Origin of the sequence: Pseudonocardia sp. (assembly GCF_050246655.1) — a bacterium.
In the GTDB taxonomy this organism is placed as follows: domain Bacteria; phylum Actinomycetota; class Actinomycetes; order Mycobacteriales; family Pseudonocardiaceae; genus Pseudonocardia.
The window spans coordinates 1-47,532 of record NZ_JBFWVQ010000043.1 but is presented as its reverse complement, the minus strand read 5'-3'; the positions used below and the strand labels follow the sequence as shown (position 1 = coordinate 47,532).

47 protein-coding genes and 1 pseudogene are annotated in these 47,532 nt (G+C 73.7%); 31 read left to right on the top strand and 17 right to left on the bottom strand.

Annotated features, from left to right (window positions below):
- Window positions 1-127: pseudogene (locus AB7J25_RS15780) on the top strand (IS630 family transposase); the annotation flags it as partial.
- A 488-nt stretch (window positions 128-615) separates the two neighbouring features.
- Here AB7J25_RS15780 and ychF read toward each other — a convergent pair.
- Window positions 616-1,689 (bottom strand): redox-regulated ATPase YchF, encoded by a 1,074-nt coding sequence (gene ychF, locus AB7J25_RS15775; RefSeq protein WP_428509643.1) that lies wholly within the window; start codon window positions 1,687-1,689, stop codon window positions 616-618.
- 158 nt (window positions 1,690-1,847) lie between these two features.
- Between ychF and AB7J25_RS15770 the strand changes: the two genes are divergently transcribed.
- The 5 genes from AB7J25_RS15770 to AB7J25_RS15750 all read left to right on the top strand — a co-directional run bounded on the left by AB7J25_RS15770 (window position 1,848) and on the right by AB7J25_RS15750 (window position 7,337).
- Complete coding sequence (locus tag AB7J25_RS15770) at window positions 1,848-2,300, top strand: hypothetical protein (protein ID WP_428509641.1); 453 nt, start codon at window positions 1,848-1,850, stop codon at window positions 2,298-2,300.
- A gap of 509 nt (window positions 2,301-2,809) precedes the next feature.
- Entirely contained in the window at window positions 2,810-4,420 is a 1,611-nt protein-coding gene (locus AB7J25_RS15765; RefSeq protein ID WP_428509639.1) for a DNA-3-methyladenine glycosylase 2 family protein, read from the top strand.
- A gap of 52 nt (window positions 4,421-4,472) precedes the next feature.
- Window positions 4,473-4,967: a methylated-DNA--[protein]-cysteine S-methyltransferase gene (locus tag AB7J25_RS15760; protein WP_428509637.1), complete on the top strand. Its 495-nt coding sequence runs from the start codon at window positions 4,473-4,475 to the stop codon at window positions 4,965-4,967.
- Between the two features lie 190 nt (window positions 4,968-5,157).
- Entirely contained in the window at window positions 5,158-6,726 is a 1,569-nt protein-coding gene (locus AB7J25_RS15755) for a DNA recombination protein RmuC (protein ID WP_428509635.1), read from the top strand.
- A complete protein-coding gene (locus tag AB7J25_RS15750; RefSeq protein ID WP_428509633.1) occupies window positions 6,723-7,337 on the top strand; it encodes a DUF6542 domain-containing protein in 615 nt (204 codons plus the stop codon). The genes AB7J25_RS15755 and AB7J25_RS15750 overlap by 4 nt, the downstream gene beginning before the upstream one ends.
- Here the strand turns inward: AB7J25_RS15750 and AB7J25_RS15745 are convergent.
- Entirely contained in the window at window positions 7,334-8,299 is a 966-nt protein-coding gene (locus tag AB7J25_RS15745) for a 4-hydroxy-3-methylbut-2-enyl diphosphate reductase (protein WP_428509631.1), read from the bottom strand. The genes AB7J25_RS15750 and AB7J25_RS15745 overlap by 4 nt on opposite strands.
- A gap of 106 nt (window positions 8,300-8,405) precedes the next feature.
- On the opposite strand from AB7J25_RS15745, the gene AB7J25_RS15740 reads away from it, so the two are divergent.
- From AB7J25_RS15740 to AB7J25_RS15730, 3 genes are all read left to right on the top strand, one after another.
- On the top strand, window positions 8,406-8,966 hold the full coding sequence (locus tag AB7J25_RS15740; protein WP_428509629.1) for a lipid droplet-associated protein: 561 nt from the start codon (window positions 8,406-8,408) through the stop codon (window positions 8,964-8,966).
- A gap of 62 nt (window positions 8,967-9,028) precedes the next feature.
- Window positions 9,029-10,243 (top strand): exodeoxyribonuclease VII large subunit, encoded by a 1,215-nt coding sequence (gene xseA, locus AB7J25_RS15735; protein WP_428509649.1) that lies wholly within the window; start codon window positions 9,029-9,031, stop codon window positions 10,241-10,243.
- The gene (locus AB7J25_RS15730; protein ID WP_428509627.1) at window positions 10,240-10,458 is read left to right on the top strand and encodes an exodeoxyribonuclease VII small subunit; all 219 of its coding nucleotides are present in this window, start codon (window positions 10,240-10,242) and stop codon (window positions 10,456-10,458) included. The genes xseA and AB7J25_RS15730 overlap by 4 nt, the downstream gene beginning before the upstream one ends.
- Window positions 10,459-10,654: 196 nt before the next feature.
- Here AB7J25_RS15730 and AB7J25_RS15725 read toward each other — a convergent pair whose 3' ends face one another.
- Window positions 10,655-11,266 carry a DUF4245 domain-containing protein gene (locus AB7J25_RS15725; protein ID WP_428509625.1) on the bottom strand — a complete coding sequence of 204 codons (612 nt, stop codon included), beginning with the start codon at window positions 11,264-11,266 and terminating at the stop codon, window positions 10,655-10,657.
- Window positions 11,267-11,362: 96 nt separating this feature from the next.
- Here AB7J25_RS15725 and glpX point away from each other — a divergent pair, with 96 nt between their 5' ends.
- From glpX to AB7J25_RS15710, 3 genes are all read left to right on the top strand, one after another.
- Window positions 11,363-12,439 carry a class II fructose-bisphosphatase gene (glpX, locus tag AB7J25_RS15720; RefSeq protein WP_428509623.1) on the top strand — a complete coding sequence of 359 codons (1,077 nt, stop codon included), beginning with the start codon at window positions 11,363-11,365 and terminating at the stop codon, window positions 12,437-12,439.
- 142 nt (window positions 12,440-12,581) lie between these two features.
- Window positions 12,582-13,154 (top strand): L,D-transpeptidase, encoded by a 573-nt coding sequence (locus tag AB7J25_RS15715; RefSeq protein WP_428509621.1) that lies wholly within the window; start codon window positions 12,582-12,584, stop codon window positions 13,152-13,154.
- 33 nt (window positions 13,155-13,187) lie between these two features.
- Entirely contained in the window at window positions 13,188-14,603 is a 1,416-nt protein-coding gene (locus AB7J25_RS15710) for a class II fumarate hydratase (RefSeq protein WP_428509619.1), read from the top strand.
- Window positions 14,604-14,787: 184 nt separating this feature from the next.
- On the opposite strand, the gene AB7J25_RS15705 is transcribed toward AB7J25_RS15710, so the two are convergent.
- Window positions 14,788-16,269: an LLM class flavin-dependent oxidoreductase gene (locus tag AB7J25_RS15705; protein WP_428509617.1), complete on the bottom strand. Its 1,482-nt coding sequence runs from the start codon at window positions 16,267-16,269 to the stop codon at window positions 14,788-14,790.
- A 150-nt stretch (window positions 16,270-16,419) separates the two neighbouring features.
- Between AB7J25_RS15705 and AB7J25_RS15700 the strand changes: the two genes are divergently transcribed.
- The 8 genes from AB7J25_RS15700 to AB7J25_RS15665 all read left to right on the top strand — a co-directional run bounded on the left by AB7J25_RS15700 (window position 16,420) and on the right by AB7J25_RS15665 (window position 25,476).
- Window positions 16,420-17,562 carry an ABC transporter substrate-binding protein gene (locus AB7J25_RS15700; protein WP_428509615.1) on the top strand — a complete coding sequence of 381 codons (1,143 nt, stop codon included), beginning with the start codon at window positions 16,420-16,422 and terminating at the stop codon, window positions 17,560-17,562.
- Window positions 17,563-17,569: 7 nt separating this feature from the next.
- Window positions 17,570-18,466 (top strand): ABC transporter permease, encoded by an 897-nt coding sequence (locus tag AB7J25_RS15695; RefSeq protein ID WP_428509613.1) that lies wholly within the window; start codon window positions 17,570-17,572, stop codon window positions 18,464-18,466.
- An 8-nt stretch (window positions 18,467-18,474) separates the two neighbouring features.
- On the top strand, window positions 18,475-19,245 hold the full coding sequence (locus tag AB7J25_RS15690) for an ABC transporter permease (protein WP_428509611.1): 771 nt from the start codon (window positions 18,475-18,477) through the stop codon (window positions 19,243-19,245).
- Window positions 19,242-20,291 carry an ABC transporter ATP-binding protein gene (locus tag AB7J25_RS15685; RefSeq protein ID WP_428509609.1) on the top strand — a complete coding sequence of 350 codons (1,050 nt, stop codon included), beginning with the start codon at window positions 19,242-19,244 and terminating at the stop codon, window positions 20,289-20,291. The genes AB7J25_RS15690 and AB7J25_RS15685 overlap by 4 nt, the downstream gene beginning before the upstream one ends.
- Window positions 20,292-20,494: 203 nt before the next feature.
- Window positions 20,495-22,066, top strand: a complete 1,572-nt coding sequence (locus tag AB7J25_RS15680) for an ATP-dependent DNA ligase (RefSeq protein ID WP_428509607.1) — start codon at window positions 20,495-20,497, stop codon at window positions 22,064-22,066.
- Between the two features lie 221 nt (window positions 22,067-22,287).
- Window positions 22,288-22,596 (top strand): hypothetical protein, encoded by a 309-nt coding sequence (locus AB7J25_RS15675; RefSeq protein WP_428509605.1) that lies wholly within the window; start codon window positions 22,288-22,290, stop codon window positions 22,594-22,596.
- A 2-nt stretch (window positions 22,597-22,598) separates the two neighbouring features.
- The gene (locus AB7J25_RS15670; RefSeq protein ID WP_428509603.1) at window positions 22,599-24,011 is read left to right on the top strand and encodes a hypothetical protein; all 1,413 of its coding nucleotides are present in this window, start codon (window positions 22,599-22,601) and stop codon (window positions 24,009-24,011) included.
- Window positions 24,012-24,045: 34 nt separating this feature from the next.
- Window positions 24,046-25,476 (top strand): GuaB1 family IMP dehydrogenase-related protein, encoded by a 1,431-nt coding sequence (locus AB7J25_RS15665; protein WP_428509601.1) that lies wholly within the window; start codon window positions 24,046-24,048, stop codon window positions 25,474-25,476.
- 75 nt (window positions 25,477-25,551) lie between these two features.
- On the opposite strand, the gene AB7J25_RS15660 is transcribed toward AB7J25_RS15665, so the two are convergent.
- On the bottom strand, window positions 25,552-26,838 hold the full coding sequence (locus tag AB7J25_RS15660) for a PhoH family protein (protein ID WP_428509599.1): 1,287 nt from the start codon (window positions 26,836-26,838) through the stop codon (window positions 25,552-25,554).
- Between the two features lie 382 nt (window positions 26,839-27,220).
- Window positions 27,221-28,516, bottom strand: a complete 1,296-nt coding sequence (locus AB7J25_RS15655) for a DUF885 domain-containing protein (protein ID WP_428509597.1) — start codon at window positions 28,514-28,516, stop codon at window positions 27,221-27,223.
- A gap of 317 nt (window positions 28,517-28,833) precedes the next feature.
- On the opposite strand from AB7J25_RS15655, the gene AB7J25_RS15650 reads away from it, so the two are divergent.
- From AB7J25_RS15650 to AB7J25_RS15620, 7 genes are all read left to right on the top strand, one after another.
- Window positions 28,834-29,193 carry a hypothetical protein gene (locus tag AB7J25_RS15650; RefSeq protein WP_428509595.1) on the top strand — a complete coding sequence of 120 codons (360 nt, stop codon included), beginning with the start codon at window positions 28,834-28,836 and terminating at the stop codon, window positions 29,191-29,193.
- Window positions 29,194-29,462: 269 nt separating this feature from the next.
- Complete coding sequence (locus tag AB7J25_RS15645; RefSeq protein WP_428509593.1) at window positions 29,463-29,756, top strand: hypothetical protein; 294 nt, start codon at window positions 29,463-29,465, stop codon at window positions 29,754-29,756.
- A gap of 46 nt (window positions 29,757-29,802) precedes the next feature.
- A complete protein-coding gene (locus tag AB7J25_RS15640; protein ID WP_428509591.1) occupies window positions 29,803-30,099 on the top strand; it encodes a hypothetical protein in 297 nt (98 codons plus the stop codon).
- A 25-nt stretch (window positions 30,100-30,124) separates the two neighbouring features.
- Complete coding sequence (locus AB7J25_RS15635; protein WP_428509589.1) at window positions 30,125-30,472, top strand: hypothetical protein; 348 nt, start codon at window positions 30,125-30,127, stop codon at window positions 30,470-30,472.
- A 243-nt stretch (window positions 30,473-30,715) separates the two neighbouring features.
- The gene (locus AB7J25_RS15630; RefSeq protein ID WP_428509588.1) at window positions 30,716-31,066 is read left to right on the top strand and encodes a hypothetical protein; all 351 of its coding nucleotides are present in this window, start codon (window positions 30,716-30,718) and stop codon (window positions 31,064-31,066) included.
- Window positions 31,067-31,311: 245 nt separating this feature from the next.
- Window positions 31,312-31,683: a hypothetical protein gene (locus tag AB7J25_RS15625; protein ID WP_428509586.1), complete on the top strand. Its 372-nt coding sequence runs from the start codon at window positions 31,312-31,314 to the stop codon at window positions 31,681-31,683.
- A 182-nt stretch (window positions 31,684-31,865) separates the two neighbouring features.
- On the top strand, window positions 31,866-32,504 hold the full coding sequence (locus AB7J25_RS15620; protein ID WP_428509584.1) for a hypothetical protein: 639 nt from the start codon (window positions 31,866-31,868) through the stop codon (window positions 32,502-32,504).
- Window positions 32,505-32,572: 68 nt separating this feature from the next.
- Here the strand turns inward: AB7J25_RS15620 and AB7J25_RS15615 are convergent, their stop codons facing one another.
- From AB7J25_RS15615 to AB7J25_RS15605, 3 genes are all read right to left on the bottom strand, one after another.
- Window positions 32,573-33,343 (bottom strand): isoprenyl transferase, encoded by a 771-nt coding sequence (locus AB7J25_RS15615; protein ID WP_428509647.1) that lies wholly within the window; start codon window positions 33,341-33,343, stop codon window positions 32,573-32,575.
- 44 nt (window positions 33,344-33,387) lie between these two features.
- Window positions 33,388-33,990 (bottom strand): hypothetical protein, encoded by a 603-nt coding sequence (locus AB7J25_RS15610; protein ID WP_428509582.1) that lies wholly within the window; start codon window positions 33,988-33,990, stop codon window positions 33,388-33,390.
- 85 nt (window positions 33,991-34,075) lie between these two features.
- Window positions 34,076-34,345: a hypothetical protein gene (locus AB7J25_RS15605; RefSeq protein ID WP_428509580.1), complete on the bottom strand. Its 270-nt coding sequence runs from the start codon at window positions 34,343-34,345 to the stop codon at window positions 34,076-34,078.
- Between the two features lie 88 nt (window positions 34,346-34,433).
- On the opposite strand from AB7J25_RS15605, the gene AB7J25_RS15600 reads away from it, so the two are divergent.
- The gene (locus AB7J25_RS15600) at window positions 34,434-35,990 is read left to right on the top strand and encodes a 5-oxoprolinase/urea amidolyase family protein (RefSeq protein WP_428509578.1); all 1,557 of its coding nucleotides are present in this window, start codon (window positions 34,434-34,436) and stop codon (window positions 35,988-35,990) included.
- 7 nt (window positions 35,991-35,997) lie between these two features.
- Here AB7J25_RS15600 and mca read toward each other — a convergent pair whose 3' ends face one another.
- On the bottom strand, window positions 35,998-36,936 hold the full coding sequence (gene mca, locus AB7J25_RS15595) for a mycothiol conjugate amidase Mca (RefSeq protein ID WP_428509576.1): 939 nt from the start codon (window positions 36,934-36,936) through the stop codon (window positions 35,998-36,000).
- A gap of 411 nt (window positions 36,937-37,347) precedes the next feature.
- Between mca and greA the strand changes: the two genes are divergently transcribed.
- Window positions 37,348-37,839 (top strand): transcription elongation factor GreA, encoded by a 492-nt coding sequence (gene greA, locus AB7J25_RS15590; protein WP_428509645.1) that lies wholly within the window; start codon window positions 37,348-37,350, stop codon window positions 37,837-37,839.
- A gap of 12 nt (window positions 37,840-37,851) precedes the next feature.
- On the opposite strand, the gene ilvA is transcribed toward greA, so the two are convergent.
- Window positions 37,852-39,096 (bottom strand): threonine ammonia-lyase, encoded by a 1,245-nt coding sequence (gene ilvA / locus AB7J25_RS15585; protein ID WP_428509574.1) that lies wholly within the window; start codon window positions 39,094-39,096, stop codon window positions 37,852-37,854.
- Window positions 39,097-39,173: 77 nt separating this feature from the next.
- Between ilvA and AB7J25_RS15580 the strand changes: the two genes are divergently transcribed.
- The gene (locus AB7J25_RS15580) at window positions 39,174-39,395 is read left to right on the top strand and encodes a hypothetical protein (protein ID WP_428509572.1); all 222 of its coding nucleotides are present in this window, start codon (window positions 39,174-39,176) and stop codon (window positions 39,393-39,395) included.
- 599 nt (window positions 39,396-39,994) lie between these two features.
- Here AB7J25_RS15580 and AB7J25_RS15575 read toward each other — a convergent pair.
- Entirely contained in the window at window positions 39,995-41,143 is a 1,149-nt protein-coding gene (locus AB7J25_RS15575; RefSeq protein WP_428509570.1) for a cystathionine gamma-synthase, read from the bottom strand.
- A gap of 298 nt (window positions 41,144-41,441) precedes the next feature.
- Entirely contained in the window at window positions 41,442-42,809 is a 1,368-nt protein-coding gene (locus AB7J25_RS15570) for a cystathionine beta-synthase (RefSeq protein WP_428509568.1), read from the bottom strand.
- Between the two features lie 82 nt (window positions 42,810-42,891).
- Here AB7J25_RS15570 and AB7J25_RS15565 point away from each other — a divergent pair, with 82 nt between their 5' ends.
- Entirely contained in the window at window positions 42,892-43,356 is a 465-nt protein-coding gene (locus AB7J25_RS15565) for a PGPGW domain-containing protein (protein ID WP_428509566.1), read from the top strand.
- A gap of 54 nt (window positions 43,357-43,410) precedes the next feature.
- Here the strand turns inward: AB7J25_RS15565 and AB7J25_RS15560 are convergent, their stop codons facing one another.
- The 4 genes from AB7J25_RS15560 to AB7J25_RS15545 all read right to left on the bottom strand — a co-directional run.
- Complete coding sequence (locus tag AB7J25_RS15560; protein WP_428509564.1) at window positions 43,411-43,971, bottom strand: RNA polymerase sigma factor; 561 nt, start codon at window positions 43,969-43,971, stop codon at window positions 43,411-43,413.
- An 80-nt stretch (window positions 43,972-44,051) separates the two neighbouring features.
- Complete coding sequence (locus AB7J25_RS15555) at window positions 44,052-46,154, bottom strand: adenylate/guanylate cyclase domain-containing protein (RefSeq protein ID WP_428509563.1); 2,103 nt, start codon at window positions 46,152-46,154, stop codon at window positions 44,052-44,054.
- Window positions 46,151-46,825 carry a Crp/Fnr family transcriptional regulator gene (locus AB7J25_RS15550; protein ID WP_428509561.1) on the bottom strand — a complete coding sequence of 225 codons (675 nt, stop codon included), beginning with the start codon at window positions 46,823-46,825 and terminating at the stop codon, window positions 46,151-46,153. Before AB7J25_RS15550 ends, AB7J25_RS15555 begins: the two co-directional genes overlap by 4 nt.
- Before the next feature lie 95 nt (window positions 46,826-46,920).
- A partial coding sequence (locus AB7J25_RS15545; protein ID WP_428509559.1) for a hypothetical protein occupies window positions 46,921-47,532 on the bottom strand: 612 nt, incomplete at its 5' end.

The window sequence follows — 47,532 nt, the reverse complement described above, 5'->3', positions numbered from 1 at the left end:
CGACATCCGCGACTGGATCACGACCTGGAACGACAACCCGCGGCCCTACGTCTGGACCAAGACTGCCAACGAGATCCTCGACAGCATCGCCCGATACTGCGCCCGAATTAACGACTCAGGACACTAGTAGCTGAGCGTCGGCTCGGCCCACTCGACGATCGTGTCACCCTTGTGCTGTGTGAGGACCAGCGAAAACCGTCCGCCGCACTCCTCGCAGAAACCAGACAGCGCGATCCTGTGCCGCCGTCCCTCGCCCACGGAGCTCCCGACTGGCGCAGGCATCGAGCGTTGCGTCGAGACCTCGCCCGTCTCAGCGTTGACGTAAATCTCGTTGAAGGCTTGATCCCCGCCCCGGGCGGCTACCTGCACATGATCGATATGCGTTGTGTAGCCGTCGGACTTCGAGCAGATGAGACTCCCTGGTCGGTGTTCGTGACCACTGCAGGCCCTGGCTTGATCATCAACAGCTCCTCGGTGCGCTGCGCGCAGATACCCGAAGCGGACACCTGACATTGGAGGCCTCGCGGTCGGCGGGTCCCATCGCGTCACCGACTGACGAACGGCTGACGAACGACCGAGCGGGATAGCCCGCTGACCAGGAGAAACAGGGACCGATCAGACATTGAACCGGAACTCGACCACATCCCCGTCGGCCATGACGTAGTCCTTGCCCTCCATCCGCACCTTCCCCGCCGCCTTCGCCGCCGCCATCGACCCGGCCTCCACCAGGTCGTCGAAGGAGACGATCTCCGCCTTGATGAAGCCGCGCTCGAAGTCGGTGTGGATCACGCCCGCGGCCTGGGGGGCCGTGGTGCCCTTGCGGATCGTCCACGCCCGGGCCTCTTTCGGCCCGGCGGTGAGGTAGGTCTGCAGGCCGAGCGTCGCGAACCCGGCGTGGGCCAGCGCGTGCAGGCCAGGCTCCTCCTGGCCGATCGACTCGAGCAGCTCGCGCGCCGACTCCTCGTCCAGCTCCAGCAGCTCCGCCTCGACCTTCGCGTCGAGGAACACCGCCTCCGCGGGCGCCACCAGCGTGGCGAGCTCCTTGCGGCGCGCCTCGTCGGCGAGCACGGCCTCGTCGGCGTTGAAGACGTAGAGGAACGGCTTCGTGGTGAGCAGGCTCAGCTCGCGCAGCGGCGCCGCGTCGACCCCGGCCTGGAAGAGCGTCCGCCCGGCGTTCAGGATCTCGACGGCGGACTCGGCGGCCTCCAGGACCGGGCGGCGGTCCTTCTGCATCCGCGCCTCCTTCTGCAGGCGCGGCACGGCCTTCTCCAGCGTCTGGAGGTCGGCGAGGATGAGCTCGGTGGCGATCGTCTCGATGTCCCCCGCGGGGTCCACGCGGCCCTCGACGTGCACGACGTCGGGGTCGTCGAACACCCGCACGACCTGGCAGATCGCCTGCGCCTCGCGGATGTTGGCGAGGAACTTGTTGCCGAGTCCCGCGCCCTCGGAGGCGCCCTTCACGATGCCGGCGATGTCGACGAACGACACCGTGGCGGGCAGGATCCGCGCCGACCCGAAGATCTCGGCCAGCGTCGCGAGCCGCGGATCCGGCAGCGGCACCACGCCGACGTTCGGCTCGATCGTCGCGAACGGGTAGTTCGCCGCCAGCACGTCGTTGCGCGTCAGCGCGTTGAACAGCGTCGACTTGCCGACGTTGGGCAGGCCGACGATGCCGAGGGTGAGGGACACGGACGTCCAGGGTAGTCGCGCCCGCGGGCGGGTCCGGCGGCGGCGCCGGAGGATTCCGGGCCGCATCGCCCGTCACCCGATCGTGGGAAACGCGTTAACGCGGGAGAAGCTGCTTCGTATAGGCCGAACAGACGACGTGCGATGCCTCGGAGGCGCCCGTGACCGCGCAGTTCCCGCCCCGGCTCCTGCTCGCAGGCGCGGTCGTGACCGCCCTGACCGCGAGCGGCGGCACCGTGCTCACCTTCCCCAGCGCCATGATCGGCGGCCCGGCCTCCGTTCCCATGGCCTCCTCCGGGTCCGCGGCGGCGGCCGCGTCCGCCGCGTCCGCCGCGTCCGCCGCGCCCGTCGCGCCTCCGACCGCCACCGGGGCCGACATCGCCGCGCTCGCCTCGGGCAGCGCGGGCGCCGTCGCCGGGGTGCCCGCCGAGCCGGCCCCGCGTGCGGCGAGCGGACGCTCCGGGACGTCCACCGCGCCGTCGCCGGACCCCGACCCCGACCGCGAGGGGCTGTCGGAGTCGGACTGGGCGCGGCTACCGATCAGCCTGCGCCAGCGGGTCCGGCTCGCCTGCGACCAGGGCTACCTGTCGGGTCCGCACTGCGCGCACGCCTGACACGCAGGGTGCGGCGGTCCCTCCCCCTGACCCGCAGGACGGACGACACGGAGCACCCCGGGCCTGACGCCGCTCGCACAGCCCGCTCACGCACAGCCGCTCGCACACACGTGCGAGCCGCGCACACACCCCGTGACGCTCGCACACACGGCCGACGGTATGTGCGAGCACCACCGGGTGTGTGCGAACAGGTCCGTGTCCGATTCCCGCGAGCACCACACCGGGCCCGCCTCGCACACACGTGCGAGCCGCGCACACACCCCGTGGCGCTCGCACACACGACCGACGATGTGCGCGAGCACCACCGGGTGTGTGCGAACAGGTCCGTGTCCGATTCCCGCGAGCACCACACCGGGCCCGCCTCGCACACACGTGCGAGCCGCGCACACACCCCGTGGCGCTCGCACACACGGCCGACGGGTGTGCGCGAGCACCGCCGGGTGTGTGCGAACAGGTCCGTGTCCGATTCCCGCGAGTACCGCGCCGGGGGCCGTGCCAGCATCGGTGGCGTGCGACTCGACGAGGACCTCTGCTACCGCGCCGTCACCGCCCGCGACGCGCGGTTCGACGGCCGCTTCGTCACCGCCGTGCGCACGACGGGGATCTACTGCCGCCCGTCCTGCCCGGCCGTGACGCCGCGCCGCCGCAACGTCGAGTTCCTCCCCACCGCGGGCGCCGCTCAGCAGCGCGGGTACCGCGCGTGCCGCCGCTGCCTGCCCGACGCGGTCCCCGGCTCGCCCGACTGGAACAGCCGCGCCGACCTCGCCGCCCGCGCCATGCGGCTGATCTCCGACGGCGTCGTCGAGCGCAGCGGCGTCCCGGGACTCGCGGCGCGCCTGGGCTACTCGCCGCGCCACCTCAACCGGGTCCTCACCGCCGAACTCGGCGCCGGGCCACTCGCGCTCGCCCGCGCCCACCGCGCGCACACGGCGCGCCTGCTCGTCGAGACGACCGAGCTCGGCCTGGCCGACGTCGCGTTCGCGGCCGGGTTCGCGAGCGTGCGCCAGTTCAACGACACCGTCCACGGGGTGTACGGGGTCCCGCCGTCGACGCTGCGGCGCGAGGCCGCAACCCGGCACCGGGGGCCGCGGCCCGTCGCCGGGGCGACCGTGCTGCGCCTGCCGCTGCGGCCGCCGTTCGACGGGGCGGGGCTGCTCGCGTTCCTCGGCGCGCGCGCCGTCCCGGGCGTCGAGTCCGTCGGCGCCGTCGACGCCATTGACGCAGGCGACCCGGGCGACCCCGTCGACCCCGTCGATGCCGGCTACCGGCGGACGGTGCGGCTGCCGCACGGCCCGGCGGTGGTCGCGCTGACGGTGCCCCCTGCGTCGTCCCCCGCCCCCGCTCCGGGACGAGCGGCCCGCCCGTCCGGACGCCGCCGCGACGACACGTCGCACGTCGTCGCCACGCTGCGGCTGGCCGATCCCCGCGATCTCGGCCCCGCCGTGCAGCGCCTGCGCCGCCTGCTCGACCTCGACGCCGACCCCGTCGCGGTGGACGCCGTTCTCGCCGCCGACCCGGCCCTCTCCACGTCCGTCGCGGCGACACCCGGCGTCCGGCTGCCCGGCACGGTCGACCCGGCGGAGACCGCGATCCGGGCGGTGCTCGGCCAGCAGGTGTCGGTCGCCGCGGCGCGGACGGCCTCTGCCCGGCTGGCCGCAGCGCTCGGCGAGCGCCTCCCGCCCACGCTGGCGTCCAGCACCCTCCCCGGCGGGCCGAAACTGCTCTTCCCCGCGCCGGAGGAGATCGCCGCCCGTGGCGCGGAGGTGCTCACCGGGCCGGCCCGCCGGATCGCGACCGTCGTCGGGCTCGCCGCCGCGATCGCGTCCGGCAAGCTGGTGCTCGACGCGGGCCGCGACCCGGCGCAGCTGCGCGCGGACCTGGTCGCCCTGCCCGGCATCGGGCCGTGGACGGCGGGCTACGTCGCCATGCGCGTGCTCGGCGACCCCGACGAACCGCTCACCGGCGACCTGGCGGCCCGCCACGGTGCCGCCGCGCTCGGCCTGCCCGGTGACGCCGCGGGGCTGCTGCGCCACGCGGCCCGCTGGCAGCCGTGGCGCTCCTACGCCGTGCAGCACCTGTGGCGCGCCGCCGCCGTGGGCCCGCGCCGGAGATCGGCATGAGCGGCCAGGCAGACCGGTCCCTACCAGCGCCCCGACAAGCGAGGAGAACCTCATGACCCCCCTCTGGGACACCGTCGACACCCCGTTCGGACCGTTCACCGCCGTCCTCGCCGACGACGGCGCCGTCCTCGCCTCCGGCTGGACCGCCGAGCTGGACGACCTGCTGCCACTCGTCCATCCCACGCTGCGTCCGGACCCCCGCCGCGGTGACCTCGGGCCGGTCGCCGCCGCGATCACCCGCTACCACGCCGGCGAGCTCTCCGTGATCGACGACGTCCCGGTCCGGCAGCGGTCCGGCGCCTTCCTGGAGCAGGCCTGGGTGGTGCTGCGCACGGTCCCCGCGGGCAGCCCGGTGACCTACACGGAGTACGCGGCGAAGTCGGGGCGTCCGGCGGCGGTCCGCGCGGCCGCGTCCGCGTGCGCGCGCAACGCAGCGGCCTTGTTCGTGCCGTGCCACCGCGTCCTGCGCTCGGACGGCACGCTGGGCGGCTTCCGGTGGGGCACCGCCCTCAAACGGCGCCTGCTGGACCACGAGGCCACCCACTGACCGCCCACTGACCGCGCTGACCGCACCGACACGAACCGACACGAACCGACACGAACCGCCCGGAGCGGCCGCACCGATTCGACCACCTGTTCGACCGCTCGGCGATCAGGCCCGCCCGCTGGCCGGACGGCGGCCTCACCCCGGCGCGTCGGCCCCGGTTCCGTCGGACCGTTGTTGCACGCTGCAGGGCGTGGACGTCGTCACCGCCGTGAATGTGCTGCTCATCGGCCTGATCCTCGGCCTGGTGGTCGGCGCGGGTGTGGCCTGGCTGCACCAGTCGGCGCGCCATCGCATCGCGCAGGCGGACGCCGCGCGGGCCGCGGCCGAGTCCGGGGCGATGCTGCGTTCGGACGCCGCCGCGCTGCGCGCCGAGCGTGCGTCCCTCCTGGAGCGGGTCGAGGAGCTCGCCGAGGAGTGCGAGCAGTCCCGCGAGCGCGCCCGCCGGGCCGAGAGCGAGGCCGCGGCGGCGAGGGCGGCGCTCGCCGGCGAGCGGGATGCGGCGGCCCGCCGCGAGGAGCTGCTCACCCGTCGCGAGGTGGAGCTGAAGGAGGCGTTCGGGGCGCTCTCGGCCGAGGCGCTGGCCCGCAACGGTGAGGCGTTCGCCGCGCTGGCGGAGAGCCGGATCAAGGAGGTGACGGCGGCCCTGGCGGCAGGGGCGCGCGGCGAGGCGCAGGAGCGCGCGAGCGCGATCGGGAAGCTGCTCGACCCCATGGCCGCGGCCCTGCAGCGGGTCGAGGGGCAGCTGCGCACGGTCGAGCGGGAGCGCGAATCGGCCTACGCGGGGCTGCGCGAGCAGGTCTCGGCGATGGGCGCGAGCTCCGAGCAGCTGCGCGCCGAGACGAAGCAGCTGGTCAACGCGCTGCGGGCGCCGCAGGTGCGGGGCCGGTGGGGCGAGCTGCAGCTGGAGCGGATCGCGCAGCTCGCCGGCATGGTGGAGCACTGCGACTTCGACACGCAGGTCGTCGCCGCCGGGCCGGACGGCGGGGTGCGGCCGGACATGGTCGTGCATCTCGCGGGCGGCAAGCAGATCGTCGTGGACGCGAAGGTGCCGTTCGCGGCGTACCTGGAGGCCGTCGAGAGCACGGATGCGGACGTGCACGCCGAGCGGCTCACGGCGCACGCGCGACAGCTCCGCCAGCACGTCGACGCGCTGTCCGGGAAGAGCTACTGGACGGCGTTCGACCCGTCGCCCGAGTTCGTCGTGCTGTTCGTGCCGGGCGACCCGTTCCTGGAGGCGGCCTGCAGGGCCGACCCGTCACTGCTGGAACACGCCTTCTCCCGCAACGTCGTGGTCGCGACGCCCACGACGCTGATCGCCCTGCTGCGCACCGTCGCGTACACGTGGCGGCAGGAGGCGCTGGCCCGCAATGCCGCCCAGGTCCACCAGCTCGGCAAGGACCTCCACAGCCGCCTCGCCACGATGGGCGGGCACGTCGCAAAGCTGGGCCGCAGCCTGGACACGGCCGTCGACTCCTACAACAAGGCGGTGTCCTCGCTGGAGACGCGGGTGCTGGTGACGGCCCGCAAGCTCACCGAGCTGAACGTGGCGGACGGCGAGCTGGCCGCACCGGTGCAGGTGGAGCGCTCGCCGAGGGTCGTATCGGCCCCGGAGCTGGTCGCGTCGGCCGACGAGTCGCTCGTCGCCCTGCACGGCGGGCATCCCGGCCGGCCGTTCGACGCGGCGGAACGCACGCTCCTCCATCCGGAGGACCGTGACGGCGAGCCACATCACGTCGGTCGGGCTACCGTGGCGCGATGAGCTCGACCGATGGCCCCCGCGGCACCGACGCTCCGGGCGCGGACGCTCCGCGCGAGCCGCGACCGGTCCCGCCGGGGTTCCCGATGGCCGAGCGGTCGATCCTGCCGACGGTGCTCGGGCTGCCCCCGGTGGCGGCGCTCTGCGTCGCGGCGGGCGGCACCGGCCTCGGTGTGCTGATCGATCTGCTGCGCATCGGCACGGTCGGGTGGGTCTTCTCCGCGTTCTACTTCACCGGGTGCGTGCTCGGGGTCGCGTGGGTGCGGAGGGCGAGCCTGTTCTGGCCGATGGTGGCGCCGCCGCTGCTCGTCGCGATCGCCGTCCCGACGGTCGTGTTCCTCGCCGCGCCTCCCCGGCCCGGGAGCGGCATCACCGAGAAGATGATCGCCGTCGGCGCGCCGCTCGTGAACGCGTTCCCCTCGATGGCGACGACGACGATCGCGGTGCTCGCGCTCGGCAGCGCCCGGATCCTCCTGCAGCCGCTGCGTCCACGCCGCGTCCGGAGCCCGCGATCCGGCGGGAGCGGCCGCGAGGGCACCAAGGACGCGGCAGCCGCGGCGGGGCGCGCCGACGCCGGGGAACGCGAGCGCCGCCCGAGCGGTCGCCGCTCCTAGCGGGCGCTGCGCGCCGGCCGCAGCTCGCGGGGCAGCGCGAACGTGAGCGTCTCCTGCGCCGTCTCGATCTCCTCGACCTCGCCCCAGCCGCGCTCGGCGAGATGGTCGAGCACGCCGCGCACCAGCACCTCCGGTACCGACGCCCCGCTGGTGATGCCGATCGTCGTGACACCGCGCAGCCACGCGTCGTCGATCTCGCGCGCGTAGTCGATCAGCTTCGCCGCACCCGCCCCCGCCTGCAGCGCCACCTCCACCAGCCGCACGGAGTTCGACGAGTTGCGCGAGCCCACCACGAGCACGAGGTCGCAGCGCGGAGCCATCGCCTTGACGGCCACCTGACGGTTCTGCGTGGCGTAGCAGATGTCGTCGCTGGGCGGGTTCTGCAGCGACGGGAAGCGCTCGCGCAGCGCGCGGACCGTCTCCAGCGTCTCGTCGACCGACAGCGTGGTCTGCGAGAGCCAGATGACCTTCTCCGGGTCGCGCACCGTCACCGCGGCGACGTCCTCGGGCGTCTCGACGAGCTGGATGTGCTCGGGCGCCTCGCCGGAGGTGCCCTCGACCTCCTCGTGACCGTGGTGGCCGACGAGCAGGATGTCGTAGTCCTCGCGCGCGAACCGCTTGGCCTCGTGATGCACCTTCGTCACCAGCGGGCAGGTGGCGTCGATGGTGCGCAGGCCGCGCTCCTTTGCCTGCTCGTGCACCACGGGCGACACGCCGTGGGCGGAGAACACCACGAGGGCACCCTCCGGAACCTCGTCGGTCTCATCGACGAAGACGGCGCCGCGCTGCTCGAGCGTATCGACGACGTGGAGGTTGTGCACGATCTGCTTGCGCACGTAAACGGGTGCGCCGTGCTTCTCCAGAGCCCGCTCCACCGCCTCGACGGCCCGGTCGACGCCGGCGCAGTAGCCGCGAGGCTTGGCCAGCAGGACACGCTTCGTGCCGGTCTCGGGCGAGGTCATGGCGTCCATGGTACGGGCGGCTGCGGGCGCCGGGCCGTGCCCCGGCCCACACGACCAGGTGCGCACCCGGGGTGCCGCAGGCCACGGAGCAGGGAAGAATGCCGGTATGAAGCCGCAACCGCTGCCGCTGCCGGTCCGCGTCGCCGCAGGGCTCGTCGCCACCGCTGTGGAGCAGGTCCGGGACCTGCCGCGGCTCGCGGTCGAGCTGCCGGTGACGGCGGTGAGCCAGGCACTGCAGACCTCGATGCGGGTCCAGCAGACGATCACCGATCTCGCGATCAAGGGCGACCGCGTCCTCGGCATGCTGCGCCCCCTCGAGGAGAAGCCGAGCTGGGCGACGTTCGACGAGGATCTCGAGGAGGACGGCGGCCGTCCGACGAACGGCGTCACGCCGCTGCGCCGCCCCGAGCCCGAGCGGATCCCCGTCGCCCGCCCGCCGGCGCCGGTGACGGCTGCCGCGGCTGAGCCGGACGGGCCCGAGGAGCCGGACGGCCCGAGCGTCCTGCCGAAGTACCCTGAGCTCTCGATCCCCCAGCTGCGCGCGCGCCTGCGCTCGCTCACCGTGGACGACCTTCGGCTGCTGCTGGCCTGGGAGAACGCCCACGAGGCGCGACCCGCGTACGTCACGATGCTCACCAACCGGATCGCCACGGTCACGGCGAGTTGACCCGTCCCGAGCCCACCTCGGCCGACGCGCCCTGGCCGGTGCGGACGGTGGCGCGCAAGATCATGGAATGGGTGGATCGCCTGGGCGCGGTGTGGGTGGAGGGGCAGCTCGCGCAGGTCACCGCCCGCCCGGGCACGAACACCGCGTTCCTCGTGCTGCGCGATCCCGCCGCCGACGTGTCGCTGCAGCTCACCGCCCCGATCCGGCTTGTACGCGACGGCGGGGCCGCGGTCACCGAGGGCAGACGGGTCGTCGTCCACGGCAAGCCGTCGTTCTTCCCGGCCCGCGGCACGCTCTCGCTGCGGGTCGACGAGATCCGCGCCGTCGGCATCGGTGAGCTGCTCGCCCGCATCGAGCGGCTGCGCCGCCTGCTCGCCGCCGAGGGGCTGTTCGACCCCGCCCGCAAGCGCCGCCTGCCGTTCCTGCCGGGGCGCATCGGCCTCGTCACGGGCCGGGCGTCGGCGGCCGAGCACGACGTCGTCACGAACGCGACGACGCGCTGGCCTGCGGTTGAGTTCCGGATCTGCCACGTCGCCGTGCAGGGTGGGCTCGCCGTCGCACAGATCGTGGACGCCCTCGACGCCCTGGACCGCGACCCGGACGTGGACGTGATCGTGCTGGCCCGCGGCGGCGGCAGCGTCGAGGACCTCCTGCCGTTCTCCGACGAGACGCTGTGCCGGGCGGTCGCCGCGTGCCGCACGCCGGTGGTGTCGGCGATCGGCCACGAACCCGACACCCCGCTCGTGGACCACGTCGCCGACCTGCGTTGCTCCACCCCCACCGAGGCCGGGCGGCGGCTCGTCCCGGATCTCGCGGAGGAGACCGCCCGGATCGCCGGGCTGCGCGACCGGGCGCGGCGGGCGCTGGCCGGCTGGGTCGACCGTGAGGAGCAGCTGCTCGCACAGCTGCGCGCCCGCCCGGTGCTGGCCGACCCGGTGTCGGCCCTCGACGCGCGGGCCGGGGACGTCACGCGGCTGCGCGATGCGGTCCGCGGGAGCGTCCTGCGCGGGCTGGAGCGCCGTGAGCACGACCTCGCCCACGTCCGCGCGCGGCTCACCGCGCTCGGCCCGGCCGCGACGCTGGCCCGCGGCTACGCCGTGGTGCAGCGTGTACCCGGCGACGGCATCGCCGGGATCCCGCCGGTGCTGCGCTCGGTCGGCGAGGTGACGGCGGGCGACCGGCTGCGGATCCGGGTCGCGGACGGGGCGGTGTCGGCGACCGTCGACGGTGCGGAGCCTGCGGGTGCGCGCCCGCAGGCGGGGAAGGGAACGGCATGAGCGAGCCCGCGGTGGACGGCCTCGACTACGAACAGGCCCGCGACGAGCTCGCGGACGTCGTGCGCCGCCTGGAGCAGGGCGGGTTGTCGCTCGACGAGTCCGTCGCGCTGTGGGAGCGGGGAGAGGCGCTCGCCCGCCGCTGCGAGGAGCGGCTCGCGGGCGCGCGCGAGCGGGTGCGGGAGGTGCTGGACCGCACGGACGGCGCCGGCGACTGATCCGATCCCCGGCGCGGGGCGGACCCCGAGCGTGCACCCGCTCACCCCTCGGCCTGCAGAACCGCACACTCGGCGGGCCGAGCGCGCATCGACCGTGCACCCACTCAGCTCCCGGCCTGCCTGACCGCACACTCGGCGGGCCCGCTGGCCACCGATGAAACGCGCAACTCGCGGCCATGAGATGCGCAACTCGCGGTCACCGGGGCGGGGGTGTCCCCGCAGGCAGCGTCTCCCCCGCGAGCGTGGCCTCGGCGAGCGTGCGGAACTCGTCCTCGCCCGCGCTGCCCGTGACGAGCAGGCGGACGCCGGCCACGTCGGCCACCCACAGCGCTTCGTCCCCGCCGTAGACGACCCACCGCGTACCGCCCACGTCCACGACACCGGTCGGCGGGGGCACCGTCCCCGCCACGTCGCGGACGAGCGCCTCCTCCGGGGCGTCGGACTGCACGAGCTCCAGGTAGCGGCCCGCACCGGTGACGTACCCGGCCCGGACGGCGGTGCCGGGCCCGCCGGCGACGGTGGCCCGGTCCACGGCGTTGCTGCGCCATCCCGGTGGCACGGCCGGGATCCGGACGGCGAACGGCGCCAGCCGCGCCGCGTCGCGCAGGAGGGCGGGCGCGTCGACGGCGGGGCCGGCGGACGGGTCGATCTCGGGCCCGCCCGGGGCGAAGGAGCACCGGGACAGGCCACCGAGGAGCAGCACCACCGGCAGCAGCACGAGGATCGCCCCGACGAGCTGGCGCGGCCCCAGCGCGCTGCGCGGGGGTGGCCTGCGCGGCTCGTGTGGCGGGGTGGGGTCGAACGTCACATCCCGGATCGTTCCAGCCGAGGCGTCAGCAGGTCCGGCGACCGCCGTCCGTCTGCGAGGATCGGCATCCGGAGCGGTAGACACAGGAGGCCGGGTATGACTTCGCAGTCGGGTGGGTCTCAGCCGGGCGGCGCGCGCAGGCGGGAGGCCCCGGACCGGAACCTCGCGATGGAGCTGGTCCGGGTCACGGAGGCCGCGGCGATGGCCGCCGGGCGGTGGGTCGGACGCGGCGACAAGAACGGTGGCGACGGCGCGGCGGTCGACGCGATGCGCCAGCTCATCGGCAGCGTCTCGATGCGCGGCATCGTCGTGATCGGCGAGGGTGAGAAGGACGAGGCGCCCATGCTCTACAACGGCGAGCGGGTCGGCAACGGCGAGGGCCCCGAGGTGGACGTCGCCGTGGACCCGATCGACGGCACGACGCTGATGAGCAAGGGCATGCCGAACTCGGTCGCTGTGCTCGCGGTCGCCGAGCGCGGAGCGATGTTCGACCCCTCGGCGGTGTTCTACATGGAGAAGCTCGCCGTCGGCCCGGAGGCGGCCGATGTGATCGACATCACGGCGCCGATCGCGGAGAACGTCCGCCGGATCGCGCGGGCCAAAGGCACGGACGTCGCCGACGTGAGCGTCTGCATCCTGGACCGCCCGCGCCACGACGGGATCGTCAAGGAGATCCGACGGACGGGTGCACGGATCCACTTCATCAGCGACGGCGATGTCGCCGGGGCGATCTCGGCGGCGCGTCCGAACACCGGCATCGACCTGCTCGTCGGCATCGGCGGCACCCCGGAGGGGATCATCGCCGCCGCCGCACTCAAGTGCATGGGCGGCGCGATCCAAGGCAGGCTGTGGCCCCGCGACGACGACGAGCGGATGAAGGCGATCGACGCCGGTCACGACCTGGAGAGGGTGCTCAGCACGGACGACCTGGTGCGCGGCGACAACGTCTTCTTCTGCGCCACCGGGATCACGGACGGCGATCTGCTGCGCGGCGTGCACTACCGGGCGGGCGGGTGCACCACGCAGTCGATCGTGATGCGGTCGAAGTCCGGCACCGTCCGGATGATCGACGGCTACCACCGGCTGACGAAGCTGCGCGAGTACTCCTCCGTCGACTTCGACATCGCCGACGAACTGCTGGCCGAGCAGGAGCACAACCCGCCCCTGCCGTGATCGAATCGTGAGCACGGGGTCACTCGATCGGATCTCAACTCACCCGCTCCGGCCGGAGATCATCCTTGTGGTCGGGGTCGTGCGCTGTACGGCGGGCGGGGCGGGACGGGGGTTCGCGATGCGGGTGTCTCAGGTGCTGGGCATGGCGTTGGTCGCGTTGGGCACGGTGGTGGCGGTCGGCGCGGCGGCCGCGCCGATGACGGGGCCGGTCGTCAGTGAGCCGGTGACGGCCGAGCCGATGACCACCGAGCCGATGACCACCGAGCCGGTCGTCGCGGCGTCGGCCGCCACCGCGCCGGCGGTCGCGGTCCCCGACGCGGCGCCGGCACCCGCCGCCGTCCCGGCACCGGTCCCCGCGGTCGTCGCGGGCACACCGTGCTCCCCGGCGGCCCGCGCGTGCGCGGACCTGTCCTCGAACCAGGCCTGGCTGATCCGGGACGGGAAGATCGAGTACGGCCCCACGAAGATCGTGCACGGGAAGTCCGGGTACCGGACCCCGGCGGGGACGTTCCGGGTGTTCTTCAAGAGCCGCAACCACGTCAGCTCCATCTACGACGTGGCGATGCCCAACGCGGTGTTCTTCAACGGCAACATCGCGTTCCACCAGGGCCCGCTGCGCGGCGGATCGCACGGGTGTGTGCGGCTGTCGAAGTCGGCGTCGCAGGTGTTCTTCGCCACGCTGCAGCGCGGCGACGTCGTCCAGATCGTCCGGTAGCGCACCCGGCCCGCGCCCGTGTATGCCGGGCACATGACGAGCGACGACGCCCGCGAGGCCACCGCCTACCGCATCGAGCGCGACACGATGGGCGAGGTGCGGGTCCCCGCGGAGGCACTGTGGCGGGCCCAGACGCAGCGGGCCGTGGAGAACTTCCCGATCTCCGAGCGGGGGCTGGAGCGCGCCCAGATCCGGGCGATGGGCCTGGTCAAGGCCGCGGCAGCGCGGGTGAACGGGCGGCTCGGGATGCTGGCCTACGATGTCGCGAAGGCGGTCGCGGCGGCGGCGGACGAGGTGGCGGCGGGCCGCCACGACGACCACTTCCCCGTCGACGTCTTCCAGACCGGCTCAGGCACCAGCTCGAACATGAACGCCAACGAGGTGATCGCCGAGCTCGCCGCGCGGGGCGGGGTCGACGTGCACCCGAACGACCACGTCAACGCCTCGCAGTCGTCCAACGACGTCTTCCCGACGACCATCCACCTCGCCGCCACCGAGGCGCTCGCCACCGACGTGATCCCGGCACTGGAGTACCTCGCGGCCACCCTGCGCCGTCGCGCCGCGGACTGGGCCGACGTCGTCAAGGCCGGTCGCACGCACCTCATGGACGCGGTGCCGATCACGCTGGGCCAGGAGGCGGGGGGCTGGGCCACCCAGGTCGAGAACGGCGTGGCGCGGCTGCGCGACGCACTGCCCCGGCTCGGCCAGCTGCCGATCGGCGGCACCGCGGTCGGCACGGGGCTCAACGCCCCGGACGGGTTCGGGGCCGCCGTGGTGGCGGAGCTGCGCACCGCGACAGGTCTGGATGTGCTCTCCGAGGCGCCCGACCACGTCGAGGCGCAGGGCGCCCGGGACGGCCTGGTGGAGGCCTCGGGGGCGCTGCGGACGGTGGCCGTCTCCCTGTTCAAGATCGCGAACGATCTGCGCTGGCTCGGCTCCGGGCCACGGACGGGGCTCGCCGAGCTGCACCTGCCGGACCTGCAGCCGGGCAGCTCGATCATGCCAGGCAAGGTCAACCCGGTGATCTGCGAGGCGACGATGATGGTCGCCGCGCAGGTGCTCGGCAACGACGCCACGGTGGCCTTCGCCGGTGCCCAGGGCAACCTCGAGCTGAACGTGATGATGCCAGTGATGGCCCGCAACGTCCTGGAGTCGGCGCGCCTGATCGCCGCCGTCTCGCGCCTGCTGGCCGACAAGGTCGTCGCGGGTGCCGAGGCGGACGTCGAGCGGGCGCGGGAGTACGCGGAGTCCTCGCCGTCGATCGTCACGCCGCTGAACCGCTACCTCGGCTACGAGGAGGCGGCGTCGATCGCGAAGCAGTCGCTGGCGCAGCGCAGGACGATCCGCGACGTGGTGCTGGAGCGCGGCCACGTCGACGCCGGGAAGCTGACCCTGGAGCAGCTCGACGCGGCGCTGGACGTGCTGGCGATGGCCCGCGGCGGCCGCTGACCGCGAGTTCCGCATCCCACCGCCGCGAGTTGCCGGTCTCCCGCCCGCGAGTTGCGCATCCCGCCCCCGCGAATTCCGCATCCCGCCCCCGCGAGTTGCCGGTCTCCCGCCCGCGAGTTGCCGGTCTCCCGCCCGCGAGTTGCGCATCTCATCAGGTCGTGATGCGGATTCCGTCGGGCTCGGGTCACAGCAAGGCTGCGAGCAGCGGGGCGCAGCGTTCCAGGTCCTCCGAATCCCGAAGGTCCGGCACGGCGAGGAACACCGTCCCGACGCCCGCGCCGGCCAGTTCCCGATAGCGGCGCGCGTGCTGTGCGGGAGTCCCGGCGTGATGGCGGGCGGCGAACGTCGCGGCTCGGGTTCGCCCGCGCAGCCGCTCCACGCGCGCCGCGGCGTCGTCGCGGTCCGTCCCGACCACCGCCACGTCCAGCACGGTCACCTCCACCTCGGCCGGGTCGCGGCCCGCGGCGGCGCACGCCCGGCGCAGCACGTCGATCCGCTGTGGAAGCCGGTCGTCGGCCGCGACGTTGGCGCCGTCGGCGAGTTCCGCGGCGATCCGCAGGGTCCGTTCCCCCGCACCACCGACGATCACCGGTACCGGCCCGATGGGCCGCGGGTAGCACGTCGTCTCGGGCAGCGCGACGTACCGGCCCGCGTGCGGCCCGGTACCGGGTGCCCAGAGCGCGCGCAGCGTCTCGACGCCGGCGGCGAGCCGATCGAGCCGCTCCGGCGCGGACGGCAGGGTGAGCCCGTACGCCGCGTGCTCGCGGGCCCACCAGCCCGCGCCGAGACCGCAGAAGGCGCGCCCGCCGCTCAGGACGTCAAGGGTCGCAACGGCCTTCGCAACGAGTCCCGGCGCCCGCATCGACACGGGCGAGACGAGCGTGCCGAGCCGCAGCCCGGTGGGCAGGCCCGCGAGCATCCCGAGCGTCACGTACGGCTCCGGGATCGGTTCCCACGCCCGTCCGACCTGCGGAATCTGGACGAGGTGGTCCATGAGCGCGAGGCCGTCGAAGCCCACGGCGTCCGCGGCGAGGGCGACGTCGCGCACCCATCGCGCCGGGTCGTCGCCCCAGGGGAAGCGCGACAGCTGCAGCATCACCCTGACAGGACGCGCATCACGGCCTGATGAGATGCGCAACTCGCGGCCGCGAGATGCGGAACTCGCGGGGGCGACGGCCACCCCGGGGACCGCGTCACCCCCCACCACGACGACCCGGTCCCAACCCTCCCCCGCCGCCGTCGCGGCCAGCCCGCGCACACGGCGCAGCTGGCCGGTGAGCACCGTCGCCGGGACGGGCCGGTCCCGGCCACGGTTGCGTTCCCGGCACAGCGCCGCAGGGGTGTCCAGCACGACGAGCACGGCCGCCAACCCCGCCGCCCGGGCCAGCCGCAGATGCGCGGCGCGGCGGGCGTCGTCGAGGCCGAGGGTGTCGACGACGGTGGTCAGCCCGCGGCCGGCCCGCGCGGCGACGATCCGGTCCAGCAGCTCGAACGCGTCCCCCGACGCATCGAGGTCCGCGGGCCCGCTGCCGACGATCCCGCGCAGCGCGTCGGAGGAGACGATCTCGACGGCTCGGTAGCGGGCCGCGGCCCACGTCGACTTCCCCGAACCCGCAGCTCCGGCCAGCACGACGAGCGCCGGGTCGGGCAGCGGAGAGGTCGTCACGGGCGCGAGTCTGCCCGGCCGGCAACCACCAGGTCACGATCTCGTTCACCCGCCCGCCCAGCGGTTGTCACGGCCGCGCCATGTCGTGCACGCTTCGGCCGCCGAGGGTGATCACCGGCGATCACCCTGTCGAGCGATGTGGAGGACGCAGTGCGACGAGAGCGCCAGATCGCGGTCGTGCTCGGTGCGGTGCTGGCGACGGCACTCACCGGCTGCGTGAGCTCGGGCGGCGGTGGTGGGGGCGGTGCGGCGGGCGGCGACGCGTCGGCGTGGGCCACCGCCACGTCGGCTGCGGAGGGCGGCGGTTTCGACGCGCTCGTGGCCGCCGCCAAGGAGGAGGGCACGCTCAACGTCATCGCGCTGCCGCCGGACTGGGCAAACTACGGCGCGATCATCACGACCTTCTCCGACAAGTACGGCATCAAGGTCGAGTCGGCGAACCCGGAGGGTTCCAGCCAGGACGAGATCAACGCCGTCCAGCAGCTGGGCACGCAGGAGCGCGCGCCGGACGTCCTGGATCTCGGCCAGTCCTTCGCGCTGGGCAACATCGCGCTCTTCGCCCCCTACAAGGTGCAGACCTGGGACTCGATCCCGGCGGCGAACAAGGACCCGAACGGCGCCTGGGTCAACGACTACGGCGGGTTCATCTCGATCGGCTGCAACAGCTCGCTCGTCCCGAACTGCCCGACGACGATCGCCGATCTCGCGAAGCCCGAGTACTCGGGCAAGGTGGCGCTCAACAGCGACCCGACGCAGGCCGCGTCCGCGTTCGCGTCGGTCTGGGCGGGGGCACTCGCCAACGGCGGCTCGCTCGACAACATCCAGCCCGGCGTCGAGTACTTCGGCACGCTCTCGAAGAGCGGCAACCTGCTGAAGATCGACCCGACGCCCGCGACCATCCAGAGCGGCCAGACCCCGATCGTCCTGGACTGGGACTACCTCAACGTCACCGAGACCGAGAAGAACAAGGCCAGCTTCGACTGGAAGGTCGCCGTGCCGAGCGACGGCCTGTTCGCCCAGTACTACGCTCAGGCGATCAACAAGAACGCCCCGCACCCGGCGGCGGCCCGGCTGTGGCAGGAGTTCCTGTTCTCCGACGAGGGTCAGAACCTGTGGCTCGCCGGCAAGGCCCGCCCCGTCCGGCTGGACGAGATGACCACAGCGGGCACCGCGGACCAGGCGCTGCTCGCCGCGCTGCCGCAGGTCGAGGGCGAGCCGCAGTTCCCCACCCAGGAACAGACGGACGCGGCGAAGGAGGTCGTCGCCACGACGTGGGCGAGCGCCACGTCGTGACACGGCCGTGACCCTGCTGGAGACGCCCGCCGCGGACCCCGCACCCCCACGGCGGGCGGGCCGGGCGTGGGCCCTCCTCGGGTTGCTGCCGTTCGCCGCGTACCTGCTCGTGTTCCTCGGCGGCCCGCTGTTCTTCGTGATCAGCGGGGCGCTCTCGACCGCCGACGGGCGTCCCACGCTGGACAACGTCATCGCGTCGCTGACGGCGCCGCAGTACCGGGCCGCGTTCGCGTCGAGCCTGTGGATCTCGGCGCTGACGGCGCTGATCGGGGCGGTCGCGGGGGCGTTCCTCGCCCAGGCGGTGGTGGTCGGGCGGCAGGGCGGCCCGCTGCATCGGGTGACGGCGACGGGGTCCGGGGTGCTCGCCTACTTCGGCGGGGTGCCGCTGGCGTTCGCCTTCATCGCCGCCCTGGGCCAGACGGGCCTGGCGACGCTCTGGCTGCGCGCCGCGGGCCTGGACCTCTACGCCGCGGGGTTCCGCATCGACTCGCTCACCGGCCTCGCGCTCACCTACGTCTACTTCCAGATCCCGCTCATGGTCATCCTGATCACCCCGGCGCTCGAGGGCCTGCGGCCGCAGTGGCGGGAGGCCGCGGAGAACCTGGGGGCGTCGTCGTGGGCGTACTGGCGGCACGTGGCGCTGCCGGTGCTCGCGCCCGCGCTCGGCGGGGCCACGCTCGTCCTGTTCGGCAACGCCTTCGCCGCCTACGCGACGGCGCTGGCGCTCACCAGCGGGCAGATCCCGATCGTGCCGACGGCGATCGCGGCGGCGCTGTCGGGCAACGTGCTGACCGGCCAGCAGAACGTCGGGCTCGCGCTGGGCCTCGACATGGTGCTCGTGATCTCCGTGGTCATGGTCGGCTACCTGTGGCTGCAGAAGCGCGCCTCCCGGTGGACGCGGTGAGAGGACGGGTGAGGCCTTGGCGGGCGGTCGTCCTCGGGCTCGCCGCGGTGTACTTCCTGATGCCGCTGATCGCCGCGGCGGAGTTCAGCCTGCGCGTCCCCGGCGGCTACGGGCCGACGAACTACCTCGCCGTGGTGCGGGACGCGGCGCTGTTCGAGGCCGTGCTCACCTCGCTCGGGATCGCCCTGCTCACCGCCGCGCTCACGCTCGTCCTCGTGGTGCCCACGGCGGTGTGGGTGCGGCTGCGGCTGCCGGGCCTGTCGGGCCTGCTGGAGAGCGTGACGATCCTGCCGATCGTCATCCCACCGGTCGTGATGGCGGCGGGGATCGCGTTCGTGCAGGCCAACCTGGGTGGCCCGGTGTTCCGGGAGCTCTTCGCCTCCTCCACGACGGCGCTGACCCCGTTCTACGTGGTCCTCGCGGTGCCGTTCGCCTTCCGCGCGATCGACAACGGGCTCGCCGCGGTCCCCCTGCGCACACTCGTGGAGGCCGCCCGCAACCTCGGCGCCGGTCGCGCGACGACGCTGGTGCGGGTGGTCCTGCCGACGATCCGCACCGCCGTGCTCGGCGCGGCGTTCCTGACGCTCGCGCTGGTGCTCGGCGAGGTCGTGATCGCGCGGATCCTGCTCTACACCGACACCTTTCCGGTCGCGGTGGTCGAGGTCGGCCGCACGGCGGCCGGCGTGTCGGTCGCGCTGTCGCTGGCCGCGCTCGTGCTGACGTGGCTTCTGCTGCTCGCTGTCTCGTTCGCGGGCGGCCGGACCGGGAGGTCGCGATGACCGCGCAGGCACCACCGGCGACGCAGCGCGGGGTCGCCGTCGAGTTCCGCGGCATCCGGCGCAGCTTCGGCGCCACCCACGCGCTGGACGGGCTGGACCTCGCGCTGAAGCCCGGCGAGCTGCTGGCGCTGCTGGGCCCGTCCGGCTGCGGGAAGACGACGGCGCTGCGGCTGCTCGCCGGGTTCGACAAGCCGACGGCGGGCCGCGTGCTGATCGGCGGCAAGGACGTCACGGACCTGCCGGCCGCGCGCCGCGACACCGGCATGGTGTTCCAGGCCTACTCCCTGTTCCCGACGATGACGGCCGCGGAGAACGTCGGCTTCGGGCTGCGGATGCGCAAGGTCGCGGCGGCCGCGCGCGCGAAGCGGGCCGCCGAGCTGCTGGAACTGGTCGGGCTCGGCGACCGCGGCGGCGCCTACCCCCACCAGCTCTCCGGTGGCCAGCAGCAGCGGGTGGCGCTGGCCAGGGCGCTCGCGGTGTCGCCGTCGGTGCTGCTGCTCGACGAGCCGCTCTCCGCGCTGGACGCCCGGGTGCGGGTCCAACTGCGCGACGAGATCCGCCGCGTGCAGCTCGCCGAGGGCATCACGACGCTCTTCGTCACCCACGACCAGGCCGAGGCGCTCGCCGTCGCGGACCGGGTGGCGGTGCTGTTCGGCGGGCGGCTGGAGCAGGTCGGCACGCCGCAGGAGGTGTACGGCTCCCCGGCCACCGGATTCGTCGCCGAGTTCGTGGGGGTGCAGAACACGCTCACCGCCGAGGTCGTCGGCGACCGGGTGCGGGTGCTCGGCGTGGAGGTGCCGGTGGTGGGCGCGCTCGGTGACGAGCCGGTCGTGGCCGTGCGCCCCGAGGAGCTGACGGTCGGCGCGGACGGCGAGCGCGGCACCGTCGTCTCGTCGACGTTCCTGGGGCCGGTGACGCGGCTGGTCGTGTCGGTGGCGGAGGGCGAACTGATCGTGGACGCCGTCTCCCGGCCGGGACTGCCGGGGATCGGCGAGACCACCACCGTCGGGCTGGCGGCCGACCGGGTGCGTGCCGCGGCGACCTGATCCGCCGTTCCGGGCCACGGGGATGGCGCCTGCCGCCCCGCCGCCCGTCTCCGTGGCCGTCAGGGGCCGCCTCACAGGGACAGCACACGCCTCGCAGACGCCGCAGCCCCTGCGAGGCGTGCGGGAGGTCTGCGAGGGGGAGGGTCGTCCAAGAGTCCGTCGAGTGCGCGGAAACGTCGGGGGTCGCTGGCACCATCGGGTCCGTGCTGCTCGCCGAGGTCGTCGCCACGTCCGCCGCGGTCGGGGCCACACGCGCCCGCCTGGCGAAGCGGGACGCGCTGGCCACGCTGCTGCGGGCGGCCCCGCCGGAGGAGGTCGAGGCAGCCACGGCGTGGCTCGCGGGCGAGCCCCGGCAGGGGCGGCTCGGGGCGGGCTGGCGCACGCTGTCCGCCCTGGACGTCGCAGCCGCCGCCGATGCCACCCTCACCATCACGGCGGTCGACGCGCTGCTGGACGCGCTCGCCGCCACGTCGGGCTCCGGGTCCACGGCCCGGCGCGCGGCGCTGCTCGCGGAGCTCTTCGGGGCCGCCACCGCCGACGAGCAGCGGTTCCTGGTGCGGCTGCTCACCGGCGAGCTGCGCCACGGGGCGCTGGAGGGCGTGATGCTGGACGCCGTCGCGGCCGCCGCGGACGTCCCGGCGGCGGTGGTGCGCCGGGCGTTCATGCTCTCGGGCCGGTTGCCGCAGACGGCGGCGCTCGCGCTCTCCGGCGGCGCGGCGGCGCTCCAGGCCGTCACGCTGCGGGTGGGCCGGCCGGTGCGGCCGATGCTCGCGAGCCCCGGGTCGTCGCTGGACGCGGCGCTCGCCACCCTGGGTCCCGAGGTCACCGTCGAGTACAAGCTGGACGGAGCGCGCATCCAGGTGCACCGCGACGGCGACGACGTGCGGGTCTGGACGCGCACGCTGCGCGAGGTCACCGCCGGGGTGCCGGAGCTGGTGGAGCACGTCCTGGCGCTGCCGTGCCGCACCGCCGTGCTGGACGGCGAGTCGCTCGCCCTCGACGACGACGGCCGCCCCCGGCCGTTCCAGGAGACGATGAGCCGCTTCGGGGCGGACGGGTCGCCCACCCTGCTCAGCCCCTTCTTCTTCGACCTGCTGCACCTGGACGGCACCGACCTGATCGACGAACCGCTGCACGCCCGGCTGGCCGCGCTGGACGGCCTGCTGGCCGCGCACCCCGCCCTGCGCATGCCCGGGCGTCGCCGTCCCGGCGCCGAGGAGGCCGCGGAGGTGCTGGACGCCGCGCTCACCGCCGGGCACGAGGGCGTCGTCGTCAAGGCGCTGGACGCCCCGTACGCGGCGGGGCGGCGCGGCAAGGCGTGGCAGAAGGTGAAGCCGGTGCACACGCTCGATCTCGTGGTGCTCGGCGCGGAGTGGGGTTACGGGCGGCGCACGGGGAGCCTCTCGAACATCCACCTCGGCGCCCGCGACCCGGACGGCGGCGAGCCGGTGATGGTCGGCAAGACGTTCAAGGGCATGACGGACGAGCTCCTGGCCTGGCAGACCGCCACGTTCCCGGCGCTCGCCCGGCGGGAGCAGGCCGGATCGAGCGACAGCGACGGCCATGCGCAGGGCACAGCGAGCAATGAGCACAGCCACGAGCTGCTGCTGCGCCCGGAGCTGGTCGTGGAGATCGCGCTGGACGGGGTGCAGCGCAGCACCCGCTACCCCGGCGGGGTGGCGTTGCGGTTCGCCCGGGTGGTGCGCTACCGGCCGGACAAGACGCCCGCCGACGCCGACACGATCGACACCGTGCGGGCCCTGCTGCCGGGCTGACGACGGCGAGGCGGCGGACGCCGCTGGTACCCTCGCCCCGTCCGCGCCCGCCGCGCGGCACGACTTTCCGCCACCGGAGGGGGAACCGTGGGCGCCGTCGACGCCTCCGTCTCGCACACCGCCGTGATGCCCGAGGTACTGGTCAGCCGGGACGACCGCTACCTGCTCGTGGCGGCACCGAGCGCGGCGAGGTCTTCTGGTGGCCCCCGGGTGCCTACTGGGTGCAGGCGGGCACGTGCGATCTCACCACCACCGATCCGGCGGACTGGATCCGCACCACGCTGGCCGAGCAGATCCGGGTCCCGGTGACGGGCGTCGCCCTGCGCGGGGTGTCGCTCGTGGACGTCGACCACGCGCCGGTGCTCACCTACGAGGCGACCAGCGAGGGCGAGCCCCGCCCGAACCCCGAGTGCGGGTTCGACCGGGCCGAGTTCTTCGCGCCCGCCGAGATGCCCGCGCGGCTAGGCCGCGACGAGGTCCACGGGCGGTGGCTGCGCACGCTGCTCGGCGCCGAGCACCGCCAGGGCTGAGGGTGGCCGCGCCCGCGCCGGGCAAGCTCGCGCGCTTCGTGCGCTCCCCGTGGTTCAGCCTGCTCGTCGGCGTCGTGGTGGGCGTGCTGTGGCTGGTCGTGGAGGAGTACGTCCTCGGCCGGGACGAGTCGACGGGCGCCAAGGTCGTGAGCGCCACGGTGTCGGCGCTCGTCGGGGCTCTCGCGACGCTGCTCGTGCAGCTCTACGGCCAGCTGGAGAACGTCGTCGGCCGGTTCGACCGCCTCGAGACGCTGGTGACCGAGCTGCAGTCCGGGGTGGAGGACTTCCACCGCCTCGAGGAACGCCTCCTGCCCAGCCTCTACGTGAGCCCCGGGATGAAGGGGTTGCACGCCGAGCTGCTCGCCTGGCGCGCGCACATCGACACCGGCAACGGGCACCGCGCGTCGCCGCTGGAGCGCCACGCGTGGGCCGCGCTCGCCGACGCCTACTTCCGGGGCGAGTCCGAGCGGATCCAGAGCAAGACGTTCAAGACGACATCGGACCAGTACACGACGCTCGTGAACGAGGTGACGCAGACCCTCGCCGGCACGTTCGCCGGGCAGGACGGCGGGCGCGACCGCGTGCGGCTGATCCGCGTGCACCTGACGGGGATGCTGCCCGAGGAGTTCTACAACGGACCCCAGATCGAGTACAGCCGCCGCGGGTCGGAACCGCTGTTCTTCAGCCACCGGTGGGAGGACTACCCGGTCCTGTACGGCGACGAGTACCGGGCGGACCCGAGCACGCGCATCCGCCGCCACATCGTCGTGCGCCAGCCGGACTTCCAGCGGCCCGAGCTGAGCGCGCTCTCCACGCTCCCCGACCTGCGGGCGCAGGCCCGCCTCGTGATCGGTGGCGAGGACGTGCGGCTGCTGATCAACGACGTCGAGCGGGAGCATCCCGCCGTCCTGCGCAGGCTGCTGCGCTGGAGCCCGCTGCCGCCCGGATCGGCGAAGGCCCAGCTCGACGACGTGATCCGGACCGTCCACGGGTTCGACCGCTACGGCTACTGGCCGATCGCCGAGCACGACGCGGTCGACGAGGCCGACCCGCGCCAGTCCTGGATGCCGCTGCTGGACTTCTTCGCACGCCACTACCACGGCGACTCCGTCGACGACGCCGTCTGGTTCGCGCTCGACGAGCGCGGCTGGGCCACCTGCGCTGGCGACGAGCAGCTGCAGGCGTGCTTCAGTGCCGGATGGACGCCGGAGGTCGCGCTCTTCGGGTCCGAGCACGAGGACGGGCCGTTCTGGTACTTCGGCATCCTCGGCCTGTGGCGGCCGTTCACCCGCGACATGCAGCTACGGTTCCTCACCGGTCCGGAGACGGCCCGCCTGCACGGATCGGTGAACCGGATGCGGGCCCGCTGCCGGGCGAACGGCACGATCCGCACGCTCACCGCCGTCACCGCATAGGGTCCGCGGAGCGTCCGCGTACAGTCACTGTTCCGTGCGCTTCCTCGACGGCCACTCACCGCAGGCCGATCTCACCTACGACGACGTCTTCCTCGTGCCGTCCCGCTCGGCCGTGGCGTCCCGCTTCGACGTCGATCTCCGCACCCCGGACGGCTCGGGCGCCACCGTGCCGGTGGTGGCGGCGAACATGACCTCGGTGGCCGGGCGGCGGATGGCCGAGACGCTGGCACGCCGGGGCGCGCTCACGGTGCTGCCGCAGGACGTCGCGCCGGAGGCGGTGGCGGAGATCGTCGCCTGGATCAAGTCGCGCCACCCCGTCTGGGACACCCCGCTCACGCTGCACATCGGCGACGCGGTGGCGGACGCGTTGAACCTGCTGCCCAAGCGGGCGCACGGTGCCGTGGTCGTGGTCGACGACGAGGGCCGCCCGGTGGGCACGGTGGACGAGGCGCGCTGCCACGGGGTGGACCGGTTCACCCGGCTCGCGGACGTCCTGGACCCGCATCCGGTCGTCCTGCCACTGACCACCCCGCCGCGGGAGGTGTTCGAGTCGATCAGCGGCATGCAGGTCGCGCTCGGCCTGGACGCCGACGGCCGGCTCGCAGGGCTGCTCACCGCGCTGGGGGCGCTGCGGGCGGGCATCTACACGCCGACGGTGGACCGCGGCGGTCGGCTGCGCACGGCGGCGGCGATCGGGATCAACGGCGACGTCGAGGCCAAGGCGTCCGCGCTGCTCGCGGCGGGCGTGGACGTGCTCGTGGTGGACACGGCACACGGCCACCAGCAGAAGATGATCGACGCGCTGCGCGCGGTGGCGAAGGCGGTGGCGGGCGCCGTACCGGTCGCGGCGGGCAACGTCGTGACCGCGGCGGGCGTGCACGACCTCGCGGCGGCCGGCGCGGACATCGTCAAGGTGGGCGTAGGGCCGGGTGCCATGTGCACCACGCGGATGATGACGGGCGTGGGCCGCCCGCAGTTCTCCGCCGTGCTGGAGTGCGCCGAGGCCGGGCGGGAGGCCGGGGTCGCGGTGTGGGCGGACGGCGGGGTGCGCCATCCGCGCGACGTCGCGCTGGCGCTGGCGGCGGGGGCGGCCAACGTGATGATCGGGTCGTGGCTCGCCGGCACGTACGAGTCGCCGGGCGACCTGCTGCGCGACGAGGCCGGGCGTGCCTACAAGGAGTCGTTCGGGATGGCGTCGAAACGGGCGGTGGGCGCGCGCACCCGCGGCGAGTCGCCGTTCGACCGGGCGCGCAAGGCCCTGTTCGAGGAGGGCATCTCCAGCTCGCGCCAACTGCTCGATCCTGCCCGTTCGGGCGTGGAGGACGTGCTGGACAGCATCTGCTCGGGCGTCCGCTCGGCCTGCACCTACGTCGGCGCGGGCACGCTGGCCGAGCTGCACGAGCGCGCCGTCGTCGGCGTGCAGACCGTCGCAGGCTTCACCGAGGGCACCCCGCACGGCCTGTGACCGTCGAGAACGACCTTGCGCTGATCAACAGGGGCTCGAGACCTGCACGACGTCGTTCTCGACGGCGTTCCACGGTCAGGTGTTGGGGCCCTCCAGCATCTCGGTGACCAGCGCCGCGATCGGCGAACGCTCGGAACGGGTGAGCGTGACGTGGGCGAAGAGCGGATGCCCCTTCAGCTTCTCGATCACCGCGGCAACCCCGTCGTGGCGGCCGACGCGCAGGTTGTCGCGCTGCGCGACGTCGTGGGTGAGCACCACGCGCGACGCGGTGCCCAGCCGCGAGAGCACCGTCAGCAGCACGTTGCGCTCCAGGGACTGCGCCTCGTCCACGATCACGAACGAGTCGTGCAGCGAGCGGCCACGGATGTGCGTGAGCGGCAGGACCTCCAGCATCCCGCGGGCGAGGACCTCGTCCAGCGTGCTCTGGCTGACGAGCGCCCCGAGGGTGTCGAACACGGCCTGCGCCCAGGGCGCCATCTTCTCGGTCTCGCTGCCGGGCAGGTAGCCGAGCTCCTGGCCGCCGACGGCGTAGAGCGGGCGGAACACCACGACCTTGCGGTGCTGCTGTCGCTCCAGCACGGCCTCCAGGCCGGCGCAGAGGGCGAGCGCGGACTTCCCCGTCCCGGCCCGCCCGCCCAGCGACACGATCCCGACGTCCGGGTCCAGCAGCAGGTCCAGGGCGATGCGCTGCTCCGCTGAGCGCCCGTGCAGGCCGAAAGCCTCCCGGTCCCCGCGGACGAGCCGGATGCGCTTGTCCGCCGTCACCCGCCCGAGCGCGGCGGACGGGCCGAGCAGCCGCAGACCGGTGTTGCAGGGCAGCTCGCGCGCGGCGTCGTGCTCGATGGCCCCCTCCCGGAAGAGGGTGTCGACCTCCTCCGCGGTCACCTCGACGTCCGACATGCCCGTCCAGCCCGACGGGACGACGTCCAGCGCGTGGTACTCGTCGGCCGTCAACCCGACGGCGGCCGCCTTCACCCGCAGCGGCATGTCCTTCGTGACCAGCACGACGTCTCCACGACCGTCGGCGGAGCGCTCGGCGGCGAGGTTCAGCGCGCAGGCGAGGATCCGGCTGTCGTTGGAGTCAGTGCGGAACCCGGCGGGCAGGACCTCCGGGTCGGTGTGGTTGAGCTCGACGTGCAGCGTCCCGCCGAGCTCGCCGATCGGGACGGGTGCGTCGAGCCGGCCGTGCTTGATGCGCAGCTCATCGAGCTGCCGGAGCGCCGTGCGGGCGAACCAGCCCAGCTCCGGATGGTGCCTCTTGCCTTCCAGCTCGGAGATGACCACCAGCGGCAGGACGACCTCGTGCTCGTCGAACCGGGTCAGCGACCAGGGGTCCGACAGCAGGACGGAGGTGTCGAGCACGAAGCAACGAACGGTGGTGCCATCCGGAACTCGGTCGCTGAGGAGATTGTGCGACCTCGCAAGCTCGGTCAACGAAGACGCTCCCTTGCAGGCGCGGCACCGCGCCCACGTGTCGGCGGGCCGGCCGGCCCTGGAGCTGACGTGCCCGACAGCTGTTGACGCGCCGCCGACCACGCCCGCGAGGGCCGGGTGCCGGCCCCCTCGGGTGCAACTGACACCACGACCAGGGCCTCCCCGGACAATGCGCATCGGATACGCACCGTCGAGAGAAACGCTACCGGCGGTCACCCGGGTGCGGTCAACAGCACAGCGGGCATCTTGCGCCGGGTCGACGTTAATTTCGGGTGCACGAAGCGACCGTTCATCGCGCTAAGGCATCCGGTCAGCTGGCTCTGAACAGCGCGGGGCGCGCGTCCGGCGATCGCGCCGGTCGCTCCGCGCGAGGGCTCCTGCCCAGCTCGCGCGGCAGGAGCGGCTCGTCGAGCAGCCGCAGATAGCGGTCCACGGGAGATCCGGTGCCACGTAACCAACCGTTCACCAGGGGCGGACCCTGGACGTGTGTCACGACGTGCCCGCGCCACAGCGGTGAACCCAGCCCCTCGACGATCCGGGTGGCCTCGCCGCGGGTGAGCGGAAGCCAGCGCAGGAGGTGGTCACGGGCGGCGGCCGGGCGGGTGACGAAGGGCGACCGGCGATCGTGCAGCAGCAGTGCCGCGTCCTGGCGCACCGCCTGCAGCGGCAGGGCCGCCGCGGCGAGCAGCCGGGCCAGCTCGCCGTCGAAGGGCACACCGCCCGCTGCGGCCGGCACGCCCGCCGCGGCGTCGCGGGCGCCTTCCCCGTACCGGCCCCGGAGGGCGTCGCGCACGACCTCGCCGAGCACGGCGGCTGTCCACATGCCCCAGTCCGGCCCGGCCAGCAGCTCGAACCCGGCGTCGGCCGCCCCCTCGTCGAGCACGGCCCGCGGCCCCCGCACGAGCGTGACGGCGTCCTCGGGGCGCGGCGAGCAGGCCGCCCGACAGGACTGGACGTGATGGCCCGGGTAGGCCTCGTGCGCCACCAGGCCGGGCAGCGCCGACCAGCGCAACCGGGCGCCCGCGTTCAGCGTCACGACCGAGCGGGTGCCGTCCCCGGTGTGCAGCGCTGTCCAGGGCGCGCGGTCGACCAGGCGCCACCTCACCACCTCGCCGGGCGGGAGCGGCCAGGTCACGCGGGTCCGCAACGCCGCCGCGAGTGCCCCCACAGCCGGGAGCAGCAGCGCGCGCGGCACCTCGTCGCGACGCCGGTGCGCCGCCCAGCGGAGCAGGACGGGGCCGCGGCCGGGCAGGAGCTCGCCGATCACCCGGTGCGCCGCGGCGTAGACGTCCGGCTCGCCCGGGTGGATCTCGACGCCGAAGACGGTCGCGACCTCGGCGCGGAACCCGATCTCCTGCCCCGCGAGCCCGCGCGCGGTGCACTCGAGCGCGCGCAGCTGGGCGTCCAGCACCCGGACCCGCCTGCCGGTGCGGCCCGCGAGGCGCGACCGCAGCCGTCCCGCCTCGCCCACGATCGCCGACGCCCTGGGCCGCGGCTGTGCGGCGACCCGATGGCGCAGCTCGGCCGGCACCCGCGCCGTTCCCGGCAGGAGCCGGTCCACGCGGGCGGCGAGAGCCGCGTACTCGGCCGCCGACCCGTCCAACATCGGCCGACCCTAGCGGGCGAAGCGCCGGAATGGGCGATCACGCAGCGCATCCCCGCGGAAGGATATGCGTGCGATCGGGTGATTCGACATCACGGATAGTGAGGATACGGGAGCGATGGCGGTGAATTCTCTCCGCTGGAATCTCGCCCGAAACGACGCGTCACCATCCGTAAAGTAATGTCGCTGCTCTATTAGTGGTAGATCGCTTGGCAGTCAAGTCACCCCATCGATAGCTTTTTCGGCGTCGACGAGGGCTCCCCACCACTCGCCGGCAACGAATGGGACCCCGATCGAGGGTCGGGCTTCCCGGATCACACATGGAGATGAACGTGCTCAAGAAGGCTTCCGTCGTCGTCGCCGTCACCACCGCAGGCCTGCTCGCGGTGAGCCCGCTGGCCTTCGCGGGCAGCCACGGCAAGTCGGGCGACCGGTTCTCGCAGTCCAACAAGATCGACAACTCGAAGAACCGCAGCTCCAGCGGCCTGATCAACGTCGACGCCCTCAACGGCGACATTCTCGGCGGCGGCGTGCTCAACAACGCCAACGTCTGCCCGAACGTCAAGGTCGACGCCATCAAGATCCTCGGCCTGCTGGGCGGCAACGGCAACACCGAGGTGCAGGGCGCCAAGTGCGTGTCCGCGAACGGCAACACCAGCCAGGAGAACGACGAGGACTGATCCACTTCCGGCGCAGCGGCGCCGGACGACACGAGCCGAAACGGCGCCGGGCGGACTCCGCCCGGCGCCGTTTCGCGCGTGTGCCGCGTCCGTTGAAGGGCTGTGACGGATCCCTCGCCCGTCGCACGGCAGGGTGATCTCCACCGATGGTCCCGCGACCTGCGCGGGCACCGTTCGTTGGTCGGGCAAGTCGGCGCAGGTCCCACGCCGCCGGCCACGTCACGGGCCGACCTTCGCGGTCGGCTCTGCCGAACACATGGAGATGCACTGTGCTGAAGAAGGCTGGAGTCGCGGTGGCCGTGGCTGCCGTCGGGGTGCTGGCGCTCGCCCCGTTCGCCCTCGCGGACACCGACCAGGACACCTGGCAGTCCTCGACCCAGGGTGAGGGCGAGGCGAACGGGAAGAACCTGCTCAGCGGGCTCGACGAGCAGCTGGTCTGCAACGAGAACCTCGACATCCCGTCGCCGACCCCCGGCGACCAGCTCGAGCAGGGCGGTGGCGCCTGCGAGCACAGCGGCACGCAGGTCGACCAGGTCGAGACGCAGAAGAAGTGGGAGCACTGACGCTCCGCCCGCGGACGTCACTCGAGGGACAACAGGAGACGGAACAGTGCTGAAGAAGATCATCGTCGTCGCGGCCGTCGTGGCCGCGGGAGCGCTCACCGCGGGCTCGCTCGCGTTCGCGGACACCGACCAGGACAAGCACCAGGTCAGCCATGAGGGCAACGGCATCGGCGAGGGCAACAACAAGGTCGAGGGCAACTCCGAGAACCCCGACACGCTGCTGTGCAACCTCGGTCTCGCGGTCCACGACTCGCCGAACGAGGGGCTCAACGCCGCGGACCCGTGCGAGAGCACCGGCGAGGCGTACGGCCAGAAGACCGAGCAGTACCACTCGAACGACTGACCTTCCCACCGACAGGAGAACCACAGTGCTGAAGAAGGTCGGGACGGTCGCGGCCGTCGCCACCGCCGCTCTGCTCGCCCTGAGCCCGCTCGCCTTCGCGGGCGGGGTCGACGTGGTCGACCAGGAGATCGAGCAGGAGTCGGCCCAGGGCAACGGCATCCTCAACGGCAACAACCTGATCTCGGGCAACGCCGTCCAGCTCTGCGGCGTGAACATCGCCGCCCTCAACGGCGTCCTCGTGCAGGTCCCGGTCGGCTCGGTGGACGAGGCGTCGGGGAGCTCCGCCACCGCGCAGGGGGCCGGAGCCTGCAGCAACGCCGGCACCGCGGTCGGCCAGAGCACCACCCAGGGTGCCTGGAACGACAACGACTGAGCACGACCGAGCACGACCGAGCACCGAACGGGGCGCCGGACCGCGGTCCGGCGCCCCGTTCGTGCGTCCGGGACCAGGCACGGTCCACCGCGCGCCACCGGATCGGGTGATCCGGGTAAAGGGACCGGAACGGGCCCCCGAAGCCGTCGTTGATCCGGGCAGTCGGCTCGGGCTCCCCAATCCCAGTGCCGACACACGAGGGGGTCGGTCCCGGTCGACTCCGGATCACATCAGGAGAAAACAGTGCTGAAGAAGGCTGGAACGGTCGTGGCTGTCGCCACCGCCGGTCTGCTCGCCCTGAGCCCGCTCGCGTTCGCCGGTGGCAACGTCGACGTCACCGACCAGGAGAACGAGCAGGAGTCGGCCCAGGGCAACGGCATCCTCAACGGCAACAACCTGGTCTCGGGCAACGCCGTCCAGGTCTGCGGCGTGAACGTGGCCGCCCTCAACGGCATCCTCGTGCAGGTCCCGATCGTCGGTGCCGCGCTGGCCGAGGCCACCTCCACCACCGCGCAGGGCGGCGGCGACTGCAGCAACGCCGGCACCGCGGTGGGCCAGAGCACCACCCAGGACGCCGAGAACGACAACGACTGATCTCGTCGTACTCCGGGAAAGGGCGTCGGGCATCGGTCCGGCGCCCTTTCCCGTGTTCGCGGCTTCATCGCCGTCGCCCGAACGGGATCCGATGGTCCACTATCGGGTGACATTCTTGAGCCGGCACATCGGAATGCGGGAAAGGCTCGTTGAACCCGTCAGTCGGCGACGGCTCCCCGCTGTGAGCGTCGACGCTGTGTGGCACCGGCCCCGGTCGGTCCGGATCACTCAACAGGAGAAGAACTGTGCTGAAGAAGGCTGGAACCATCGCCGCCCTGGCCACCGCCGGTCTGCTCGCCGTCAGCCCGCTGGCGTTCGCCGGGGACCGCGGTCACGGCCACGGCAACGTCGACGTCACCGACCAGGAGAACGAGCAGGAGTCGGCCCAGGGCAACGGCATCCTCAACGGCAACAACGTCCTCTCGGGCAACGCCGTCCAGGTCTGCAACGTCAACCTCGCCGCCGTCAACGGCGTGCTCGCCCAGATCCCGCTGCTGTTCAGCATCGCCGGTGCGTCCGCGGACTCCGCCACCGCGCAGGGCAGCGGCGACTGCGCCAACGCCGGCACCGCGGTCGGCCAGAGCACCACCCAGGACGCCGAGAACGACAACGACTGACCTCGTCCTGCCGTGCGGGAGCGCCGGGCCACCCTCGGGTGCCCGGCGCTCTGCTCTGACGGCCCCGTAGCCGCCTCGTCCGGGTGACGTTGGCGGCGCGGGACAACCCCGGTCCGAGCCACCTCGTTGACCCGGGCAGAGACAGAACCGGGAATCCCACTCGGGGAAGGAACACCACACTCATGACCACGGCCAGGCAGGCGCTGCGCGCCACCGTCGCCCTCAGCGGGATGGCGGCCCTCGGCGCCGGCGCCACGGCGCCGGCGTTCGCGGCTGAGACCACCGAGACCACGACCCCCAACGTCGACATCGCGCAGCTCGTCGAGTTCAACAAGCTCCACACGGCCGGAGTCGACGGTTTCACCACCGACAGCTTCGTGCCGGCGGAGACGCTCGCCGCCGACGTGGGCAAGGCGCTCGAGGCCCACCGGGCCAGCCGCACCGCCGCGGGCCCGACCGACCCGATCAGCTCGATCGGCCAGATGCCCGGGTTCGCCTTCGAGCTCCCTCCGACCACGTTCGGCACCGCGGGCGAGCAGCAGTTCGACCAGGCGGGCCTGACGCCGATGATGATGCCGGTCATGGAGCACGCGCTCCCGGCCGTCACGGGCGGGCAGCGCGTCAGCACCGCCGGTGCCTCTGACCAGGGCTCGGTGGTCGGGCAGGACAACGGCCTCCCCGGCCCCGTCAACGGCCCGGCGAACCAGGTCGCTGGCCCGGTGCTGGGCGGCGTGCTGCCGGCGGCGGGCGATGCCTTCGGCACGCTCTCCGACAGCACCACCAACGACGACACGACCAGCAACCACGAGGTGCAGGTCTGACCTCACGCTCGGCACCACGGCCCCCCGCTCCGGCGGGGGGCCGTCGCGCGTCAGGGGCCGGTCCGGGCTCAGGAGCCGAACCTTCGATGGCGCGCGGAGTAGTCCCGCAACGCCCGCAGGAAGTCGACCTTGCGGAACTCCGGCCAGTACGCCTCGCAGAACCAGAACTCCGAGTGCGCGGACTGCCACAGCAGGAAACCCGACAACCGCTGCTCCCCCGACGTCCGGATCACCAAGTCCGGATCCGGCTGGCCGGAGGTGTAGAGGTTCGCGGCGATGTGGTCGACGTCGAGGACCTCGGCGAGCTCCTCGATCGTCGTCCCTGCCTCCGCGTGCTGCAGCAGCAGCTTGCGCACCGCGTCCGCGATCTCCTGGCGGCCGCCGTAGCAGACCGCGACGTTGAGCTCCAGCCCCGGACGGCCCACCGTGCGCTCGGCCGCCGCCGAGAGCCGTTCGGCGATCGGCGCCGGCAGCCGGTCCAGCGCCCCCACGACCCGCAGGCGCCAGCGCGCGTCCGGACCGCTGAGGTCGTCCACGACGTCCGCGATGATCTCCAGCAGCGGCCCGAGCTCCTCGGCCGGACGGCTGAGGTTGTCGGTGGACAGCAGGAACAGCGTGACGACCTCGACATGCGCCTCCTCGCACCAGTCGAGGAGGTCCGCGATCCTGGCCGCGCCGACGCGGTGGCCGTCGTTGACGTCGACGAAACCGGCGTCACGCGCCCACCGCCTGTTGCCGTCGAGCATGACGGCGATGTGGCGGGGCCGCTGGGCCGGCTCGACGCGGGCCAGCTCGCGGCTCAGGTTCCGCTCGTAGACGGAGTAGAGCAGGTCACGCACGCCCACGTCGGGTGAGCCTACGCGGGCGATCCACCCCGCGGGGGTCAGCCCGTCGGGCCTTTGGCGCGCAGCTCGTCGACCTTCGCCATGGCCGCGCGGAGCTCACCCAGCCAGTCGTCGGCGTGCTGGCCGACCAGCCGCACCGCCCAGGCCAGCGCGTCCGAGCGGGACCGGGCCACGCCCGCGTCCACGAGCGTGTCCAGCACGATCCGCTCCGGCTGGCGCAGGCGCGTCATCACCGGCACCGACGCGACCGTGAACAGCTCCACCGAGTCACCGATCCGGGCTCCCCACGCGACCTTGCGGCCGTAGCGGTGCTCGGCCTGGCGTGCGATCTCGATGCGCTCCTCGCGGGTCTGCTCCCGGAACCGCGAGATCCGGCCCGCCTCGGCGGCGGCCCGCTCCGCGCGGCCCGACTCGTCGTCGGTGTAGTCCCCGTCCGGCGCCGCGAGCTCTCCCACCACGACGATCTCCTCGCGGTCGATCGTCACGTCGGGGGCATCGGTGAACCAGCCGTCGGGCAGCCGGCCGTGCAGCCAGGCCGCCGCGTCATCGCACGGCGGCAGGTCCGCCTGCTGCCAGCCACCCCGTCCCGGCCCGCGCCTCCCGCCAGGACCGCGCCATCCGCCGTGTACCCGTCCGACCATCGTCGCCACCTCCCGGCTTCGGTGATTACGACGTTACACGCTTACCGCGGGCAGGGGTATCCCGAAGGACGACCGGGCAGGGGAGCTACGGGCGCCGGTCCGGGGCCTCGTCGGCACGCTCGTCGGCGGGCTCGTCGAAGCTCTGCGGCAGGCGCTTGATCCGCTTCGTCATGTTGCGGATCAGCAACACCGTCGCGAGCCCCAGCAGGATGACGACGACGAGCCCGATCGGCGAGGCCTTGCCGAACTCCTCGCCCCGGCCGGGCGGCGGCTGCTGGCTCTGGACGGGCACGGCGACCAGCGCGACGGTGACGACCGGCTGCGCGCCGTCGAGGTCGATCAGCGGTGCGGTCACGGCGACGACGATACGCGCAGGTCATCGCGCGAGTCGTCGCGGGCGGCCCTACGCTTCGGACCGGTCCGCGGAACGGAGGAGGCGGCCGATGCGCGTGCTGCCGTGCGGGGACGGCGCGCTGCTCGTGGAGCTCGGCGGGTTGCCCGAGGTGTGGGCGCTCGCCGCCGCCGTGCGCGGCGCCGCGCTCCCCGGAGTGGTCGACGTCGTCCCCGCCGCGCGCACAGTGCTCGTCGTCGCGGTCCCCGGCACCGATCTGGACCGCCTGCGCGGCGCGCTGCTCGACCTGCCTGTGGACGCGGCGGCCGAGGCCGAACAGGAGCCCGTCCAGATCCCCGTCGTCTACGACGGCCCCGACCTCGACGAGGTCGGCCGGCTCACCGGCCTGGGCGCGGACGGCGTCGTGTCTGCCCACACCGCAATGCCGTGGCGGGTCGGGTTCGGCGGGTTCGCCCCCGGGTTCGCCTATCTCACCGGCGGCGACGAGCGGCTGCGCGTGGCCCGCCGCGACGAACCGCGCACCGCCGTCCCTGCGGGGTCTGTCGGGCTCGCCGGCGAGTTCAGCGGGGTCTACCCGCGCACCTCGCCCGGGGGGTGGCAGCTCATCGGGCGCACCGGCGTCACACTGTGGGACGCGGGACGCGACCCGCCCGCGCTGCTGCAGCCGGGTGCAGCGGTGACGTTCGTCCGGGTCGAGCCAGGCGCTGCGGACCCCGGCCGGGACCGGGCCACGACGCGCGTCCCGGCGCACGCAGAGCCCGGCGGCAGGTGCCTGGAGGTCGTGGCCACCGCGGGGCGGGCACTCGTGCAGGATCTCGGCCGCCCGGGCCACGCCGCCGCGGGCGTCGGATGTTCCGGCGCGGCGGACCGGGCCGCGCTGCGCCTGGCGAACCGGATGCTCGCGAACCCCGAGGACACCGCCGCCATCGAGGTCACCTGGGGCGGGCTCACCCTGCGCGGCGGCCCACTGCTGCGCGCGCCGCTCACCGTCGCGCTCACCGGTGCCCCCACGACCGCGGAGGTGGACGGGGCACCGGTCGGCCACCACGCGCTCCTCACGCTGCGCGCCGGGCAGGAGCTGCGGATCGGACCGCCGTCGACCGGTGTGCGCAGCTACGTCGGGGTGCGCGGGGGGATCGCCGTCCCGGCGGTGCTCGGCTCGCGCAGCACGGACACGCTCTCGGGGCTCGGTCCAGCGGCGCTGCGCGCGGGCGACGTGCTGCCGGTCGGCCCGGAACCGAACACCGTGCCGCACGTCGACGTCGCCCCCGTGGCGACGCCCCCCGGCGGCGTGCTCACGCTGCGCGCCGTGCGCGGTCCCCGGCTGGACCGGCTCGTCGACGCCGCGGCGCTGGTACGTACGGAATGGACGGTGTCCGACCGCAGCGACCGCATCGGCATCCGGCTCACCGGCGCCCGGCTCGAACGGACGGACAGCGACGAGCTGCCCAGCGAGGGGCTCGTGCCCGGCGCGGTGCAGGTGCCGCCGGGTGGCGAGCCGGTGCTGTTCCTCGCCGACGCCCCCGTGACCGGCGGCTACCCCGTGGTGGCCGTGCTGCTGCGCGCCGACGTCGACCGGGCCGCCCAGGCCCGCCCGGGCCAGCGGGTGCGACTGCGCCTGGTGGACTCGCCGTGGCGGCGCGCCTGAGCCGGGCTCAGCCCGCCCGGCGCACCTCCGCCGCTACGGGCGCCCGCAGGCCGGCGAACAGGTCGTCCTCCGGCGTCGGTGCATCGACGTGGCTCACGACCAGCTCGTAGTCCTCCGTCGGCCACACCTCGCGCTGCAGCTCCGGCGGCACCACGAACCACCGGCTCGTCGGATCGACCTGCGTGGCATGCGCCTTCAGCGCCTCGTCGCGCACCGGGAACCAGTCCGCGCACTCGACCCGGGTGGTGACCCGGGTGCCGGGATCGGGCCGGTCCGTCGACCAGTTCGCCAGCCACTCCCCGTACGGCGACTCGAGGCCGCGCGCGGTGAGGGCGGTGTGGAACGCCTCCAGCCGCGCGCGGGAGAAGCCGTGGGAGTAGTAGAGCTTGAGCGCCTGCCACGGCGGCCCGGCCTCGGGGAAACGCGCCGGATCGGCTGCCGCCGCGAACGCCGCGACGGAGATCTCGTGGCAGCGGATGTGGTCGGGGTGCGGGTAGCCGCCGTTCTCGTCGTAGGTGACGACGACGTGCGGGCGGAACTCGCGGATCAGCGCGACGAGCGGCGCGGTGGCCTCCTCCAGGTCGACGAGCGCGAAGCACCCCACCGGCAGCGGCGGCAGCGGGTCGCCCTCCGGCAGCCCCGAATCGACGAAACCCAGCCAGCGGTGCCGCACGCCGAGGATCTCGGCGGCGCGGGCCATCTCCTCGCGACGGATCGCCGTCATGTTCTCCAGCACCTCCGGCCGGTTCATCGCCGGGTTGAGGATGCTGCCGGCCTCGCCGCCGGTGCACGTCACGACCAGGACCTCGTGGCCCTCCGCGACGTAGCGGGCGCACGTGGCGGCGCCCTTGCTCGACTCGTCGTCAGGGTGCGCGTGCACGGTCATGAGCCGCAGCGGGCCGTCGGCGGCGCGCCCGGGACGGTGGCCGTTCGGTGAAGCGGACATGGTGTGGGTTCGCGTCCTTCCAGGGATGGAACGGATAGGCCGAATCATCACAGGGAGCACCGACGATTCGCGTCTGGTGGGACAACGCAGGCGGGGCGCGCCGGCTTCCCGCCTGCCGCGTCCCGTCCTGCGACGAACGGTCGTCTCGCCGCGCGCGCCGCGCCTCCAGGCGGGGAAACCGCATTCGATCATGCTTCTGACCTGCGTCGATGGCGGCCCGGGAACTTCCGAGGCGGCATCGCCGTTCGTCGAAAGGAGCGCGACGAACGGCAGCACCCGTGTTACCGTGAACCGACACGGCCCGCAGGCGGGTCGTGTTTTTCCTTACTCGGGGGCAGCAGGGGCAGCCGTCTCGAGGAGGACCGTCCGCGTGCGGCGGGCGATACCCGGACAGCAGGAGGAGCGATGACGGTGACGGACACCCAGGTGACCTGGCTGACCCAGGAGGCGCACGACCGGCTGAAGAGCGAGCTGGACGCCCTCATCGCCAACCGCCCCGTCATCGCCGCCGAGATCAACGCCCGCCGCGAGGAGGGCGATCTCAAGGAGAACGGCGGCTACCACGCCGCCCGCGAGGAACAGGGTCAGCAGGAGGCCCGGATCCGCCAGCTGCAGGAGCTGCTGCGCACGGCGCAGGTCGGCACCGCCCCGACCAGCAGCGACACCGCCGCCCCCGGCATGGTGATCACGGTCAGCTACGACGAGGACCCGGACGACTCCGAGACGATGCTGCTCGGCTCCCGCGAGGAAGGCGCCCACGGCGACCTCCAGGTCATCTCGCCGAACTCCCCGCTGGGCGCGGCGATCCTCGGTGCCCGCGTCGGCGAGACGCGCGAGTACCAGCTGCCCAACGGCGGCAGCATGAAGGTCACGCTGACGAAGGCGGAGCCCTTCACCGACTGATCGCACGCGCGGTCACGGGCGGGGTTCGCCCGTGACGGCGTGCCCGGCCTCGCGCAGGGTCGCCATCAGCTCGGCGCAGTGCTCGGGGCCGCGGGTCTCCAGCCGCAGCGCCACCTCCACGTCGCCCAGCGGCAGCGCCGTGGAGATGCGGGAATGGTCGACGTCGAGGACGTTCGCGCCCCGCGAACCGATGAGGGCGAGCAGCTCCGCGAGCGCCCCGGGACGGTCGTCCACCCGCACCCGCAGGGACAGATAGCGCGACGCGGCGGCCATGCCGTGCTGGATGACGTGCAGCAGGACGAGCGGGTCGATGTTGCCGCCGGAGAGCACCGCGACCACCGGCGTCGGCCAGCGACGCGGCTCGCGCATCAGCGCGGCGACCGTGGCCGCCCCCGCAGGCTCCACCACCAGCTTCGCTCGCTCCAACAGGTGCACCAGCGCGCGGGAAAGCTCGTCCTCCCCGACCGTGACGAGATCGTCCACCAGGGCCGCGACCTGCGGATACGTGACGTCGCCCGGGCGGCCGACGGCGATGCCGTCGGCGATCGTGCGCATCCGCGGGAGCTCCCGCGGCGCACCAGCGGCCAGCGACGGCGGCCACGCCGCCGCGCCCGCGGCCTGCACCCCGGCCACCGTGACGTCCGGTCGCAGGCCCTTGACCGCCGCGGCCACCCCGCCGAGCAGCCCGCCGCCGCCCGTGGCGACGACCACCGTGCGCACGTCCGGCACCTGCTCGACGATCTCGCAGCCGACCGTGCCCTGCCCGGCGATGACGTCCGGGTGGTCGAACGGGTGGACGAGCACGGCGCCCGTCCGCTCCGCGAACTCCACCGCCGCGGCGATGCTCTGCTCGATCGTGGCGCCGACGAGGTGGACGTCGGCGCCGTAGCTGCGGGTTGCGTCGATCTTCGGCAGGGCCGCACCCTCCGGCATGAACACCGCGGCCCGGATCCCGAGGAGCTGCGCGGCCAGCGCGACCCCCTGCGCGTGGTTGCCCGCGCTCGCCGCCACCACCCCGCGCGCACGCTCCCGCTCGTCCAGCCTGCGCAGCCGCGTGTACGCCCCGCGGATCTTGAACGACCCCGTCCGCTGCAGGTTCTCGCACTTCAGCAGGACCGGCCCGCCCGCCAGCTCCGACAGCGCCCGCGCACCCGCCACCGGGGTCGTCGTCACCACCCCGGCCAGCAGCTCGCGAGCCGCCTGCACCTGCCCGAGGCCGACCGGTGGACGAGGAGTTCCCGCACGATCGAGGCCCATCCCGGCATCCTCGCACCAGTGGCAGGTAGCCTCGGACGGGAGCGGTACGTCGGGCCGCTCGGGCGGGTGGAGGTCGGATGACGCGCGTGCGGGCCCTGGCCCCGGTGCTGCTCGCCGGTGCGCTCACGGTGGTCGCGGTGCTGACGGTGCGCCACGCCGGCTGCGAGGAGCCCGGCCGCTACGAGCTGCGCGGCGGTTCGTACGAGCTGGTCGGGGGCTGTCTCGAGCCGGGCGACCTGGTCGTCCACGAACCGGCGTCGAACTCGCCCACCGAGCTGACCCGGCCCGCCAGGGGGTGACGGGGGCTCGGGCGGTTCGCGGCTGACGGGCCCAGGCGGCCCAGGTCCTCGCAGGACCCGACCCCACCTCGCAGAGGCCCGCACAGGCCTCGCAGGGTTCCGACACGCCTCGCAGACCGCCTCGCAGGGTTCCGACACGCCTCGCAGGGGCCGCAGCATCTGCGAGGCGTGGGCAGGCTCTGCGAGGCACGGGCAGCGTCAGCGAGGCGTGTGCAGTGGTCTGCGAGGCACGGCCCCGACCGGCGACGTCGCCATCGCGCACGCGGCGAGCCGCCCATGGACCCCCCGGGCCCGCAGCTGGACCGGTCGCCCCGGGTCCCGACCGCCCCGCGGGCGGCCCGCCCAGCCCATGGCTGACCGACCACCCATGGCTGGCCGACCGCACATAGCTGACCGACCGCATATGGCTGACCCGCCCACCCGACGTCCTCGCAGAACCCGACCCCACCTCGCAGAGGCCCGCAGACCGCCTCGCAGGGTTCCGACACGCCTCGCAGGGCCCGCAGCCCCTGCGAGGCGTGCGTCAGGTATGCGAGGCGCGCATCAGATCATCTTCGAGGCCCGCCGGGATCTGCACGGTGCACACCGAGGCCGCGAGATCAGTCGGCGACGGCGTCCAGCGCAGTGCGCAGATCCTCGACGAGATCCTCGACGTCCTCGATCCCCACCGAGAGCCGCACCAGCGCGTCCGGCACCTCCAACGCCGAGCCGGCGACGGACATGTGCGTCATGGCGCCCGGGTGCTCGATGAGCGACTCCACGCCACCCAGGGACTCGGCGAGGATGAACAGCTGCGTCCCCGCGCACACCCGCAGGGCCGCCTCACGACCCCCACGGACCATGAACGACACCATGCCCCCGAAGCGGCGCATCTGTTTGGCCGCCACCTCGTGGCCCGGGTGTTCCGGCAAGCCCGGGTAGAGCACCTGCTCGACAGCCGGGTGCCGGGCGAGCAGCTCGGCGATCCGCTCGGCGTTGTCGCAGTGGCGCTCCATCCGCACGGCGAGCGTCTTCACGCCCCGCAGCGTCAGCCAGGCGTCGAACGGGCCGGGTACCGACCCGGTGGCGTTCTGGGCGAAGGTGAGCCGCTCGGCCAGCTCGGCATCGCCGGTCACCAGTGCGCCGCCCACGACGTCGGAGTGCCCGCCGACGTACTTCGTCGTCGAGTGCAGGACGACGTCCGCGCCGAGCGCGAGCGGCTGCTGCAGGTACGGCGAGGCGAACGTGTTGTCCACGACGAGCCGGGCCCCGCCGCCGTGGGCGATCTCGGCGACGGCCGTGATGTCGGCGATCCCGAGCAGCGGGTTCGTCGGAGTCTCACACCACACGACGCTCGTTTCCGGGCGCATGGCTGCGCGCAGCGCCGCGACGTCGGCGAGGTCCACCGGCGTGTACTCGACGCCCCACGGCACCAGCACCTTGTCGACCAGCCGGAATGTGCCGCCGTACGCGTCGTGCGGGAGGACGACGTGGTCGCCGGGGCGCAGCAGGGTGCGCAGCAGCACGTCGCTCGCGCCCATGCCCGAACCGAACGCGAGCGCGTGTCGGCCGCCCTCCAGCGCGGCGAGACACTCCTGCAGCGCCGTACGCGTGGGGTTCGCACTGCGGGAGTACTCGTAGCCACCGCGGGTGCCGCCGACCCCGTCCTGAGCGAACGTCGACGTCGCGTGGATGGGGACGATCACCGCGCCCGTGGTGGGGTCGGGCTCCTGGCCGGCGTGGATGGCGCGCGTGGAGAAGCCGTGCATGCCCAGACGCTACCCACCCCGTCGTGGCACGCCGCCGGCCGGACCCGCGAGTTGCGCATCTCATCCGCCCGAGTTGCGCATCTCATCAGCCCGCCGCGCCGCCCGGATCGCACACTCGCACCGATGGAATGCGCAACTCGCGGGCGCAGAACGCGCAACTCGCGGGCGCAGAACGCGCAACTCGCGGGCGCAGAACGCGCAACTCGCCGCCGCAGAACGCGCAACTCGCCGCCGCGGAACGCGCAACTCGCGGGGGTCAGATGCGCAACTCGCGGGGGCGAGATGCGCAACTCGCGGGTCAGGAGCCGCTCAGGAACGCCAGCACGTCCGACCGTGTCACCACGCCCGCCGGCTTGCCGTCCACCAGCACGAGCGCGGCGTCGGCCCGGGCGAACGCCGCCATGGCGTGCTCCAGCGCCTCCCCCGCGCCGATCGTCGGCAGCGGGTCCGACATGTGCTGGTCGAGCCGGTCCGTGAGCTGAGCCCGCCCGGTGAACAGCGCTTCCAGCAGGTCGCGCTCCACGACAGCGCCCGCCACCTCAGCCGCCATCACCGGCGGCTCGGCCCGCACGACGGGCATCTGCGACACCCCGTACTCGCGCAGGTAGTGCACGGCGTCCGCGACCGTCTCGTTCGGGTGCGCGTGCACGAGATCGGGGATGGCGCCGTCCTTGCGGCGCAGCACGTCCCCGACGGTCGCGCCCTCGACGGGGGGCAGGAACCCGTAGGCGGCCATCCACGCGTCGTTGAAGACCTTGCCGAGGTAGCCGCGCCCGCCGTCAGGCAGCAGCACCACGACGACGGCGTCCGCGGGCAGCTCCGCCGCCACCCGCAGTGCCGCCACCACCGCCATGCCGCAGGAGCCGCCGACGAGCAGTCCCTCCTCGCGGGCCAGGCGCCGTGTCATGTGGAACGAGTCGCCGTCGGAGACCGCGACGATCGCGTCGCAGACGTCCTTGTCGTAGGTGGCGGGCCAGAAGTCCTCGCCGACGCCCTCCACCAGGTACGGCCGCCCGGTGCCGCCGCTGTAGACCGACCCCTCGGGGTCCGCGCCGATCACCTTCACCCGCCCGCCGGAGACCTCCTTCAGGTAGCGGCCCACCCCGGAGATGGTGCCGCCGGTGCCGATGCCCGCGACGAAGTGCGTGACCCGCCCGTCGGTCTGCTCCCAGATCTCCGGGCCGGTGGTGGCGTAGTGCGACGCGGGGTTGGCGGGGTTCGCGTACTGGTTGGGCTTCCAGCCACCCGGGGTCTCGCGCGCGAGGCGGTCCGACACGGAGTAGTAGGAGTCCGGGTGGTCCGGCTCGACCGCCGTCGGGCAGACGACGACCTCTGCCCCGTACGCCTTGAGGACGTTGCGCTTGTCCTCGCTCACCTTGTCCGGGCAGACGAAGACGCACCGGTAGCCGCGCCGCTGGGCGAGGATCGCCAGGCCGATGCCGGTGTTGCCGGAGGTGGGCTCGACGATGGTGCCGCCGGGCCGCAGTGCGCCGGAGGCCTCCGCGGCCTCGATCATCCGCAGGGCGATGCGGTCCTTCACGCTGCCGCCCGGGTTGAAGTACTCCACCTTCGCGAGCACCGGTGCGGCGATGCCCTCGGCCACGGCGCCGAGCCGTACCAGCGGCGTGTTCCCGATCAGGTCGGCGACGTGCTCCGCGTAGCGCATGGGCCCATCGTCGCACCGCACCCACGCAGCCGTTCGCAGCACGTTCGAACTCCGGCCACCGCCGTTCGGCACACTGGACGCCATGGAGCCGCCCCGGACCGAGGAGCACCACCATCACCTTGCCGAGCGCCTCGCGGCCCGGCCGGGCCTGGTCAAGCAGCTGTCGTTCGGGTTGGCCGGTGGCCTGATCCTGATCGTGGGGATCGCGCTGCTCGTCCTGCCGGGCCCGGGACTGCTGCTCATCCTGGGCGGGCTGCTGCTGCTCGCCGAGGCGTTCCCGGCGGTGGAGCGCTACGTCGACCCGGTCGCCGAGCGCGCGATGCAGGCCGCGGAGGAGAGCGTGGCCTCACCGATCCGCGTCGCCGGATCGGTCCTCGCCGGTCTGTGCCTGATCGGGGCCGGGATCGCGTGGGGGCTGCGGGTGTTCCCCTGGCTGCCGCTACCCGGCTGGAGCACCGGGTCCAGCCTGATCATCTCCGGGATCATCCTGTTCGCGCTGCTCGGCTACAGCATCCGGCGCTTCCGCAAGCACCACCCCACCCACTGACCCCACCGCTGCGACGGCCGATTCCAGGCCCAGCTCCTGACGGGCGTCGGGTGATCAGGCAGCCTCCAACGCCCCCCGCATGCCGCGCAGCGCGTAGAACACGCGGCTCTTGACCGTCCCGACGGGCACGCCGAGCTCCGCGGCGACGTCGGCGTAGGAGCGGTCGCTCACGACGGTCCGGAGGACTGCACCACGGTGCTCCTCGGAGACGCCGGCGAGGGCGTCGAGCAGGTCCATCCGCAGCAGCGCGGCGTCGATGGGGTTCGCGGAGTCCGCGGCGTCGGCGGGGTCGGCGTCCCAGGCCGTCTGGGGACGGGCCGCGCGGGCGCGGATCATGTCCACGAGGACGTTGCGCAGGATGGTGGTGAGCCAGGCGACCAGCGGAGGCCCGTCGCCCTTGAACGACGCGCAGGCGCGCCAGGCGCGGACGAAGGTCTCTTGGACGGCGTCCTCGGCGTGCTCGCGGTCGCCGAGGCGGCGCGTCGCGATCGCGATCAGCCGCCCCGCGTGCTCGCGGTGAGCGGCGGCGAAACCCTCGTCGGTGCACAGACCGGCGCACCGGCCGGTCGCGGTCTCGCCGGTCCGGTTGCGGGTGTTCGTGCTGGTAGCGGCCATGAGGAAAGCCTCGCGGCGGACGCGGAAATCCCTGATGGACCGCTACCGGCTCCGAACCGGTAATTCGACACACACGACGCTCAGGCGGGGACGGTGCGCTTCCCGAGCCCGGTGAGCCGGAACGCGACGACCCCGCTCGAGCGCCCCTTCACGGTGAGCTCGCCCAGCGGCTCGACGGCGACGTCGTCGGGCAGCAGGGCGCGGGTGGACGCGCCGATGACGACCTCGCCCGGCTGCGCGACCGACTCCAGCCGCGCCGCGACGTTGACGGCGTCGCCCATCGCGTTGAAGTTGCGCAGGGCGGTGCTGCCGATGTTGCCGACGAGGGCGGGGCCGGTGTTGATGCCGACGCGGAACCGCGGCCAGCCGGGGGTGGACGCCGCCAGCTCCTCGACGCCGGCCTGCATGGCGAGCGCCGCGCGGGCGGCGTGGACGGCATGGTCGGCCTGGCGGGCCGGGGCGTTGAACAGCGCCATGATCGCGTCCCCGACGAACTGCACGACCGTGCCGCCCTCGTCGAGGATCCGCGCCGTCGCGATCTCGAAGTAGCGGTTGAGCATCTCGACGATCTGCTCGGGCGTGGAGCGTTCGGAGAACGTGGTGAACCCCCGCAGGTCGGCGAACAGCGCCGTGACCTCGACGACGGCGCCCCCCAGCGCGGCCTGCTCGGGCTCCGCAAGCAGCGCCTTCGCGACGTCCGGGGACATGTACTGGTGGAACAGGCCGTCGATCTGGTGGTAGAGCCGCGCGTTCTCCAGGCCCATGGACAGCTGGGCGGCCAGCGAGGCGTAGAGCGAGCGGTCCCGCTCGCCGAAGCCGCGGGCCTGCCGCGCCAGCAGCACCCCAGCGGGGAGGTCCTTGACGGTGAGCGGGCAGGCGAGAACCTCGGTGTCCAGCTCGACGGCCTCGAGGCTCGCCATGCCGGCCCATGCGCGGCGGGCGATGCGGTCGCCGACCTGCCAGCGCGGGTCGCTCGCGAACTCGTCGGGGAAGTACAGCCGGTTGTCCCGGAGGAGCCCGATGCGGACGGCGTCCCCGACGAAGCCCGACCCGACCCGGTGCACGGCGCGGCGGAGCAGATCCCGCTCGGACAGCCGCACCCGGGACTCGTGCCCGATCGCGACGAGGGTGTCGAGCCGCCCGACCTGCTCGCGCTCGCTGCGCAGCGCCCGCGCCGCCCGGCCCAGCACGGCCGTCTGCCCCTCGGTGAGGCCGAACCGGGCGGCCATGCCGGCGGTGATGAGCCCCATCTCGTTCGGCGAGAGCTCCCCGGCCTCCTCGCGCTGCACCGCTGCGACCAGCGTCTCCAGTGCGGCGCCGTACTCGGCGCGCAGCTGCGTCACCGTCTCCTCGGTGCCGATGCCGTCGAAGAGCCCCGACGCGCCGCCTTCGCGCTGGTAGGTGGCGTACGCGCTGTATCCGACATAGGCGAACGCGATCGCCATCAGCACGTGCCACAGCCACCAGGTGAGGTGCCAGCTCGGGCCGAGGATGACGGCGATCATCGACTCGGCGAGCAGCACGTTCGCGGTGAGGATCGACAGCAGCATCACCGAGCGCCGCCGCCGGTAGAGCTGCCAGAACCGGGCGGCCACGATCGTGTACAGGGCGACCGCGATGATCCCGACGACGATCACCGGGCCGGAGAGCGCCTCCGCGATCGCCGGGTCGCGCAACGGCGCCAGCCCGGCGAGCGACACGGCACCCCACAGCGCGGCGAATGCGAGCAACCCGCCCCGCAGCCACGGGGCGGCCCGCATGACGGCGGCGGCACGGGCAGGCGGGAAGCTCAGCGCGGCGGCCGCGGTGAACAGCGCCCCCAGCAGGAGCCCGACGGGGGTGGCGAGCGCGAAGCCGCCGTTGCGGTAGCCGATCAGTACACCCGGGGTGGCGATCGCGTGCAGGCCGAAGAACAGCGCGGCGGCGAGGAACCCGAGCCCGACCAGCAGCAGCCGCGCGTCCCCGTGGCGGGTCGCCGCGTGTCCGACGAGGATCGCGAGCACCACGTTCACCCCGGCCGCGAGCGCAACGAGCCAGAAGTGCGACGGGTGGTGCTCCCACCGCACGTCCGCCGCCGGGACGGCCAGGAGCAGCCAGAGCGCCGCGAGCGGCAGTGCCAGGTGAAACGTCCACAACGCGAGCCGCGCGGGCAGGCCCGCGCGGCGCGGCACCACGGCCGTCATGCGTTCCCCCTACGACGCAGTGCGGGCAGGTCCAGGACCGTCATCGTGCGCCTGCCGGTGCTCACCAGGCCACGGTCGCGCAGGACGCGCAGCGCCTTGGCCACGGCCTCCCGCGAGGCACCGACCCAACCCGCCAGCTCGTCCTGGGAGAGCGCCACGGTGATCCGCACGCCCTTCTCGTCCGGCTCGCCGAACCGTTCGGCCAGCTCGACGAGGCGACGAGCGACTCGGGAGGCGATGTCGTAGGCGGCGAACTCGATGCGCTTGCGGTCGGCGTCACGCAACCGGGCGACGACCAGCTGCAGCAGCACCGTCGCGGCGGCGGCGTGGGAGCGCAGGAAGTCCACGAACACGGCGGCGGTGAGGACGACCGCCTCGACCGGCTCCAGCGCCGCCACCGACGCCGACCGCGGGCCGCCGTCCACCGCGGACACCTCGCCGAGCAGCGCACCCGGCCCGCGGACCGCGAGCAGGATCTCCTCGCCCTCGTCGGTGAGGGAGAAGACCTTCACCCGCCCGGAGACGAGGAACACGACCGTGCCGGACCGCTCTCCCTCCAGGAACATCGACGCGCCAGCGGGCCACCGGCGCCGTCGGCCGCGTCCGAGCAGGAGGGCCCGCTCCGCCGGGTCGAGGCGGGCCAGGTACTCGTCCGGCTCGAGATCGGCCATGACCGCGGAGCGTAGTGGGCGCGGGCACCGGAGCCATCGCCGTTTCGGGGACCGGACGGGCGTCCGTGCGGCGCAGACCGCGCTCCCGGCTCGGATCACGGAGCCGGGGCGGCGCCGTCACCCGCGGCGGCGTCCGGTGCGCTCTCGGGTGCGACGCCCTGCTGAGCGGCGTCGGGGGCCGGCTGGTCGGCGCCCGCGTCCTGGTCGCCGCCGTTGTTCCCCCCGTTGTTCCCGCCGCCGTCGTTGCCGCCGTTCCCGCCGTTGTTGCCGCCGTTGTTGCCACCGCCGTCGTTACCGTCGTTGTTGTTCCCGCCGTTGTTGTTCCCGCCGTTGTTGCCGCCGTTGTTGTTGCCGCCGTTGCCGCCGTTGCCCGCGGGCGGCGGTGTGCTGGTCGGGGGCGGCGTGGTGGGAGGCGGTGGCGGCGGGGGGGTCGTCGCGGGGGGCGCGGCCGGCGCCGCCGACCGGCGCGGCGACGGCGTCGGGGGCGGCGCAGCGGGCGACGAGGTCACTGCACCCTGGTTGCCCGCCGGGGCCACCGTCGGGGTGGTCGCGACGGCGCTGTTCTGCGCGGCGTAGCGGCTCGCACCGATGATCACGAGCCCGCCGAGCACCGTCAGCACGAGCAGGGCGAGGCCGACGAGGAGCGGCGCGCGGGACGGGCGCGCCGCCTCCGTCGGGAACGCGCGGGCCTGCTTCGGCGGCCGGGC

Excerpts from the sequence above, each read along its gene's own strand:
- AB7J25_RS15650 (WP_428509595.1), top strand. The coding sequence starts at position 28,834 with ATGGAGATGAACGTGCTCAAGAAGGCTTCCGTCGTCGTCGCCGTCACC.
- AB7J25_RS15740 (WP_428509629.1), top strand. The coding sequence starts at position 8,406 with ATGAAGCCGCAACCGCTGCCGCTGCCGGTCCGCGTCGCCGCAGGGCTC.
- AB7J25_RS15555 (WP_428509563.1), bottom strand. The coding sequence starts at position 46,154 with ATGACGGCCGTGGTGCCGCGCCGCGCGGGCCTGCCCGCGCGGCTCGCG.
- mca (WP_428509576.1), bottom strand. The coding sequence starts at position 36,936 with ATGTCCGCTTCACCGAACGGCCACCGTCCCGGGCGCGCCGCCGACGGC.
- AB7J25_RS15745 (WP_428509631.1), bottom strand. The coding sequence starts at position 8,299 with ATGACCTCGCCCGAGACCGGCACGAAGCGTGTCCTGCTGGCCAAGCCT.
- AB7J25_RS15550 (WP_428509561.1), bottom strand. The coding sequence starts at position 46,825 with ATGGCCGATCTCGAGCCGGACGAGTACCTGGCCCGCCTCGACCCGGCG.
- AB7J25_RS15750 (WP_428509633.1), top strand. The coding sequence starts at position 6,723 with ATGAGCTCGACCGATGGCCCCCGCGGCACCGACGCTCCGGGCGCGGAC.
- AB7J25_RS15560 (WP_428509564.1), bottom strand. The coding sequence starts at position 43,971 with ATGGCCGCTACCAGCACGAACACCCGCAACCGGACCGGCGAGACCGCG.
- xseA (WP_428509649.1), top strand. The coding sequence starts at position 9,029 with ATGGAATGGGTGGATCGCCTGGGCGCGGTGTGGGTGGAGGGGCAGCTC.
- AB7J25_RS15565 (WP_428509566.1), top strand. The coding sequence starts at position 42,892 with ATGGAGCCGCCCCGGACCGAGGAGCACCACCATCACCTTGCCGAGCGC.
- ilvA (WP_428509574.1), bottom strand. The coding sequence starts at position 39,096 with ATGGGCCTCGATCGTGCGGGAACTCCTCGTCCACCGGTCGGCCTCGGG.
- AB7J25_RS15570 (WP_428509568.1), bottom strand. The coding sequence starts at position 42,809 with ATGCGCTACGCGGAGCACGTCGCCGACCTGATCGGGAACACGCCGCTG.
- AB7J25_RS15600 (WP_428509578.1), top strand. The coding sequence starts at position 34,434 with ATGCGCGTGCTGCCGTGCGGGGACGGCGCGCTGCTCGTGGAGCTCGGC.
- AB7J25_RS15760 (WP_428509637.1), top strand. The coding sequence starts at position 4,473 with ATGACCCCCCTCTGGGACACCGTCGACACCCCGTTCGGACCGTTCACC.
- AB7J25_RS15610 (WP_428509582.1), bottom strand. The coding sequence starts at position 33,990 with ATGGTCGGACGGGTACACGGCGGATGGCGCGGTCCTGGCGGGAGGCGC.
- AB7J25_RS15580 (WP_428509572.1), top strand. The coding sequence starts at position 39,174 with ATGACGCGCGTGCGGGCCCTGGCCCCGGTGCTGCTCGCCGGTGCGCTC.
- AB7J25_RS15685 (WP_428509609.1), top strand. The coding sequence starts at position 19,242 with ATGACCGCGCAGGCACCACCGGCGACGCAGCGCGGGGTCGCCGTCGAG.
- AB7J25_RS15575 (WP_428509570.1), bottom strand. The coding sequence starts at position 41,143 with ATGCACGGCTTCTCCACGCGCGCCATCCACGCCGGCCAGGAGCCCGAC.
- AB7J25_RS15730 (WP_428509627.1), top strand. The coding sequence starts at position 10,240 with ATGAGCGAGCCCGCGGTGGACGGCCTCGACTACGAACAGGCCCGCGAC.
- AB7J25_RS15655 (WP_428509597.1), bottom strand. The coding sequence starts at position 28,516 with ATGTTGGACGGGTCGGCGGCCGAGTACGCGGCTCTCGCCGCCCGCGTG.
- AB7J25_RS15710 (WP_428509619.1), top strand. The coding sequence starts at position 13,188 with ATGACGAGCGACGACGCCCGCGAGGCCACCGCCTACCGCATCGAGCGC.
- AB7J25_RS15620 (WP_428509584.1), top strand. The coding sequence starts at position 31,866 with ATGACCACGGCCAGGCAGGCGCTGCGCGCCACCGTCGCCCTCAGCGGG.
- AB7J25_RS15715 (WP_428509621.1), top strand. The coding sequence starts at position 12,582 with ATGGCGTTGGTCGCGTTGGGCACGGTGGTGGCGGTCGGCGCGGCGGCC.
- glpX (WP_428509623.1), top strand. The coding sequence starts at position 11,363 with ATGACTTCGCAGTCGGGTGGGTCTCAGCCGGGCGGCGCGCGCAGGCGG.